The sequence below is a fragment of the Streptomyces sp. 8N616 genome (assembly GCF_052246385.1).
Classification (GTDB): domain Bacteria; phylum Actinomycetota; class Actinomycetes; order Streptomycetales; family Streptomycetaceae; genus Streptomyces.
This window is the reverse complement of the sequence record NZ_JBQQBY010000013.1, coordinates 1-57671: the sequence shown is the minus strand read 5'-3', so window position 1 is coordinate 57671 and position 57671 is coordinate 1. Positions and strand designations below refer to the sequence as shown.

General features: G+C 70.0%; 36 protein-coding genes and 1 tRNA gene (1 of these 37 running past the window's edge). 24 read left to right on the top strand and 13 right to left on the bottom strand.

The genetic code is table 11. From position 1 onward, the window contains the following. Together ACTWQC_RS13905 and ACTWQC_RS13900 are read right to left on the bottom strand one after the other, a co-directional pair. On the bottom strand, nucleotides 1-614 hold the 5' portion of the coding sequence (locus tag ACTWQC_RS13905) for a UDP-N-acetylmuramate dehydrogenase (RefSeq protein ID WP_443315963.1). 481 nt of this gene lie to the left of the window's left edge; the window shows 614 of its 1095 coding nt (coding positions 1-614); its start codon is at nucleotides 612-614; its stop codon lies beyond the left edge, outside the window. A gap of 375 nt (nucleotides 615-989) precedes the next feature. Then, nucleotides 990-3269, bottom strand: a complete 2280-nt coding sequence (locus ACTWQC_RS13900) for an ATP-binding cassette domain-containing protein (protein WP_443315962.1) — start codon at nucleotides 3267-3269, stop codon at nucleotides 990-992. Nucleotides 3270-3289: 20 nt separating this feature from the next. Between ACTWQC_RS13900 and ACTWQC_RS13895 the strand changes: the two genes are divergently transcribed. Both ACTWQC_RS13895 and ACTWQC_RS13890 read left to right on the top strand, forming a co-directional pair. Further along, the gene (locus ACTWQC_RS13895) at nucleotides 3290-4282 is read left to right on the top strand and encodes a helix-turn-helix transcriptional regulator (protein WP_443315961.1); all 993 of its coding nucleotides are present in this window, start codon (nucleotides 3290-3292) and stop codon (nucleotides 4280-4282) included. 316 nt (nucleotides 4283-4598) lie between these two features. Then, nucleotides 4599-5579 carry an alpha/beta hydrolase gene (locus ACTWQC_RS13890; protein WP_443315960.1) on the top strand — a complete coding sequence of 327 codons (981 nt, stop codon included), beginning with the start codon at nucleotides 4599-4601 and terminating at the stop codon, nucleotides 5577-5579. 211 nt (nucleotides 5580-5790) lie between these two features. Here ACTWQC_RS13890 and selD read toward each other — a convergent pair whose 3' ends face one another. After that, nucleotides 5791-6798, bottom strand: coding sequence for a selenide, water dikinase SelD (selD, locus tag ACTWQC_RS13885; protein WP_443316071.1), 1008 nt, complete (start codon nucleotides 6796-6798; stop codon nucleotides 5791-5793). 81 nt (nucleotides 6799-6879) lie between these two features. Here selD and ACTWQC_RS13880 point away from each other — a divergent pair. The 6 genes from ACTWQC_RS13880 to nrfD all read left to right on the top strand — a co-directional run bounded on the left by ACTWQC_RS13880 (nucleotide 6880) and on the right by nrfD (nucleotide 15536). Next, a tRNA-Sec gene (locus tag ACTWQC_RS13880) sits at nucleotides 6880-6971 on the top strand. A gap of 81 nt (nucleotides 6972-7052) precedes the next feature. Further along, nucleotides 7053-8438, top strand: coding sequence for an L-seryl-tRNA(Sec) selenium transferase (gene selA, locus ACTWQC_RS13875; RefSeq protein ID WP_443315959.1), 1386 nt, complete (start codon nucleotides 7053-7055; stop codon nucleotides 8436-8438). Continuing rightward, on the top strand, nucleotides 8435-10213 hold the full coding sequence (gene selB, locus ACTWQC_RS13870) for a selenocysteine-specific translation elongation factor (protein WP_443315958.1): 1779 nt from the start codon (nucleotides 8435-8437) through the stop codon (nucleotides 10211-10213). The genes selA and selB overlap by 4 nt, the downstream gene beginning before the upstream one ends. A 131-nt stretch (nucleotides 10214-10344) precedes the next feature. Continuing rightward, nucleotides 10345-13638: a formate dehydrogenase gene (fdh, locus tag ACTWQC_RS13865; RefSeq protein WP_443315957.1), complete on the top strand. Its 3294-nt coding sequence runs from the start codon at nucleotides 10345-10347 to the stop codon at nucleotides 13636-13638. Beyond that, nucleotides 13635-14546 (top strand): 4Fe-4S dicluster domain-containing protein, encoded by a 912-nt coding sequence (locus ACTWQC_RS13860; RefSeq protein WP_443315956.1) that lies wholly within the window; start codon nucleotides 13635-13637, stop codon nucleotides 14544-14546. The genes fdh and ACTWQC_RS13860 overlap by 4 nt, the downstream gene beginning before the upstream one ends. Before the next feature lie 66 nt (nucleotides 14547-14612). Then, a complete protein-coding gene (nrfD, locus tag ACTWQC_RS13855) occupies nucleotides 14613-15536 on the top strand; it encodes an NrfD/PsrC family molybdoenzyme membrane anchor subunit (RefSeq protein ID WP_443315955.1) in 924 nt (307 codons plus the stop codon). A gap of 103 nt (nucleotides 15537-15639) precedes the next feature. Here nrfD and ACTWQC_RS13850 read toward each other — a convergent pair whose 3' ends face one another. The 6 genes from ACTWQC_RS13850 to ACTWQC_RS13825 form a co-directional block, all read right to left on the bottom strand. Then, nucleotides 15640-16137, bottom strand: a complete 498-nt coding sequence (locus tag ACTWQC_RS13850; protein WP_443315954.1) for an SPW repeat protein — start codon at nucleotides 16135-16137, stop codon at nucleotides 15640-15642. Between the two features lie 530 nt (nucleotides 16138-16667). Beyond that, a complete protein-coding gene (locus ACTWQC_RS13845) occupies nucleotides 16668-17420 on the bottom strand; it encodes a class I SAM-dependent methyltransferase (protein WP_443315953.1) in 753 nt (250 codons plus the stop codon). 509 nt (nucleotides 17421-17929) lie between these two features. Beyond that, nucleotides 17930-19117, bottom strand: a complete 1188-nt coding sequence (locus ACTWQC_RS13840) for an MAB_1171c family putative transporter (protein WP_443315952.1) — start codon at nucleotides 19115-19117, stop codon at nucleotides 17930-17932. 171 nt (nucleotides 19118-19288) lie between these two features. Then, a complete protein-coding gene (locus tag ACTWQC_RS13835) occupies nucleotides 19289-19795 on the bottom strand; it encodes a hypothetical protein (protein WP_443315951.1) in 507 nt (168 codons plus the stop codon). Nucleotides 19796-20126: 331 nt separating this feature from the next. After that, nucleotides 20127-20297 carry a hypothetical protein gene (locus ACTWQC_RS13830; protein WP_443315950.1) on the bottom strand — a complete coding sequence of 57 codons (171 nt, stop codon included), beginning with the start codon at nucleotides 20295-20297 and terminating at the stop codon, nucleotides 20127-20129. A gap of 59 nt (nucleotides 20298-20356) precedes the next feature. Further along, entirely contained in the window at nucleotides 20357-20809 is a 453-nt protein-coding gene (locus ACTWQC_RS13825) for a helix-turn-helix domain-containing protein (RefSeq protein WP_443315949.1), read from the bottom strand. 543 nt (nucleotides 20810-21352) lie between these two features. On the opposite strand from ACTWQC_RS13825, the gene ACTWQC_RS13820 reads away from it, so the two are divergent. The 10 genes from ACTWQC_RS13820 (at nucleotide 21353) to ACTWQC_RS13775 (ending at nucleotide 34445) form a co-directional block, all read left to right on the top strand. Beyond that, on the top strand, nucleotides 21353-22201 hold the full coding sequence (locus ACTWQC_RS13820) for a streptomycin biosynthesis protein (protein WP_443315948.1): 849 nt from the start codon (nucleotides 21353-21355) through the stop codon (nucleotides 22199-22201). 81 nt (nucleotides 22202-22282) lie between these two features. Further along, a complete protein-coding gene (locus ACTWQC_RS13815; protein ID WP_443315947.1) occupies nucleotides 22283-22936 on the top strand; it encodes an HAD family acid phosphatase in 654 nt (217 codons plus the stop codon). An 818-nt stretch (nucleotides 22937-23754) separates the two neighbouring features. Then, nucleotides 23755-24270 (top strand): hypothetical protein, encoded by a 516-nt coding sequence (locus ACTWQC_RS13810; RefSeq protein WP_443315946.1) that lies wholly within the window; start codon nucleotides 23755-23757, stop codon nucleotides 24268-24270. A gap of 182 nt (nucleotides 24271-24452) precedes the next feature. Next, complete coding sequence (locus tag ACTWQC_RS13805) at nucleotides 24453-25391, top strand: ATP-binding cassette domain-containing protein (RefSeq protein WP_443315945.1); 939 nt, start codon at nucleotides 24453-24455, stop codon at nucleotides 25389-25391. A 102-nt stretch (nucleotides 25392-25493) separates the two neighbouring features. After that, nucleotides 25494-26564 carry a cysteine synthase family protein gene (locus ACTWQC_RS13800; RefSeq protein ID WP_443315944.1) on the top strand — a complete coding sequence of 357 codons (1071 nt, stop codon included), beginning with the start codon at nucleotides 25494-25496 and terminating at the stop codon, nucleotides 26562-26564. Next, on the top strand, nucleotides 26561-28030 hold the full coding sequence (gene argH, locus ACTWQC_RS13795; protein WP_443315943.1) for an argininosuccinate lyase: 1470 nt from the start codon (nucleotides 26561-26563) through the stop codon (nucleotides 28028-28030). Before ACTWQC_RS13800 ends, argH begins: the two co-directional genes overlap by 4 nt. Beyond that, nucleotides 28027-29286 carry an ATP-grasp domain-containing protein gene (locus ACTWQC_RS13790; RefSeq protein ID WP_443315942.1) on the top strand — a complete coding sequence of 420 codons (1260 nt, stop codon included), beginning with the start codon at nucleotides 28027-28029 and terminating at the stop codon, nucleotides 29284-29286. The genes argH and ACTWQC_RS13790 overlap by 4 nt, the downstream gene beginning before the upstream one ends. Further along, the gene (locus tag ACTWQC_RS13785) at nucleotides 29283-32636 is read left to right on the top strand and encodes a non-ribosomal peptide synthetase (RefSeq protein ID WP_443315941.1); all 3354 of its coding nucleotides are present in this window, start codon (nucleotides 29283-29285) and stop codon (nucleotides 32634-32636) included. Before ACTWQC_RS13790 ends, ACTWQC_RS13785 begins: the two co-directional genes overlap by 4 nt. A 44-nt stretch (nucleotides 32637-32680) precedes the next feature. Continuing rightward, the gene (locus ACTWQC_RS13780) at nucleotides 32681-33595 is read left to right on the top strand and encodes a GHMP family kinase ATP-binding protein (protein WP_443315940.1); all 915 of its coding nucleotides are present in this window, start codon (nucleotides 32681-32683) and stop codon (nucleotides 33593-33595) included. A 46-nt stretch (nucleotides 33596-33641) separates the two neighbouring features. Continuing rightward, entirely contained in the window at nucleotides 33642-34445 is an 804-nt protein-coding gene (locus ACTWQC_RS13775) for a 2OG-Fe(II)-dependent halogenase WelO5 family protein (protein WP_443315939.1), read from the top strand. A 98-nt stretch (nucleotides 34446-34543) separates the two neighbouring features. Here the strand turns inward: ACTWQC_RS13775 and ACTWQC_RS13770 are convergent, their stop codons facing one another. From ACTWQC_RS13770 to ACTWQC_RS13755, 4 genes are all read right to left on the bottom strand, one after another. Continuing rightward, nucleotides 34544-35533 carry a TauD/TfdA family dioxygenase gene (locus tag ACTWQC_RS13770; RefSeq protein WP_443315938.1) on the bottom strand — a complete coding sequence of 330 codons (990 nt, stop codon included), beginning with the start codon at nucleotides 35531-35533 and terminating at the stop codon, nucleotides 34544-34546. A 78-nt stretch (nucleotides 35534-35611) separates the two neighbouring features. Further along, nucleotides 35612-36451, bottom strand: a complete 840-nt coding sequence (locus ACTWQC_RS13765; RefSeq protein ID WP_443315937.1) for an ABC transporter permease — start codon at nucleotides 36449-36451, stop codon at nucleotides 35612-35614. Continuing rightward, a complete protein-coding gene (locus ACTWQC_RS13760; protein ID WP_443316070.1) occupies nucleotides 36448-37686 on the bottom strand; it encodes a methylaspartate mutase in 1239 nt (412 codons plus the stop codon). Before ACTWQC_RS13760 ends, ACTWQC_RS13765 begins: the two co-directional genes overlap by 4 nt. Before the next feature lie 23 nt (nucleotides 37687-37709). Further along, nucleotides 37710-38147 (bottom strand): cobalamin B12-binding domain-containing protein, encoded by a 438-nt coding sequence (locus ACTWQC_RS13755; RefSeq protein WP_443315936.1) that lies wholly within the window; start codon nucleotides 38145-38147, stop codon nucleotides 37710-37712. A gap of 355 nt (nucleotides 38148-38502) precedes the next feature. Between ACTWQC_RS13755 and ACTWQC_RS13750 the strand changes: the two genes are divergently transcribed. The 6 genes from ACTWQC_RS13750 to ACTWQC_RS13725 all read left to right on the top strand — a co-directional run. Then, nucleotides 38503-40281 (top strand): fatty acyl-AMP ligase, encoded by a 1779-nt coding sequence (locus tag ACTWQC_RS13750; RefSeq protein ID WP_443315935.1) that lies wholly within the window; start codon nucleotides 38503-38505, stop codon nucleotides 40279-40281. After that, nucleotides 40278-42035: an acyl-CoA dehydrogenase family protein gene (locus tag ACTWQC_RS13745; protein WP_443315934.1), complete on the top strand. Its 1758-nt coding sequence runs from the start codon at nucleotides 40278-40280 to the stop codon at nucleotides 42033-42035. Before ACTWQC_RS13750 ends, ACTWQC_RS13745 begins: the two co-directional genes overlap by 4 nt. Next, nucleotides 42032-42919, top strand: coding sequence for a hypothetical protein (locus ACTWQC_RS13740; protein ID WP_443315933.1), 888 nt, complete (start codon nucleotides 42032-42034; stop codon nucleotides 42917-42919). The genes ACTWQC_RS13745 and ACTWQC_RS13740 overlap by 4 nt, the downstream gene beginning before the upstream one ends. A gap of 58 nt (nucleotides 42920-42977) precedes the next feature. Then, on the top strand, nucleotides 42978-43250 hold the full coding sequence (locus tag ACTWQC_RS13735) for an acyl carrier protein (protein WP_443315932.1): 273 nt from the start codon (nucleotides 42978-42980) through the stop codon (nucleotides 43248-43250). Nucleotides 43251-43361: 111 nt separating this feature from the next. Then, nucleotides 43362-53156, top strand: a complete 9795-nt coding sequence (locus ACTWQC_RS13730; RefSeq protein ID WP_443315931.1) for an amino acid adenylation domain-containing protein — start codon at nucleotides 43362-43364, stop codon at nucleotides 53154-53156. Continuing rightward, the coding region (locus ACTWQC_RS13725) for an amino acid adenylation domain-containing protein (RefSeq protein WP_443315930.1) at nucleotides 53153-57671 on the top strand (4519 nt) is incomplete at its 3' end. The genes ACTWQC_RS13730 and ACTWQC_RS13725, both read left to right, overlap by 4 nt.

The window sequence follows — 57671 nt, the reverse complement described above, 5'->3', positions numbered from 1 at the left end:
GGGATTCCGAGCTCCGTGGCCACGGTCCGGTACGTGACCGGTGCGCTCAGCTCGGAGCGGCGCAGGGCGAATCGCAGACTCAGCAGCGTCCAGCGCCGGGTGTGCTTGAAAATGCTCGTGCGGTGGCCGAGCCGGCACGCCGTGGCGTCCATGGTGACGATGCGGCCCAATTCCCAGTCCCAGGCCACGACGTCGACGAGCGTGTCGGAGATCTCCTGGCCGTACGCGCCGACGTTCTGCACCGGCGTGGCACCGACCGTGCCGGGGATGCCGACGAGCATCTCCATCCCGGTCAGGCCCTCGGCGATGGTGGTGTCCACGAAGTCGGTGAACGGATGGCCGGCCTGGACCTCGATGAGGACCCGGTGGTCGTCGTATCCGGTGATGCGCAGCCCCCGGGTGGCCATCAGCAGGACGGCGGAGGTGGAGCCGGAGTCGTCGACCAGCACGTTGCTGCCGTGCCCGAGGGTGACCGGCCGGCCGGGACAGCCGCCGGCCAGCTTGACGAACTCCGGGAAATCCGCAGGGACGTGCAGCTCGGCGAGGAGCGCTGCCGGCCCGCCGATGGCCAGGGTGGTCAAGGGGGCGAGCGGCGCGCCGTGAGTGACTCGCATATGCTCCTTTTCTCCTCGTGGCCTTCGGGCGTCACCCCTTGGACGTCGTCTCTCGGGTGTTGTCGGGCACTGTCCCAGGGGCTTCGCCGTTGGCCCCCCTAGCTTGCTGCCCGCAGCCGGGGCGCGTACAGCAACCGATCAGCGCGCTGCACGAGTTGACGCAGGTAGCGCTGTCATGGTCCAGGAACTGCCGGCGCTGGCCGGAGAGCCTGACCTGCGCGCGTAACGAGGTGATGTGTTCGGCGAGGTCCAGAGCGTCCGTGTCGGCCGCGACCGCGCCATCGAGGTCGGTGCGCGCGAGCCGTGCCTCGGCCGGCTTCTCTGAAAAGTCGAACTGGGAACAAGCGGAGGACCGTTCTGACGCGCTGTGGGACGTCAGCGGCTGGCCGGGTCTGTGGACGGCGGCGCGGCCGGGGTTCCGAAGCCGTCCTCGCGCAGCGCCTCGGTGGTGGCCGTTCCGGTGATGCCGGCGACGGGTCCTTGATAGAGGATCTGCCCGCCGTGCTTCCCGGGGCCGGGGCCGAGGTCGATCATCCAGTCCGCTCGCCGGATGACGTCGAGGTTGTGCTCGATCAGTACGACGGTGTGCCCGTGGTCCACCAGGCCGTCGAGGAGGCCCAGCAGGGTGTCGATGTCCTGGAGGTGCAGGCCGGTGGTGGGCTCGTCGAGGATGTAGAGGGCGGGACTGGTGGAGTCACGAAGCTCCTTGGCGATCTTCACGCGCTGGCACTCACCTCCGGAGAGGGTCGTCAGCGGCTGGCCGAGCCGGAGGTAACCCAGCCCGACCTCGTCGAGGTGACGCAGGGCCCTGACGATCGCGCGGTCCGGGAGCAGGTCGATGGCCTCGCTGATCGTGAGATCGTCGATGTCGGCGATGGACAGCCCGTCAACCGTGTATTCCAGGACCTGGGGCGTGAATCGGCGTCCCTGGCAGGTCTCGCAGACCGTTTCCTGGTCCTTCATGAAGGCGAGGTCGGTGTAGACGACCCCGAGGCCCTTGCAGTCCGGGCAGGCACCCTCGGAGTTGGAGCTGAACAGGCTCGCCGCGACGCGGTTGTTGCGGGCGAAGAGCTTGCGGATGGGGGCGGCGATCCCGGTGTACGTGATGGGGGTCGAGCGGCGGTTGGTGCTGACCGGCCTCTGGTCGATCACGACGGCGTCGTGCTGGGCGACGAGTTCGCTCGCGAGGCTGGTCTTCCCGGAGCCGGCCACGCCGGTGAGCACGGTCATCACGCCGGTGGGAATGTCCGCGGTCACGTTCTTGAGGTTGTTGCGCGTGGCGTCGGCCAGGGTGATGTGCCCCCGCGGCGTCCGCGGATCGTCTTTGATGGGCCGGTGCTGCGCCAGTGCGGCCGCCGTGGCGGTGTCGGCCCGGCAAAGCCCTTCGAAGGTGCCCTGGTAGACGAGCGTGCCCCCCTGCTCGCCCGCGCCCGGCCCGACCTCGATGATCTGGTCGGCTATGGCCATGACCGCGGGGTCGTGCTCGACGACCAAGACGCAGTTGCCCTTGTCCCGCAGCTGCCCCAGCAGCTCGGTCATGGAGGAGACGTCGTGGGGGTGCAGTCCGACGGTGGGCTCGTCGAAGACGTAGATCATCTCGGTGAGGCTGCTGCCCAGGTGCCTGAGGGTCTTGATCCGCTGTGACTCGCCGCCGGAGAGCGTCGTGGTGCTGCGGCCGAGGTGGAGGTAGCCGAGCCCGATGGTGACCATCGCCTGGAGCCGGTCGGCCAGCGCGGACACGACCGGCGCCACGCTCGCCTCGGTCACCCCCGTCACCCGCTCCGCGAGTTCGCTGACCTCCATCCGCGCCATCTCACCGATGGTGTGGCCGAGCACCGTGGCGTTCCGGCTCGCTTCGCCCAGACGGTCCCCGCGGCAGTCCGGGCACACCTCGGAGCGGGTGAACTTGGCGAGCGTCTCCTTCTTGCGCTCGGACATATCGTCGGAGCTGCGCAGGTAGATGCGCTCGAACCGCTCGACAACGCCCTCGTAGTCCTTGGGAAGCGTGTTCGCCGGTGATCCCGCAGATCCGGCGCCGTACAGTAACGCGTCCCGCTCGTTCTGGCTCCAGTGGCGCAGCGGCGTATCGAGAGGGAACACCCCGATGTCGGCGAAGTGGGAGTACCAGTAGCCGCCGGTGGCGAACCCGGGCAGCAGGACGGCGCCCTCGCTCAGCGACTTGTCCAGGTCAACGATGCGATCGACGGCGCTGGCCACGACCTCGCCGAGGCCCGAGCAGGTGGGGCACATGCCGGCCGGGTCGTTGAAGGAGAAGCAGGTGGACTCGCCGACGTACGGGTTGCTCACCCGGGAGAACAGGAGCCGGAGGTAGGTCCAGATGCCGGTGATCGTGCCGACCGTGGAGCGGGCGTTCCCGCCCAGCCGCCGTTGGTCGATCACCACCACCGGGGAGAGCCCCTCGATGTGGCCGACCTCGGGACGGTTCCATTTCGGCAGGCGGTTGCGGGTATAGGGCGGGTACGTCTCGTTGAGCTGGTAGCCGGCCTCGGCGGCGATCGTGTCGAACACCAGCGACGACTTGCCCGAGCCTGACACACCGACGAAGACCACGACGTGCGCGCGGGGCACATCGACATCGACGTGCTGCAGGTTGTTGGTGCGGGCTCCCCGAATCCGGATGCTGTGCTGCGGCATGGTCGGGACCCTAGGGCACGATGCGGCCGGAAAGTGGCCTCGACTTCTGCGAGACTGCGGTCGTGGCCGACGTCATGCAACGGGTCCTCGCACTGCTGGTGGTGCTGCAGTCGGGCATGAGGTTCACGGGTGAGGAGCTGGCGGCCCGGCTGGACGTTCCCCCGCGCACACTGCGGCGCGACATCAGCCGCCTCCGTGGCTACGGGTACCCGGTCGAGACCCAGCCGGGACCGGGCGGCTATTACCGGCTCACGGCCGGGCGGGCCATGCCCCCGCTGTTGCTCGATGACGACGAGGCCATCGCAACTCTCCTGGGCCTGGCCGCTCTCGGCTCGACCGGCAGCGCGAGCGAGGGCAGCATCGACGAGGCGGCGATCCGCGCCTACGGCAAGGTGGACCAGTACCTGCCCAAGCGGCTGCGCTCCCGCGTGGCCGCGCTGCGCGCCAGTCTGGAGACGATGCCGACGCCCGCCCCGAGCACCCGTGCGGAGACCATGAGCACGCTCGCCGAGGCGATCGCGCACGAGCACGTCGTGACGTTCCACTACGTCGGGGCGACCGGGAAGGCCACCACACGCCTGGTCGAGCCGCATCGCCACATTCACCTGCACCAGCGCTGGTACCTGCTGGGATGGGACATCGACAAGCAGGACTGGCGCGTGTTCCGCCTCGACCGCGTCGCCGAAATCCGGGCACGGAGCCGGACGTTCTCGCTCCGCCCGCTGCCGGCCGGGAGCGGCATCGACTACCTCCGTGAGGGCATCAACAGGCACCGGCAGCGCGTGGTGCTGACCATCGACGCCCCTATGACAGCGGTGGCCGACGCGTTCACCCACCAGGACGTCGTTCTCACCGCGGCCGCCGGAGGCGGGACACGCGCCGTGCTCATGCTCGACTCCTGGCAGTGGCTGCTGCCGGGGCTCGCCTTCCTCGGCGCCGACTTCACCGTCGAGGAACCCGGGGAATTCCGCGCGGCATTCCGGCAGTTCGGCGCACGCCTCGGCCGCAACTGACCCTGTCGGATTCCAGAACGTCGAGCTGCTCGTCCTGTAGGCGGAGCAGCACCAGCAAGTCGAGCAGCCGGGTCTTCCCACGAGCGGATCAGGCGGCGACAACGACTCGGCGGCCTCATCAACGAGTACGAGCGAGCGGCGTAGAGGCGCAGTTCAGCGCAGGTGCCCCGTTCCGGAACCCCACAGGGCCAAGCACTGCCACTCAACGATCCCTACCGGGCGCTTGCCGAGAATGAATCGCCGCCCGCGTCGGAAGTGACCAAGCCCACGGGAATCCGGCGGTGTTGGAGCGGGCATGCCCGTTACAGTCTGCGCCGTGGACTTCCGTACCGACATCCTGGGCGAGCCTTATCAGGCCGTCGACCTGCCGCTCGCCGCTGACGACGAAGGTGAGATCGTCGCGACCCTGATCCGCCGCCAGGCCGGAGCTTCCGGCGCCGCGGCTGGAGGCTCCCGCCGGGCCGTGCTCTACGTGCACGGCTACGTCGACTACTTCTTCCAAACCCACCTGGCCGACTTCTACGCCGAGCGCGGCTACGACTTCTACGCCCTCGACCTGCGCAAGTACGGCCGCTCACTGCGCCCGCACCACTCGCCGAACTTCATCCGCGACCTCGACGCCTACGGCGAGGAACTCGACGAGGCCGTCCGCATCATCCGGGAGGTCGACGGGCACGACACCCTGCTGCTCAACGGCCACTCCACGGGCGGCCTGATCAGCGCCCTGTACGCCGACCGGCGGGCCGGCCAGGGGACGATCGACGCGCTCTTCCTCAACAGCCCCTTCCTGTCCATGCCCGCTGCCTTGCCGATACGCACGCTCGGCGCCCCCGTCGTTGACGCCCTTGGACGCGTCGCGGGCACCCGCAAGCTCCCGGCTCCGCTCAACCCGCACTACGTACACAGCCTCCACCGCGACTTCCGGGGCAGTTGGGAGTTCGACCTCACCCTCAAGCCCGCCGAGGGCTTCCCGCTCTACTCCGGGTGGCTGGCGGCGATCCAACAGGGTCAGCGGCGGGTACGCCGCGGACTGCGGATCGACTGCCCGGTCCTGCTGATGGCCTCGACCGCCAGCACGGTCACCAGCAAATGGGACGACGCCCTGCTCCGCAGCGACGGCATACTGCGCGCCGAGGACATCGCCCGTCTCGCCCCCCGGCTGGGCCCCCGGGTCACCACCGTGCGCGTCCGGGACGGGGTGCACGACCTGGTTCTGTCGGCACCCGAGGTGCGCGAGCGCGTCTTTGCCGAGCTCGACCTTTGGCTCAGCGCCTATCTGCCGGAGAGGGCCGGATGACCCGCCGACGCGCCTGACGTCCCTTCCTGGCGGTACCGGAGCGGCGAGATGAGGCGGCCCAGGACTGACCTTACGTTGGCCGTGTTGCTGCGGCTGTGCGCCTGCCGAAAAACTTCGTCCGTGCTGGTCAGGTAATTCCTTCGCCCAGCGCTCCGGGCCGCGGAATGGACAGGACCAGGACCATGCCCGGTCGTTCCGGCAGGCCGCAGGGTCAGCGCACGACCAGGACGTGTTCACCCCGGGGTACGAGTTCCCCCACGACCGGCGCGCCGGGGATCTCGCCGGCCACCAGCAGTCCGCCGGAGGTCTGCGCGTCGGCCAGCAGCAGCGCTTCCTCCTCGGTCACCGCCGACAGGTCGCTGTGCGGGCGGACCCACTCCAGATTCCGCTGCGTGCCCCCGCTGACGTATCCGTCGCGCAGCGCCTGCCGGGCACCGTCGAGGCACGGCACCGCGGCCGAGTCGATCAACGCGGTGACCCCGCTCGCCCGGGCGAGCTTGAAAGCGTGGCCGAGCAGCCCGAACCCGGTCACGTCGGTGGCGCAGACCACGCCCGCCGCGAGCGCCGCTGCGGCCGGCTCGCGGTTGAGCTGTGTCATCGCACGCACCGCCTGCGGGAACACCTCGCCGGTGGCCTTGTGCCTGCTGTTCAGCACACCGATGCCGATCGGCTTCGTCAACGACAGCGGCACTCCCGGCTTTCCCGCGTCGTTGCGCAGAACACGGTCCGGGTCGACCAGACCGGTGACCGCCATACCGTACTTGGGCTCCGGATCGTCCACGCTGTGGCCGCCCGCGACATGGCACCCGGCCTCCGCGGCCACCGCCAGACCACCGCGCAGCACCTCCCGGGCCAGTTCGAAGGGCAGCACACCGCGCGGCCAGCCCAACAGGTTCAGCGCCATCAGTGGACGTCCGCCCGTGGCGTACACGTCCGACAGCGCGTTCGTCGCGGCGATCCGTCCCCAGTCGTACGGGTCGTCGACCACGGGCGGGAAGAAGTCGGTAGTGGCGAGCACCGCCAGGTCCTCGCTCAGCCCTACGACGGTGGCGTCGTCGCCGTCGTCCAGGCCGACGAGCAGTTCGCCCGCGGGGTCACGGACCCGCACGCCGCGCCCGAGGCCCTGCAGCACGTCCTCCAGTTCGCCGGGCGGGATCTTGCAGGCGCAACCACCACCGTGGGCGTACTGGGTGAGCCGGATGCGTTCGCGGGGGGTCACAGCCGTCACGTCCACCATGATGCCCCGCCGTGGCGGCTCGCACGCGGGTCGTAGCGTTGCGAAGATGGCCGCGTGGCGCGAGGAGGCGTATCCGGCCTGGTGACCGGCGCGGTCTTCAAAACCGTTGAACGGCAGCAGCTGCCGTTGGCGGGTTCGATTCCCGTCCGCCTCCGCCTCCGCCTCCTCGGCCCGTGCCGGGGGGAGCGATGCCGAAGAAGTGCGATGCCGGAGAAGTGCGATGCCGGAGGCGTGCGATGAGTGATCCGCGGCGGCGCATCCCCGGCACCGACACCCTGCTGGCCGAGCCGCGGCTGGCCGAGGCGGTACGGAGGCTGGGACGCCCCCTGGTGAAGGGGGCGGTCACCGATGCCCAACGACGGGCCAGAACAGGGGAGATCACCCCGGAGGACGTGGTCGAGACGGCGGTAGGCGGTCTACCGGAGCGGGCCGGCAGCCTGCGACCGCTGATCAACGCCACTGGGGTGCTGGTGCACACCAACCTCGGCCGGGCGCCGCTGTCGCATGCCGCCCGCGATGCGGTCCTGGCCGCGGCCGGATGGACCGACATCGAATTCGACCTGGCCGAAGGGCGCCGTGCCCGGCGCGGGCGCGGGGCACTCACCGCACTGGCCCGGGCCGTGCCCGGTGCGGGCGCGGTCCACGTGGTGAACAACAACGCGGCCGCGCTGCTCCTGTGCGCCATGGCGCTGGCCTCCGGTGGGCGGGAGATCGTGATCAGCCGGGGTGAGCTCGTCGAGATCGGCGACGGGTTCCGCATCCCCGAGCTGCTGGCAGGCACCGGCGCTCTGCTGCGCGAGGTCGGGACCACGAACCGCACCACCGCTCGGGACTACGCAGGGGCCGTGGGACCCGAGACCGCGTTCCTGCTCAAGGTCCACCCCTCGAATTTCCAGGTCACCGGTTTCACCGCGGCTGCAGGTGTGGCCGAACTGGCGGCGCTCGGTCCGCCATTGGTGGTGGACATCGGGTCCGGCCTGCTGTCCCCGCACCCGTTGCTGCCCGACGAACCGGACGCGGCCACGGCACTGCGTGACGGCGCCGCTCTGGTGACCGCCAGCGGCGACAAACTGCTCGGTGGCCCCCAGGCGGGACTACTCCTCGGCGACGCCCCGCTCGTCGAGCGACTGCGCCGGCACCCCGCCGCACGGGCCCTGCGGGTGGACAAGCTCACCCTCGCCGCGCTGGAAGCCACTCTGCGCGGCCCCGAAGCACCCGTGGTCACCGCGCTGACCGCCGAGGAGGCCGGGCTGCGGAGCCGCGCAGCCCTGCTGGTCGAGCGACTGCGCGACGCGGGCGTGCAGGCTGCCGTGGTCCGCACGGAAGCGGTTGTCGGAGGTGGCGGGGCACCGGCGGTGACGCTGCCCAGCGCCGCGGTCGGTCTGCCTCCCGGCTACGGCCGCCCGCTGCGCACGGGACCGGTGCCGGTGATCGGCCGCGTGGAAGCGGGCCGATGCCTTCTGGACCTGCGTACGGTCGCCGCGTCGGAGGATCGGGCCCTGCTGGACTCGGTGCTGGCTGCGCACCGAGCGGGGCCGGAACGGACGAGGCCGGGCAACGGTGGCAGTCACAGCGGAAGTGAGAGTGGGAGTGACAGCGGAAGTGAGCGGCCGTGCAGGTGATCGCCACTGCCGGTCATGTCGACCACGGCAAGTCGACCCTCGTACGGCTGCTCACCGGCATGGAGCCGGACCGCTGGGAGGAAGAGCGCAGCCGAGGCCTGACCATCGACCTCGGGTTCGCCTGGACGACCCTGCCCACCGGGGACCCGATCGCGTTCGTCGACGTGCCGGGGCACGAACGGTTCGTGCCGAACATGCTCGCTGGTGTCGGCCCTGTTCCTGCCGTGCTGTTCGTGGTGGCCGCCGACGAGGGGTGGATGCCGCAGTCCACGGAGCATCTCGCGGCGCTCGACGCGCTGGGCGTACGGCACGGCCTGCTCGCGGTCACCCGATCCGACCTGGCGGACCCTGGGCCGGCACGGGAAGAGGCACTGGCCCGGATGGCGGGCACTGCCCTCGGTGCGGTCGACTCGGTGGCGGTGAGCGGGCGGACCGGCGACGGGCTGGACCGGCTGCGCTCGGGCCTGGCCCGGCTGACCACGGCGCTGCCGCGCCCCGACGCGGACGCGGACGTACGGCTGTGGGTGGACCGCTCGTTCAGCATCGCCGGCGCAGGCACGGTGGTCACCGGCACGCTGGCGGCCGGCACGCTGCGGGTGGGCGACGAGCTGATGCTGGCATCCACGGGTGCGGCGGTGCGCGTACGCGGCCTGCAGTCGCTGGGCCAGGACGCCCGCACGGTGTCCGCGGTGGCACGGACGGCGGTGAACCTCCGCGGCGTGGAGCGCGGCGCTGTCACTCGTGGCGATGCGCTGCTCACCCCCGGCAGATGGCGGGCCACGGGCGACATCGACGTGACGCTTCGAGGCGAGGGCAGCGAGGACCTGCCCCGGGAGCTCGTCCTGCATATGGGGTCCGCCGCGGTCACCGTCCGGGTCCGGCCCCTGGGCGCGGGCACCGCCCGGCTCCGGCTGACGCGGCCCCTGCCGCTGCGGGTCGGCGACCGTGCTCTGCTCCGTGATCCGGGACGGCACCGGGTCGCAGCCGGTGTCGACGTGCTCGATGTGCGACCGCCCGACCTGCACCGGCGGGCCGCGGCGCGAAGCCGTGGGGCGGAACTGGCGGCGCTCGCCGGGGCGTCGCCGGCCGTAGTGGCCGACGCCGTACTGCGGCGGCAGCGGTTCGCCACAGCGGACGAACTGCGCGCCATGGGACTGCCGGTGGTGGGCGAGCAGCTCGGGGGCGGGGGCCTGCGGGTGCACCCGGAGACGTGGTCCGGGCTGCTCGACGAGCTGCGCGCGCTCGTCGACCGATGGCGCGGCGATCACCCCCTGGAGCCCGGTGTGCCGGTGGACGCGGTGCGGCAACAGCTGCGGTTGCCCGGGACCGGTGTGGTGGAACGCCTGGCCGGGGCCGCGTCGCTCCCGGTGGTGGAGGGGCGGGTGTGTTGCCCCGGCCGGAGGGCTGAGCTGCCCCCACCGGTGGAGGCCGCGGTGGCCGAGCTGACCGCCGCGCTGCGGATACGCCCGTTCGCGGCGCCGGACGCCCACCGGCTCGCCGAACTGAGGCTGGGAGCCAGGGAGCTGGCCGCGGCGGTGCGGGCGGGCCGGCTGCTGAAGGTGGCCGACGGCGTCTTTCTGCTGCCCGGTGGCGAGACACGGGCCGGCGAGCTGCTCGCCGGACTGCCGCAGCCGTTCACCCTCGGGGAGGCCCGGCAGGCGCTGGGCACCACCCGGCGTGTTGCCGTACCGCTGCTCGAGCTGCTCGACCGCCGGGGTATCACCGAGCGGCTGCCGGACAGCACCCGCCGGGTGCGGGCGCCCCGGCCTGCCTGAACCGCACAGTGGGATCCGGGCCTCCGACGGGAGGTGCGGGCACGGGTAGGCCCCTTTCCTCGACATGCGTCCGTGCCCGCCCGGGCCTACGGTGACGGGGACATGGCTGGGACACGAGGTGGGAGATCGTCGTGGGCCTGCGGCAGTGGATCGAGGGCTGGCCGGTGTACCGGCAGCTCACCGGTGACGACGTGCTGGGCAGAGGAGCGGCGGCTCGCTCCCGGGGCACCGAGCAGCTGCGCGCCCGCACCGAGCAGGCCGACCGGGTCGTGCGGTCGGTGTGCCCCTACTGTGGCGTGGGCTGCGGCCAGCGGGTCTACGTCCAGGACGAGAAGGTCACCCAGATCGAGGGCGACCCGGACTCGCCGGTCTCGCGCGGCCGCCTGTGCCCGAAGGGTTCAGCCAGCAAGCAGCTGGTGACCAGCCCCAGCCGCGTCGACACCGTTCTGCACCGGCGTCCGCACGCCACCGAGTGGGAGCGGATCCCGCTGGGCCGGGCGATGGACATGATCGCCGATCGCGTGATCGAGACGCGCCGGCGGACCTGGCAGGACTCGCTCGACGGCGCCACCGTCCGGCGGACGCTCGGCATCGCCAGTCTCGGCGGAGCGACGCTGGACAACGAAGAGAACTACCTGATGAAAAAGCTCTATACGGCGCTGGGGGCCATCCAGATCGAGAACCAGGCGCGTATTTGACACTCCTCCACCGTTCCCGGTCTGGGAACCTCGTTCGGTCGCGGCGGAGCTACGACGTTCCAGCAGGACCTGGCCAATGCCGACTGCATCGTCATCCAGGGCTCCAACATGGCCGAATGCCATCCGGTCGGGTTCCAGTGGGTCATGGAGGCCAAGGCACGGGGCGCGACGGTCATTCACGTCGATCCCCGGTTCACCCGGACCAGCGCCATGTCCGACCTGTTTGTGCCGCTGCGGGCCGGCACGGACATCGTGTTCCTCGGCGCTCTCGTCAACCACGTGCTGAGCAACGAGAAGGACTTCCGCGAGTACGTGGTGGCGTACACCAACGCGCCGGCCATTCTGCGGGAGGACTTCGCCGACACCGAGGACCTGGACGGGCTGTTCTCCGGTTTCGACCCGGAGGGCAGGGCTTACGAGACCGGGACCTGGATGTACGAGGGGGCGGAGCCCGCCGCAGCCGCCGGCCGCCGGGACCGGTGGAGGGAACGGGCCGAGCCCGGCGCGGCAGAAGAGCAGCACGGAGGCAAGGCTTTCCGCGACACCGCCCGTGCGGAGCAGTACGGAGCGGGCGGCCCGAGGGTGAGCACCCAGCCGACGATGGACCCCACCCTGCAGCATCCGCGCTGCGTCTACCAGGTACTCAAGCGGCATTTCTCCCGCTACACGCCCGAGATGGTCGAGGACGTCTGCGGCATTCCACGGGATCAGTTCGCCAGGGTGGCCGAGGCGCTCACCGTGAACTCGGGCCGCGAGCGCACCACGGCGTTCTGCTACTCGGTGGGCTGGACGCAGCACACCGTCGGCGTGCAGTACATCCGTACGGCGTCCATCCTGCAGACTCTGCTGGGCAACATCGGCCGTCCCGGGGGCGGCATCCTCGCGCTGCGGGGGCACGCCAGCATCCAGGGCTCCACGGATGTCCCGACCCTCTTCGACTTGCTGCCCGGCTACATCCCGATGCCGTATGCCCATCAGCACCAGGACCTCGATGCGTTCGTGGCCGCAGACTCCGGCGCCACCGGCTTCTGGGGCAACATGCGCTCCTATGTGGTGAGCCTGCTCAAGGCATGGTGGGGTGATGCGGCGACCGAGGAGAACGACTTCTGCTTCGACTATCTGCCCCGGTTGAGTGGCTCCCACGGCACCTACCAGACGGTGCTGAACCAGATCTCCGGGGAGTGCAAGGGCTACTTCCTCGTCGGGCAGAATCCGGCGGTCGGGTCGGCCAACGCCAAGCTGCAGCGGCTGGGCATGGCGAATCTGGACTGGCTGGTGGTGCGGGACCTCCAGCTCATCGAGAGCGCGACGTTCTGGAAGAACGGGCCCGAGATCGAGACCGGTGAACTGCGCACCGAGGAGATCCCGACCGAGGTGTTCTTCATGCCGGCCGCCGCGCACACGGAGAAGGACGGCAGCTTCACCAACACACAGCGGCTCCTGCAGTGGCACCACAAGGCCGTCGAGCCGTCGGGGGACGCCCGCAGCGACCTGTGGTTCTACTACCACCTGGGTCGCATCGTCCGGGAGAAGCTCGCCGGGTCGACGGATCCGCGTGACCGGCCGTTGCTCGACCTCACGTGGGACTATCCGACGGAGGGCCCGCTGGCCGAGCCGAGCGCAGAAGCCGTGCAGGCCGAGATCAACGGTGCCGGTCCCGACGGGCCCTTGTCGTCGTACACCCAGCTCACGGACGACGGTTCCACCTCCTGCGGAGTGTGGATCTACTGCGGGGTCCGCGCCGATGGCCACAACCATGCGGCGAACCGCAAGCCGGGCAGCGAGCAGAGCTGGGTCGCCCCCGACTGGGCGTGGGCCTGGCCGGCGAACCGCCGCATCCTCTACAACCGGGCGTCCGCAGACCCCGACGGCAGGCCGTGGAGCGAGCGCAAGAAGTACGTCTGGTGGGACGCCGACCAGCGCCGCTGGACGGGGGAGGACGTCCCCGACTTCGAGCCCACAAAGCCGCCCGACTACGAGCCGCCGCCGGGCGCCCGGGCGGAGCACGCGCTGCACGGCACCGACCCGTTCATCATGCAGAGCGACGGACGTGCCTGGCTGTTCGCCCCGGCGGGACTGGCGGACGGTCCGCTGCCCGCGCACTACGAGCCCTTCGAGTCCCCGGTGGACAATCCGCTGTACCGGCAGCAGACCAATCCGGCACTCGAGGCGTACGACCACCCGGCCAACCGGTACCACCCGAGCCGCAGCGAAGTGTTCCCGTACCCCTTCACCACCTACCGCCTCACCGAGCACCACACCGCCGGAGCCATGAGCCGGACCCTGCCCTATCTCTCCGAGCTGCAGCCGGAGTTCTTCTGCGAGATCTCCCCCGCTCTCGCCGAGGAGCGCGGGCTGGACCACCTGGGCTGGGCGACCATCGTCACCGCGCGCACGGCGGTGGAGGCGAGGGTGCTGGTGACCGACCGGATCCAGCCGCTTAAGGTCCGGGGCCGGACGGTCCACCAGGTCGGACTGCCGTATCACTGGGGCCCCAACGGGCTCTCCACGGGGGATGCGGCGAACGAGCTGCTGTCCGTGGTGCTCGACCCCAATGTCCACATTCAGGAGTCCAAAGCGGCGACCTGCGACATCCGTCCCGGCCGACGTCCGCGCGGCCCTGCCCTGCCGGCCTTCGTCGCGGACTACCGCCGGCGCGCCGGTATCACCGACGACACCGGTTCACCCCGACCGGGCCCGAGCGCAGGAGGAGGCTCCCAGCCGTGACCGCCGACCACAGCGGATGGTGCGGCCCGCTGGCCGATCCCAGCGCGGACGCCGGATACCCGGACACGCATCCGCCCCGGATGGGCTTCTTCACGGACACGTCCGTGTGCATCGGCTGCAAGGCGTGCCAAGTGGCGTGCAAGGAGTGGAACCTGGTCCCGCCCGAGGACGACGCGCCGGACCTGCTGGGGCTGTCGTACGACAACACGGGCGCGCTGGGCGCCAACACCTGGCGTCACGTGGCGTTCATCGAACAGCAGGTGGCGCCGGAACGCCCGCTCGTCGAGCTGGGGATGCCGACCATCGGTGCGCCCGAGCAGCCCGCCGGGGACGGGGAACCCGGGGTGCGCTGGCTGATGTCGAGTGACGTGTGCAAGCACTGCACGCACGCGGCATGTCTGGACGTGTGCCCCACGGGGTCGCTCTTCCGCACCGAGTTCGGCACCGTCGTGGTGCAGCAGGACATCTGCAACGGCTGCGGCTACTGCGTGCCCGCCTGCCCGTACGGGGTGATCGAGACCCGGAAGGGCGACGGCCGGGCGTTCAAGTGCACGCTGTGCTACGACCGCCTGGGGGCGGACAAGGAGCCCGCCTGCGCCCAGGCGTGCCCGACCGACTCCATCCAGTTCGGCGAGTTGGAGGAGCTGCGCGAACGGGCCGACCGGCGGATGGAGGAACTGCACGGGCGCGGCGCCCCCGAGGCACGCCTGTACGGCCGTGACCCCACGGACGGGGTCGGCGGTGACGGGGCGTTCTTCCTGCTGCTCGACGAACCCGAGGTGTACGGGCTGCCGCCCGACCCCGTCGTCACCACATGCGACCTGCCGTCGATGTGGCGGTACGCGGCCGTGGCGGCGCTCGGCGTGGCTGCGAGCGTCACGCTGTCCTTCGTGGGGCGGCGCCGGTGAGCAGCACCCGGTGAGGAGCACCCGGTGAGAAGCACCCAGTGAGGAGCACCCAGTGAGGAGCACACAGTGACAGCGGCTGACGGACAGCGGCAGCAAGCCACCGTTCCGCGGGCGGAGTTCCGCTCCTATTACGGCCGGCCGATCCTGAAACGCCCCACCTGGAAGGTGCCGGACGTGCCGGGATATCTCTTCCTCGGCGGGACGGCCGGTGCTTCGGCAACCATGTCGGCGGTGGCCGACTTGACGGGGCGGCCGGACCTTGCCCGGGTCGGCAGCTGGGTGGCCGCCGGCGGCGCCCTTGTCGGCGTCGGCGCCCTGGTCCACGACCTCGGCCGTCCCGAGCGCTTCCTGATGATGCTCCGCGTCCTCAAGCCGACGTCCCCACTGTCCGTGGGCTCGTGGATCCTCTCGCCCTTCTCCGCGCTGACCACCGCGTCGGTCGCCTCCCGGGTGACCGGCAGGTTCCCTCTGCTGGGCCGGTTGGCCGGACTCGGCGCCGCCGCGCTCGGGCCGGCAATGTGCACCTACACGGCGGTGCTGCTCGCCGACACCGCGGTGCCGGCGTGGCACGAGGCGTACCCAGAGCTGCCGTTCGCGTTCGCCGGCAGCGCGCTGGCCTGCGGGGCGGGAGCCGCACTGGTCGGCGCACCGCACACGGATCACCAGCCGCCGTTCCGGATGGGCATGCTCGGCGCGGCCATGGAACTCGCTGCGATGCACCGGATCGAACAGCGGCTCGGGCTGGTCGGTGAGCCGTACGTCCAGGGCCGGCCGGGCAGGCTGCTGAAGCTGAGCAAGGCCTTGACCGTGGCCGGGGCGGGGCTTTCCGTACTGGGGCGCCGCAGCAGGGCGGCTTCGGCACTGGCGGGAACGGCGTATCTGGCGGCGGGGCTGTGCACGCGGTTCGGCATCTTCGAAGCCGGTGTTCGGTCCTCTGAAGACCCGAAGTACGTCGTGGTCCCGCAGCGGGAACGCCTCGAGGCGGCGTAGCGCTTGAGAACAGCAGTTTCTCGACGCTATGCGGTGGCTGGGCTCGTCCAGGCATAGACGTACGGCCGCTGTGGCGACCGTACGTGTAGGGCAGACTACGGATTCATGCCCCAGGCGACCCTCGAGCGTGTGCGCCGCCGGTCATGCCGCCGTACGAGCGCACCGCCTGGCGCACCCGTGCTGCGGGTGCCATGGCGCTGATGACCAGGGCGAGGACCAGCGCGACCGATCCAGCGATGACGTTGCTGATGATCGTGCGGGCGGTGTCGACATTGCCGGCGATGGCCCACGGGCTGATGATCGTCCACAGGCCGATACCGGCGGCGGCCCAGCTCATGGCGTGGGTGCGCTCGTATGCCGTCCCGAACCCCGCCACGCAGAGCGTGTAGGCGATACCGGTGATGAGGTTGCTGATCGCCAGCGGCGTCAGAGCATCGAACCCTGCCACCCACGGCGAGACCGTCAGGTAGAGACCGGCGAGGACGGCCAGCGCCTCGGCGGCCTGGGCGGGCAGCGTCGCCGTGGCCTGCTCGGAGCGTGCGCGCAGCTCGAGCAGGTCCGGATGCTGTTCGATGGGGGTGGGACTCGTAGGAGCGGTCACCAAGACCACCTCCTCAGGAAACTTCTCATTGCACATTTGCGGTACCCCATCGGAGCAGGTCTAACTTTGCATGCTCCGTAAAGTTCCGCTGTCGCCATGCAGGAAATCTGCCACTTCATCTGAGGTCGCCCGGCGGGGGCGTTGGCGTGTGCCTACCGACAGGCAGCGGTCGCGATCGGTGGCCGCTCGGACGCTGAGCGTACCGGCGGGATCCGATTCTCCTCGACGACATCGGTTTCCTCTTGCTGGGCCTGCGATCCCGCGGCAATGCCGTCACCCGTGCGGGAATCAATCGCCGCGCCTGCGCCGACGGCAGCACGCATCCTCATGGGCGAGGCCGGGGCCATATGGTCGTGCGCATGGCGCTGACCTGCGGATTTGCGCCAGGGTGAGGGTGGAAGGGCGGTCCCGGCAGGCCACGACGTGCGACACCAGCCGTTACTGCAGGGCCGAGGTCCTCGGCATGCTGCTTGAACAGGGCGGATGATTCGGCATCCGCCCTGCTGCCGGATCTTCGTCCGCTGTCTTGGTTACGCCGGCGGTTTTTGGCCCCAGGCGGCGATGCCGATATACCGGATATCGACGAAACCCGGGTTGTCGAGGAGAGCCAGGCATTCGTCGAGGTCGTCCTGGGTGAGTAGCCCGCCGTTGACCAGGTGCCTTCCGGCCTGTTTCAGGTTGATTCGCCAGAGGTCATCCGGTAATCCGCCCGTACCCACGAGGCGGAGTTTGGATTCTGCGGTGACGTGGCCGAGTCCGAGCGTGGCCAGGATGCCTGGAACTCTGCTGCCCCATTGCATGTCCGCACCCCGTATCTGTGCAGCATTCTGGGCGGCCGCGGCGTAGCGGTTCATGGCTGCGTACGGACTGGAGCCCACAGGAAGGGTGTAGACATCTTCCACAAACAACCACCCGCCGGGGGCGAGCCACTCGAAAGCATGGGCAAGGACCTCGTCTCGGGCCGGGAGGTGGCAGAGAACCGCGCGCGCGTGAATCAGGTCGAAGGACGACGGGGCGAATCTGTGCGTAGCGATGTCCACTTCCTGGATGTCCACGTTGGGTGAACGGTGCGGATCCAAATTCCGGGTGTCGATATCGGCGGCGACGACGCGTCCCTTCGAACACCTCTCGCCGAGCCAGTAGGCGATCGACCCCGCGCCGGCGCCGATCTCCAGGCACCGCCATGACTCTGCCACAGGAAGCGACTCCAAGACGCGTATCGTGTCGGAGTCCTTGGTCTGCTCCAAGAGCAACAGCCGGTCTCGTTCGGTGAGCTCGTCCATGCTGAACGGACCGGTGCTATATGCGTCGGTCCTGAGTTTCGCGTCCATAAGTATTCGGCGTCCTCGTCCCGTGTGTCGACGAAGCCGGCCCCTACGACCGAGCGCTCGCGCGGCGGCTCGAGGAAACGGCGCAGGTGCGGAACTTCGCTGTGGGGCAACCTCGGTGTCGTCACGATAGTCCGTGGCCCCTGCCCGGCGCATCAACGGCCGGTTCGTGATGGCTTGGAACGCCAACAGAACTGGGCAACGGGGCTGTACATCCGCGAGGCGTGTGCAAGCCCTCCGGCATCGTCCGACGGGCGTTGCCCATCGCCTCGTCCGATTCGATGGGGCACAGGACATGAGGGACGCCAGTCGCCGCGACATCGGCCAGTTTCAAGCGGGTTGACCAACGTCCGTGACCGTGATGGCTCGCGTCCACCCGGCCCGCGGGTTCACGGGGCTGGTGAGATGCTCGCGGGCCTGATCCTGGCGGCTTGGCCCCGGTTTGCGGTGCACGCATGCCGACGTCAGGCCAGTCTGCCCACCCGATGGCGAGCGTTCACCGCGGACACGCATCGCTCTACCAACGGCGTTGACCAGACTCTCGCTACTTCGCGGAGCCAGCTGAGTTCGGATTCCCCATCGCTCCCGCCTCGACGGACCAGATCGAGTGCCTGCTCGGTATTCGGCAGACCAGCCCCGTGCGCAGACAACGCCACCTTGAGCCAGCACGCTGTTATCACAGCCTCGGCTTGGTCACTGGGGACTTCCTCTTCGGCGATCACTGCCCGTATGTGGTCAAGATCGGTCGAGGTGACCCAGTCACGCATGATCAGTAGCCCGTCACGGATCTCGACGAGCCGGCGGTGCAGCCGCAGCTGACTATCTTGCGGCAGTAGCACGTCAACGAGTCGAGAACGGGGTGGATAGAGAGCAATTTGCGGTAGGGCAGTGCACAAGGTCTTCCACAGTGGGTAGAGCATGTTGCCGTTGCGCCATGAAGTGTAGCCCTGAATCATGGGTATGAAAGCTGCGATCGAGCAGCCCAGGGCGACGCCTACGGTATGGGTCGAGGATATGTACGTGCCGTACTTGATGGGCTCTGCCGAGTAGGTGAACACGGCTACTACCCGGCTACCGAGAAAGACCATGAACGTGCTGGTGGCGACTGTCAGAAGAAGCACCGGTGTTCGCATCAGCCACGAACGGACGGTCCACAAGATGACGACGAGTAAGGCTGAGGTGACGCCAGTAGCGACCAGCATGTACGTTAGGTAGGTCGCCCAGTAGACGCTGTGCACGGTAAACGTTCCGGGAATGGGGAGGAAGCGGTCCCTCGTAGGAATTCGTTGGAACGTGACGATCGAGAATGTAACGATCATGGTGCCGACCGTCATGCCGCAGGAGATCAAGCGGAGACGCCTGAACGGGGCACGCGGCAACTTGTCTGCCAGGTAGGCTCGTGCGGCGAATGTCAGGAGGGTGGTCGCAACTCCGACCGCCATCAGGCTCGACACCAGGTTTCCGATGCGCGGAAGACCAGTGAGGTGCAGGAGTGCTTGTGCTGTCGGTTCTTGAAGCATAGTCATACCCAGGGCCAGCATGAGGAGCGCAAACCATAGTGGCCGTTGACTCCTCGATCGCAGAGCGGAAACGCGAATGATGACGACGGCCCAGCACAGCCAGAGTAATACCAATTGGATCAGCTCAGTCATCCTTGATTCCCAATCTCGCCCTAGACCTGTGTCGTCGGCCGCCTATGAATCACCAGAATGGCCAGCCGGTCGGGAGTGCTTCCCCTCGAGGGGAGTCGACCGATGAATGCTGGACGTCAGATGACGTCAACCTCCCATGGAGGGACGAAAAGGTGCAACCGGACCAAATTTTCAGTCATCGATCACTCCGAGCGCCGAACCGAGCCAGCGGTCGTGCTTGCTCGACGGCTTGTCCCGCATCCTGCTCGACTTTTCCAGGATCAGGCTGGCAACCATCTCGGCCTGTCTCTCCTGTTCGGTCGTATAGCTCGTCCGCTTGAGTGCTCCTCGGACGACGTCGGGGTCTGTCTGGTCGCGACCCGGCGAGAGGCCGGACTCATCGGCTAGGTGCGGCATGGAGTGTCCACACAGCATGTGACCGATTTCATGCAGGATGATGTGGTCTCGATGAAAGGCGCTGGTCTGCTCTTCGTAGAAGATGTGATCGGCCGTCTCGGTCGCGATCCAGACTCCAGAGGGAATATCGGGGCCGCTCTCCGCTGGCAATGGGTGTAGATACAGGGGGCGTCCACGTTGCATCGCGATTGCATCACATAGCGCGGTGACGAAAAAGGGCTGCGGAAGCTCGATCTCGCGGAGGATGGCCTTCCCGTATCTTCGGAGCTGACCTGAAGTCATGTACCTTGTGTCCATGGCGGGTTGGCTTGCGCATCGGCAGTAGACCTTGCCATCGAAGCCGGGGGGACACCCGCTTCTGCGGCGCTGTCAGCCTAGTCTGCACCCACGCCTCCCACAAGGTCGACTGGTAGCCGAGGGGCCCGTACGAGCCGTTCCCGTCTGGACCGTCGGGCTCGCAAGCATGGTGCAAGAAGTTCGGCGGCGGTGACCGCTACTCGGCTTCCGGCTTTTCTTTGTCAGGAGAATCGATCGGGTTCAGCCGCTCGATCTCGCCAGTTGTAGAAGGCCTTGAACTCGCCGAGCGCATGCCGGAGATGGTGCTGGTTCGAGATCAACCTGCGGTCCAGGACCTCGCGTCGGCAGGTTTGTACCAGCGCTCCATGATGAAGTTCATGCGTGGCATCTGGATGCCGGCGGTGACGGCCTTCAGTCCGGCCCCGCCCAGCAGGTCGTCGAGCGCTGCGGGTGGAGCGGCGGGGACCGGAAACGGAGCATCAGCCACCGCGCCAGTCCCCGACCCTCCTGGCCTCCCCTTCCTGACTTCCCTTGATGAAGGGCAGGTCAGTCGTCGGGGTCCTCCGTGCTTCCCGCCTGCTCCAACCGGTAGACGAAGTCGAGCAGGTCCATCACCTGCTTGCGGCCCTGTTCCGAGAGCTCGCCGGCACGCAAAGCCATCAGCTTCACATCGCTGCTCTGGACGGACGCGTTCCACCGGGCCTGCTTCGCGGCCAGGGTCTCGAGCTGTTCTGTGACCCGATCGGTGACCTCGTCGTCGAAGAAGTAGGCCGCAGGCACCCCGAAGAAGTCGGCCAGTGCCTGCAGATGCTTGAGGGTCGGATTGGCCTTCTTGCTCTTGCGCAGTTGCCAGATGTAGCTCTGAGAGATCGTCACGCCGGTCCGGCCGATGGAGGCCGCAACCTGCTCATTGCTGTACTCCCGGTCGTGCCTGGGCCTGACGGTGGCAAACAGGTGGTTGAGCTTGTCCGCCAAGCTGCGCCCCGTCCCCTCGGTCATCGTGCCTCCTGTGCCACCGCAGTGGCTTCCACCTACGTGAACGTGCATCGCGTGCAGTTTCTTCACCTCAGTTGAAACACGTCAACCCTCGGGCTAAGGTGCAAATGCGTGCCACCACCAACCGTGGTCAAGCTCCTGACTGGCATGTGATTCACGTGAGTTGACCACTCCGGGACCATAAGCCCGAGTCGGATTGCGTGCAGGGAGCCACGCGCCGATGACCGACCGACTGCCCGAGCCGCGTGCACGCGCGGGCAGTGCGTTGCCCTGCACCACCTCATGCACGGACGACTGCACCAGGAGCCAGCACGTCATGAATGATTCCAGAAGCCCTGCGGACGGAGTGCGCCCGTTAGCCGCGGGACTCGAGGTGGTGGCGCGGTGACCTGCGAGGCCCTCGAGCCCACCGCAGAACTCCCTTCCCGCACGGATGCTGCGCGGACGCCATTGGGGGTGGCGCATCCCTGCCGCGGCGGTGAGTCGGCCGAGATGCCGAGGACGTTGGTTGCCATCGCCTCCCTTCTGCCGTCCGACTCTCCGAGGTTGAGCGGTGAGGACACGGAGCACGTGCGGTTGCTGGCCGGGTTGGACAGTGAGCTGCCTCCCATCGTTGTCCACCGGCGCACGATGCGCGTTGTGGACGGCATGCACCGGGTCCGCGCCGCCGAGTCCAGAGGCGAAGAGCGCATCGCGGTGCATCTCTTCGACGGTACCGAGGAAGACGCCTTCGTCCTGGCTGTGAAATTGAACTCAGCGAATGGACTGCCCCTCAGCCAGGCCGACCGTGGCCGCGCGGCAGCGCGCATCCTCGCCTCCCACCCGCACTGGTCGGACCGGCGGATCGCCGAAGTCACGGGCCTCGCTGCAGGCACTGTCGCGGCCATGCGCAAGCGTTCAACTGACCGTTTCGATCAGTTGAAAAAGAGGGTGGGTAGAGACGGGCGCGCTCGGCCCGTCGACCCTGCCGAAGGCCGTATACGTGCCAGCGAGTCGCTCCTTGCCCACCCGGACAGCCCGCTCAGGGAGATCGCCGCAGCGGCCGGAATCAGCATCGCCACGGCCAAGGACGTACGGGACCGGATTCACCTGGGCAAAGACCCGTTGCCAGCGCGATTGCGTCATGCCGCAGCCGAAGCCGCCGTCCCGCAGACGGAATTGGCTGTCGTCGAGACCGAGCTCCCGAGTATGCGCAAGGACCCCTCGATGCGTACGGAAGCGGGACGGGCGCTGATCCAGTTGCTGAGCGCCCACTCGATCGGTGACCGGAACAAATGGCGCCGACTGGCGGGCAGCGTACCTGGTCACCGAACCGAGGCCGTGGCCCAGGCGGCTCGCGCCTGCGCCGAGCAGTGGCTGCGTCTTGCCAGTGAGCTCGAAGAGAGAAATGCCTGATGCTCAACGGCGAGACATCGTTGTCGGATTTTGAATGAGGATTCGGCCCGTTGACTGTTCTTGAGCGAACGACGATCCCCAGTGAGAGAGGAACGCTACGACGTGACAGCACGTAGTGTGGGACGACGAGTCGGCGTGACTGTTGCTGCGGCGGTGGTGAGTGCCTCAGCAGCGGCGACTGCTACCGCAGCACCGAATGGCGCGGCACAATTATCAGGGCCCCCGGCGGTAGCCGCCGACAGTGGCGTTGACTACGACACGTGGCGGCGAGACGTGGAGCGTGTCATCGCCGAAGCTCGCCCGTACATCGAGCAGCGCACCGAGAATTCTCAGGAAGAGAAACAAGCGATAGTCCTGGACATCGACAATACGTCTCTCGAGTCGTACTTTCATCCCGTGCCGCCCACGCAAGCGGTCGCGCCGGTACTGGAGTTGTCCAAGTACGCGCACTCCCGCGGGGCGGACATCTTCTTCGTGACTGCGCGCCCAGCGATCCTGCGGCCGGTGACCAAGTACAACCTGGAGAGTGCGGGTTACCCCGTCACCGGCCTCTATGAGCGCGGACTGATCGACCTGTTTGCCGAGGTGAGCGTCTTCAAGACGGAGCAGCGGGCGGCGATCGAGAAGCAGGGCTACAAGATCATCGCCAACATCGGAAACAACTCCTCCGACTTGGTCGGTGGTCACGCCGAGCGTTCGTTCAAGTTGCCGGACTACGGCGGAAAGCTGTCCTGAACCGTCCGCTGCCCACGGGCAGTCGGCGGACAGGAGAGTAGAGGTACGAGGCCCCTGGGGCGCCACTTGCTGTGGTGCGCCAGGGGCCTTGGCGTGCCATCACGCCAGTACGCATTGCAGCTTCCTGCCAGAAGTGTGCGGGGTGCAATGTCCTCCGCTGCCGCTGTGTACGGAAGGGCATCATCATGCAATGAGGGACGCCTCAAACTTGAGTCGTCACCTGGTAAATTGAGGCACGTGGTTTAGACCGGCCATATGGAGTCGCGCCTGCCGGTGACGGCCCGAGCGACTCGCTGAGCAGGATGTTCTGTGACGGGGGTATTTCTGATGGGACATCGATTGACGGTGGGTGCATGAACGGTGTGCGAAGCGTAGCCGTCAGATCGTAGTTGTTGAAAGCGATAGAGCTATCCTGCCGAGGATTGGTCTGCACCTGTCGATGCGGCCAGTAGATTCGGGCTTGGTTTGGTCGAGCTTCAGGGGGAGCTGTGCCAAGTTTGTCTGTCGATTCGGAAGAGCTAAACGACTGCAACATAATGCCGTCCCCGATGGGGACTGCATCGTCCAGCGATGAAATCGAGCAAATGCTGCTGCAGGCCCGCTTGCTCGTGGAATCAGCTGTCGACAAACACCGTAGCCACTCGGGAAGGCGTTCGGTGGCGCCATTGGAGTCGAATGACTCCGTAGTGGGAGCCGCCGCGGAACGGTTAGTCGGCTCCGCTTGCCGGTACGTTGTCGTGGTCCTCCCCGAAACCGGGGGAGCGGCGCTGGGAAACCTCTTCAGCCGGCTCGGCAGGGCGGCCGCCCATGGTATCGACGTGAAGCTGATGGGCAGGGTGACCATCCTCGAAAACCGTGGGCTGATGGAGGAGTTGGACAAGTTCGCCCACGGAGTTGAGATACGGCTCGTCGAAGTGCCGCTTCAGGAAATGGTGCTGGTCGACGATGTGGCCGCGCTGGTGCGGACCAGGGATGAGCCGATGGGCCAGCAGGCGCTTCTGGTCCGTGCGCCGGCTCTGCTGACCAATCTGCGAGCGCTCTTCGCCGCTTCCTGGCGGTCCAGTGTGGCTATCGGGAACTACCGGAAACTCGGCCGCAGGTCGCGCAACGGGCTGACCCGGCGGATCCTGGTGGCGCTCGGCTCGGGGCGTACGGACGAGGCGGCCGCTCGCGAGTTGGGGATGTCGGTTCGCACCTATCGCCGTCATGTGGCGGAAATCGCGCGTGAGCTCGGGGCGAACTCCAGATTCCAGACCGGCGCCCGCGCCGTGGAACTGGGGCTCCTGCCTCCCATGGCCACGGCGTTCGATCCCGGCGAGTCGCGTGCCGGGTGAGAACCTGCCATTGCCGAACATCCGTGAATGCGGTGGTGGGGGGCGCTGGCAGCTTGCTGTAGATCGCCTTGTCGCTCGTTCGGGAGGCGAGGTAGACATTCCTTGCCCACACATTCCCTCCCTGTCTCTGCCATGGGCGCTGAACCACTGTCTGCGAGGAATAACAAAACGTGAGCCGTGCAATGATCGAAGCAATTGAGATCAGCAGGAGTTTTGGTCAGGCGCACGCTCTCACTGACGTCGGCTTCGAAGTCGGCAAGGGTGAAGTGCTGTGCCTTCTTGGGCACAACGGCGCAGGCAAGAGCACGTTGGTCAGCATTCTGACCACCGTGCTTCCGCCCACATCCGGGACCGCAAGGGTCGCCGGATTCGATGTGACGCGGGAGGGCCACGATGTCCGCACGAGGATCGGCCTGACAGGGCAGTTCGCGTCGGTCGACCCCAGCCTGTCGGGGATGGACAACCTTGTCCTCGTCGCGCGCCTGCTCGGGGCGAGTCGTCGCGAAGCCCGGTCCCGTGCGGGGCAGTTGCTGGAGATGTTCGCACTGACGGGGACAGCCGACAGGCCCGCCCGCACGTACTCGGGCGGCATGCGACGCCGCCTGGATCTCGCCAGCAGCTTTGTCGGCCGCCCCAGCGTGCTCTTCCTCGACGAGCCGACCACCGGCCTCGATCCGGTCAGCCGCAACTCGTTGTGGGAGCTGGTCGGGCAGTCGGTCGCCCAGGGCATGACCGTGCTGCTCACCACGCAGTATCTGGAGGAGGCCGATCAGCTCGCCGACCGGATCGTTGTGCTCGCGGAGGGACGGACGGTCGCCGAGGGAACGACCGAGCAGCTCAAGAACCGGGTGGGCGCGAGCACCGTGCACGCGACCCTTGCCGATCCCGCGACGGTGCACTCGGCCATGACCGCGCTGAGCGCGGCAGGGCTCGAGCCACAGCCCTCGGAGAAGCCGGGGTCGGTGAGTGCGCCGGTCGAGACCTCTGTGGGGCTGGCGGCCGTGGTGCGGGCGCTCGATGACGCGGGTGTGGCGATCACCGGTATCTCACTCGCCGAACCGACCCTGAACGATGTCTATCTGGCGCTGGCCGAGCACTCCGGCGTTCCGGTCCTCTCGTGAAGACGGCAGGAAAGCGTCTCACCGCCGGTCAGCTCCGGCAGTCCTCCGCGCGCCGACGTCCTCGTCCGTGCTGTTCTCCGCCCCGAGTCACAGGGAGCCTTCATGGCGGTAGCCACGCCCACGTTCCAGGAGATCACCGAGGCTCAGATGATGCCGCGGCTGATCAAGCTGGGGCCGAACTTGTACGGAGCGGTCTTCACGCTGATGAAGCTGCTGCCCGCCCGCTATATCCTCCGCCGGGCGGCGGACCGCGGCGAGTTGGGCCGCGACACCGTGATCGTGGAGACCACCTCGGGCACCTTCGGCCTGGCCCTGGCGATGCAGGCCGCCCTCATGGAGCGGAAGCTGATCCTGGTCAGCGACCCGGCCATCGACGCCAACCTCCACCGCCGTCTGGAGGACCTCGGCGCGAGCGTGGAGATCTGCCCCGAGCCCGCGCCGGTAGGAGGCTTCCAGGAGGCCCGGCTGCGCCGGCTCGCCGAGGTCAGGGCGGAGCACCCCGGCAGCCTGTGCCCCGAGCAGTACAGCAACCCGGACAACCCGCGCTCCTACGGGGTGGTGGCGGAGCAACTCGCCCAGTCGTTGGGGCAGGTCGACTGCGTGGTGGGGCCCGTCGGCTCCGGGGGTTCGATGTGCGGCACGATCACGGGGCTGCGCGAGCACACCCCGCACACCCGGGCCATCGGCGTCGACACCCATCGCAGCGTGCTGTTCGGCCACCCCGACGGCCCGCGGTCGCTGCGGGGCCTCGGCAACAGCCTGTGGCCCGCCAATCTGGACCACACCGTCTTCGACGACGTGCACTGGTGCACAGCCGCCGAGGCCTACGCCGCCACCCGCCGGCTGCACGCCCAGCACGCCCTCTTCCAGGGGCCGACCAGCGGGGCCGCCTACCTCGCGGCCCGTTGGTACGCACAACACCACCCCGACGAACTGTGTGTGGTGATCCTCCCCGACGAGGGCTACCGCTACCAGGCCACCGTGTATTCGGACGCCTGGCTCGCCGACAACGGATACGCGACGGCCCAGCCCGAAGAGCCCGTCCGGATCACAGCCGTCGACCAGGCCGGCGATCGGTGGTGCCATCTGGACTGGGGCCGCCGCGCCTACGACGAGGTCTCCGGTGTCGTGGGCAGGTCCTCCGTCACGGAGCCCGCGAAGGCCCTGTCATGAATGCCACCGGCCGGCTCACCACGACCCTGGGGAGCCGTACCCAGCGCGTGGTCTACGGTGAGCCCGGCCCGGCCGGCATCCGCCACGAGCTCGGGCTGACGACCACCGTCGACCTGGCGCATGTGGTCATGCTGGCCGAGTGCGACCTGCTGCCCGTGCCGGCGGCCGCGGCGCTCCTGGACCGCATCACGCGTCTGCGGGCCGGCGGCTTCCGGGAGTTGTACGAGCTTCCCGCCCCCCGGGGCCTCTACATGATGTACGAGAGCCATCTCGTGGCCGAGCTCGGCGCCGGGGTCGGCGGCAAGCTGCACACCGGCAGGTCGCGCAACGACATCAAGGCGACCACGAGCGCCCTGCGGCTGCGCGCCGATCTCACGGAGTTGCTGAGTGAGACGTTGCGGATGCAGGCCGTGCTGCTCTCCCGCGCGCGGGCGCACCGGCAGACGCTCATGCCGGTCTACACCCACTTCCAGCCCGCCATGCCCGTCACCTACGGCTACTACCTGGCCGGGATCGCCGTGGCGCTCGGCCGGGACATCGACGCACTGCGGCTCGCCCTCGGCGCGCTGGACCGCTGCCCGCTGGGCGCGGGCGCGGTGGCCGGCACCGACCTGCCGATCCAGCCCGCTCGTACGGCCGAGCTCCTCGGCTTCGCCGGACCGCCGCTGCATGCCATGGACGCGGTGGCCAGCCGGGACACGGCGCTGCGGGCGCTTGCCGCAGCCAGCGGCGTCGGCCTGACGCTGAGCCGCATCGCCACCGATCTCCAGCTGTGGAGTACCCAGGAGTTCGGCTTCGTCGAGTTTCCCGAGCGCTTGGTGGGCGGGAGCTCGGCCATGCCGCAGAAGCGCAACGCCTTCCTTCTCGAACACGTCAAGGCCAAGGCCGGCGCCGCGATCGGCGCCTGGACCGGAGCAGCGGCGGCCATGAAGTCAACTCCCTTCACCAACTCCATCGAAGTGGGCACCGAGGCGGTGGCCGGCGTGTGGGGCGCGCTGGAGGCGGTGCGTGAATCGGTGCTGCTGGCTCAGGTGCTCGTCAGCGGCGCGCGCCCGGTGCCGAACCGGATGGCCGAGCGTGCCGAGGAGGGCTTCGTGACCGCGACCGTGATCGCCAACAGGCTGGTGCGGCAGGGGGTTCCGTTCCGTACGGCCCATCACCTCGTGGGCGCCGCCGTGCGTGAGGCCGTGGAGTCGGGAGCCACGGAGCTGAAGATCGACGGTGCGGCTGTCGACGCGGGTGCGGCGCTGCCGTCTTTGGACGAGGCGGTCACCGAGCACCGATTCGGCGGCGGCCCCGGAGCGTTCGACACCGCCTTCGACGCCATGCGCGAGCAGCTCGCTGCCCACAGTGGCTGGCTGCGGCGGTACCGGGCTCGCGTGGCGTCGGCCCAGGGCGAGCTGGAGCAGGCAGTGGCCGCACTGATCGACAGGTCGGCTCCTACGAGCGGAGGCGGGTCGGCATGAGCGGCGCAAAGACCCGCTGGTTCGCGTTCGTGGAGAGCAACACCACCGGTACGGGGCGGCAGTTCTGCGCCGCGGCGCGCGCACGCGGAATGCGCCCGGTGCTGCTGGCCAAGGACCCGGACCGCTATCCGTACGCGGCCGAGGACGGTATCGCCACGGTGGCTCTGGACACCGGCGACATCGACGCCGTGCTCGCGGCCTGCGGGGAGCTGTCGGACGGCGCGGGCCTCGGGGGGATCACCTCCAGCTCGGAGTACTTCGTGGCGACCGCCGCGCGGGCCGCCCGGAAACTGGGCCTGCCCGCGCCGGACGGTGACGCGATCGCCCGCTGCCGCCACAAGAGCACCCAGCGGACGCTGCTGGCGGGAGCCGGTGTGCCCGTGCCGGCCTTCCGCGCCGTCGAGGAGGCGGCCGGGGCGGTGCACGCGGCCGAGGAGCTCGGGTATCCAGTGGTGGTGAAACCGGTCAGCGGCTCCGGGTCGGTCGGAGTCAGACTGTGCCGCGACCCGGGCGAGGTACGGCAGTGGGTGGACGGGCTGCTGTCCAGGACCGGGGACGAGCGGGGCGCGCCCGTCGCGCGGCAGATCCTGGTCGAAGCGGCCGCCCGCGGGCCGGAGTTCTCCGTGGAGACCTTCGACAGCGGTGTGGTGGCCGTGGTCGGCAAGCACACCGGCTCCGAGCCGTTCTTCGTGGAGACCGGACACGACGTGCCCGCTCCGGTGCCCCCGGACCGGCGGGCCAGGCTCGGCGAGACGGCCGTAGCGGCGCTCGGGGCGCTCGGCCTCGGCTGGGGCGCCGCCCACACCGAACTGCGGTGGACGGCCCGGGGCCCGGTGGTCATCGAGGTCAATCCACGGCTCGCCGGGGGCATGATCCCCGCGGCGGTCCGGGCCGCGACCGGCATCGACCTCGTGGACGCGGTCATCGCGCGGGCGAGCGGCGGGGAGCCGGTGCCCGCCGGGCCGGGGGAAGGGCATGCCGCCATCCGCTTCCTCATGGCGTCCGGCACCGGCCGGGTCGCGTCCGTCGCAGGCGTGGAAGAGGCGGCGGCCGCTCCTGGCGTCGTCCAGGCCCGGACTTCAGCGGCTCCCGGCTCGGCGGTACGGCTCACGCACTCCTTCCAGGACCGCCTGGGATACGCCCTGGCCGTCGGAGCCGATACCGGGGAAGCCGGACGGCGCGCGGAATCCGCCGTGCGCCTCATCAGGATCGAACTGGCCGGGAACGGACCGGAGGAAGGGGACGGGGGACGATGACGGACCACAGCATGCACGGGGTGTTCACCAAGGTCCCGCGGTGGACAGAGCCGCTGACCAGCGATGAGGGCACCGGCGAGCACCGCACGCGGCTGCCCGGGGAGCTCGTACGGGATCTGGAGCGCACGGGCGTGCGGCTCGGCGCGCCGCTGCCCGCCCTGCTGATGGCCGGGCACGCCCGGGTGCTGGCGACCGTGTGCGCCGAACGCGAGCTGCTCATCGGCCGCGTGGTGCCGGGCGCGGACCGGCCGGTGCCGCTGTCCCTGACCGTGGACAACTCCACGTGGGCCGAACTGGTCGCGGGAACGAACGAGACCGGGTCCCCGGCGGCCGACGTCGGGCGGGCCGCCGAAGGGCAGGACGCCGACGGGCAGGGTACGGACGACGGTCCCGAGGTGGTCCTCGACCTGTCCGGCCTGCGTCAGGAAGCAGCGGTCGGCGCCGGCCCGGCCGCGGGGAACCCCCCGGCCCCGGCCCTGGCCCCGGCCCCGGCCCCGGAGCCCGGCGACCGAGCGCTTCTGCGGGTCGCCTACGCGCACCATGGCGACGAGCTGGAGCTGCGGATCTCCTTCGACCGCGGCACCGTGAACGACGCGTACGCGCGGCGGCTGGCCGGATACCACCTCACCGCTCTGCGACTGCTCACCGAGGACCCCGGGGCGCGGCATCACCGGCAGAGCCTGCTGTCCGACTCGGAGGTGGAGACGCAGCTGTACGGGCTCTCCGGCCGCCGCGTCGAGTTGCCGCCGTCCACCTTCGTCGAGCTCTTCGAGGAGCGGGTCCGCACCGCTCCCGACCGCGTGGCAGCCGTCCACGGCACGACCCGCTGGACCTACCAGGAGCTCAATGCGCGCGCCAACCGCATCGCGCACGCCCTCCTCGGCGCCGGCGTCCGCGCCGAGGACGTCGTGGCCGTCGTCATGGACCGCGGCCCGGACTGGATAGCCGCCGCGCTGGGCGTGTTCAAGGCGGGAGGTGTGTATCTGCCGGTGCGCCCCGACTTCCCGGCGGACAGGGTCGCCGCTCAACTGGAGCGCAGCCGCTGCGCCTTCCTGCTCTCCGAGCCGCCGAGTGACGAGCTCGTCCGCCGGGCCACGGCCGGCCTCGGCTCCGCGCCCCGTGTCCTGTCCGTGCCCGGCATCCACGCCTCCGGGGCCGGGGCGGAGAACCCCGGGGTCCCCGTCGAGCCCGCGCAGGCCGCGTACATCTACTTCACCTCCGGCTCCACCGGCGCCCCCAAGGGCGCGCTGTGCGAGCACGCGGGCATGCTCAACCACCTCTTCATGAAGATCGAGGACATGGGGATGGAGACGGGCGCCGACGAGGTCGTCACACAGACCGCCTCGCAGTGCTTCGACATCTCTCTCTGGCAGTTCGCCGCGCCGCTGCTGGTGGGCGGCAGCGTGCGCGTTGTGGACACCGACGTACTGCTGGACGTCGGGGACTTCATCGACGAGATCGTCACGGGCGGGGTCACCGTCGCGCAGGTCGTGCCGTCGTACCTGGAGGTCATGCTCACGCATCTGGAGCAGAACCCGCGTCCGCTGGGCGTCCTGCGCTCGCTGTCGGTGACCGGTGAGGCCCTCAAGATGGAGCTGGTCCAGCGCTGGTTCGCCGCCTACCCGCACATCCGCCTGGTCAACGCCTACGGCGCGACCGAGGTGTCGGACGACACCATGCACGAGGTGCTGGATGGGGTACCGGACCGTGACTTTGTGACGGTGGGACGCTCTCTGCGCAACGTCAACACCTATGTACTGGACGAGAGTCTGGCGCTTGTGCCGCTCGGCTCGCCGGGTGAGATCGCGTTCTCCGGCGTGTGCGTGGGCCGCGGGTACATCAACGACGAGGAGCGGACCCGGCAGGCTTTCGTTCCCGACCCGTTCCGGGCGGCCACCAGGATGTACCGGACCGGCGACTTCGGCCGCTGGCTCCCCGAGGGCCGCATCGAGTACCTGGGCAGGCGCGACGAACAGGTGAAGATCCGCGGCTTCCGGATCGAGATCGGCGAGATCGAGAACAAGCTGCTGACCATGGCAGGCGTACGCGCGGCGGCGGTCGTCATCGACGGCGGCGCGGGCGAGCTGCGCAACCTCGTCGCTTTCTACAGCAGTCCCCAGGACCTGCGGGCGGAACAGGTGCGGGACTTTCTGGCCGGGCTGCTGCCCGAGTACATGGTCCCCACCTATTTCCACCAGATGGAGCGGCTGCCGCTGACCGAGAACGGCAAGGTGGACAAGAAGGCGCTCACCCGGCTGGCCGGGACACTCGGCCATGGCGGAGCGGCCTACGCCGCACCGGTCACCGACACCGAGCAGCGTCTGGCGGTGCTCTGGTCCGAAGTGCTGGGCGTTCCTTTGGAACGGATAGGCCGGGACGACAACTTCTTCGAGCTGGGAGGGACGTCGCTCGCGGCCGTGCGCCTGCTGGTCAGCATGGACCGGGCACTGTCGCTGCGGCAGCTCACACAGAACCCGGTACTCGGGGCCCTCGCGGTGGTCCTCGACGAGAGGGGTGCGCGCGGCGGGCAGGCGTCCCCGGCCGACAGCCTGCTGCAGCCGCTGTCCGCCGTCACCAGGCCGCACCACACGCTGGTCTGCTTCCCGTACGCGGGCGGCAATGCGGTCAACTTCCGCTCCCTGGCAAAGGAACTGGAACGCGACGGGATAGCGGTGTACGGAGTGGAGCTGCCCGGCCACGACCTGGCAGGGGCCGAGGAGCCGCCGGCCGACGTGGCCGAGGTGGCCCGCCGGGTTCAGGCGGAGATCGCGGAACGGATCCGTACCCCGGTCCTGCTGTGGGGCCACTGCGCCGGCGCTGCGGCTGCCCTGGAGACGGCACGGTTGCTGGAGGAGGCGGGCAGGCAGCCCGAACGGGTCTTCATCGGCGCACTGCTGCTGGAGAGCGTCGCTGCGCTGCGCAGCGAGATGAGGGATGTGGAGGCCGTGGACAACAGGGGCCTCCTCGCCCGGCTGCGCGACGAGAGCGCGTATGTCGAGCTGGACGCCCTCAAACCGGAGCGCGCCGATGTGGTGGGCGCGGCCTACCGCCACGACGTGCTGACGGCCAACCGGCATCTGATCGGCGTACGCGAGAACGCGGCGCGGTACCGCATCGGTAGCGCGGTCGAGGTCGTCATCGCCCGCGACGACCCGACGACCGCCGGTTTCGCGGACCGCTACAGCGAGTGGAAGCACGTCTCCGACACCGTGGAGCTGCGCGAACTTCCCTACGGCGGTCACTACTTCATCAGCACGCGGCCGGGGGAGACCGCCGCCCTCGTACGGGCCGCGTGCGAGGGAGCGGCCCGGGCCCGGGACCAGGCGGGGCGACGCGGGGATGACGCATAGGACGAGGGGATGAGCACGGGGGTGACGAAGTGATGAGGGCCGGAATGACCGTGACGGAGGAACTCTCTCTCCACCGGGCACGGCGCCGGGCAGGAGCGACCGGGGTGAGCGCGGCCTTCGGCACGTTCGGCGAGCTGCTGCAGGGGGTGCTGCCCGAGGAGGACGGCGACTTCCTGGTGACGCTTCCTGTCGCCCGCTGGACGATGGCCAAGTTCCAGGCGGACCCGGGGACCCGCACCCTGGAGGTGTGGCCGCCACAGAAGAAGAAGGCCCTGCACCTCATGTCGATGATCATGGACGAGGTCCGGGAGCCGACCGGGGGCCTGCTGACTATCGACAGCATGCTGCCGGAGGGCAAGGGGCTGGCCTCTTCCTCGGCGGATCTGGTCGCCACGGCGCGTGCTGTCGGCAACGCCCTCGACGAGCGCATGCCACCACAGCGCATCGAGTCCTATCTCGCCAGGATCGAGCCCACCGACGGTGTGCTGTACCCGTCGATCGTCGCGTTCCACCACCGCAGCGTGCGTCTTCGCTCGAGGCTGGGATCGCTGCCGTCGATGGCCGTGGTGAGCGTCGACGAGGGCGGCGCGGTGGACACCGTCGACTTCAACCGCATCCCCAAGCCCTTCACCGCGGATGACAAGCGAGAGTACGCGCGGCTGCTGGAGCGGCTGACGGATGCCGTGGCGCGCCGGGACCTCGCCGCGGTGGGGGAGATCGCTACGCGGAGCGCGGTGATGAATCAAGTCCTGCGCCACAAACAGCTGCTGGAACCGATGATCGGCATTTGCGCGGATGTGGGAGGGCTCGGCGTGGTCGTCGGGCACAGCGGTACGACCCTCGGGATCCTCCTGGACACCTCGTTCCCGGCGTACGCAGGCCGGCTGGCCGACGCGGCGCAGGCGTGCGAGCAGCTGGCGGGAAACGTGACGATGTACCGGACCCTGAGCTTCGGCTAGCCGGTTCCGGCCACCCACCTGGACAGACAGGGAGAGGAGAACGCTCATGACGACACTGTCGGAACCCGTCATCGACGACCCGACGTTCGCCGCATCAAGCGTGGAGGACGCGGGCGCGCGGCGCGCTCTGCAGCAACTGGCGGCCGGTACCAGCGGGGCCGTCAGATGGCCCGGACTGCTGGCGGACGACCTCCCGGAATTGGTGGAGAGGGTGCACGCACCCTCGTTCGAACCGTATGACGAGGAGAGGCTCGATCCCCCGATCATGAAATTCGGGCCCGCCGTCTTCGACTACTACGTCAACGGCCGGCTGCACGAGGAGTACTGGGCGCGAGCCGAGCACGCCCGGAAGGCATGGCGGGCGAACTTCGGTGACGCGGACCCGACGAGAGCGGTCCTGGCGAGGCTCGATCGGGAGCTGGGAATTCCGATCCGGCCCGCCACCATCGACGGACGACCGCTGTACGTGGGGATCCTGCGGGAGTTCCCGACTGGGTCCAAAATCCATTTCGATGAGGTGGCACGGGAGTTCCCCGGTCGGCTGGACGAGGAGCCCATAGTCCAGCTCGCCTTCAACTGTCATATCACCGTGCCCGATTCCGGTGGGGAGCTCACGGTGTGGAAGCACCGGTGGGTGCCTGACGACGACGTGAGGAAGGACGGGTACGGCTGGGAGCCCGGCGTCGTCTCGCGCGTTCCGTCCGTGACGGTGCGGGCGGGCGGCGGCGAGGGGGTGTTCTTCGACTGCCGGAACTTCCATCAGGTCGCGAAGTCGTACGGGGCGCGCAGGATCACGCTGTCCTTCTTCATGGGTTTCACCCTGAGTGGGGCACTGCTCGTATGGTCGTGACCGGCTCTCGGCGCCGTGATCATGCGCTGTGACCAGGAAAGCGGCCGGGCCCCGCACACCGCGGGGCCCGGCCGCTCTCCGGTCACGGACCGGAATCATCAGCACGCCGTGGCGGGCACCGTGGGGTGGCAATCGTCGAGACGGACGGGATCGCCGAGTCCGACCACGATCTCGCGGTCGCCCTGGTAGGGCTCCCGGCTGTGCGCCATGCGGGTGTTGTCGACCACCATCAGGTCGCCGCGCTGCCACGGCTCCCGGAGCGTGTGCGCCTCGTACACCTCGTTGATCAAGTCGACAGTGGATTTGTCGAGCGGGGTGCCGTCCCCGTAGTACGTGTTGAAGGGCAGACCCTCGGGCCCGAATTCGAGGGTGAGAAACTCCCGCACGTCCGGGGCCATCGTCCACTCGTTCAGGAACGCGATCTGGTTGAACCAGCAGCGCTCGCCGGTGCGCGGGTGGTGAACGACCGCGGCACGCGACTGGCTCGTACGCAGTCCGCCCTCCGCGTCCCACTCGAAGGCGATCGCGTTCTGCTCGCAGTAGCGCTCGACGGCCGCGCGATTGCTGGTTCCGAACGCCTGGGACCAGGGCACACCGACGAGCGGGTTGTAGTTGCGTGTCAGGCGCCAGCCGGTCGACTCGAAGCGCTCAACGAGGCCCCCCGGGAGGTCCCGGAGCACGGCGCGTGTGTCGGCGATCGCGGTGATCCCGCCCCGTGTCGGCGGGGTGAGGCAGGCGAAGAGCATCAGGCCGGGGAAGTGCCTGGTGTAACTGAGCTCGTTGTGCATGCACATCGGCTGGTCCGGCGGCCACTGCGAAGAGGAGTGGATTCCTTCCCCGTGGCCCTCGTAGACCTCGCGCGGTGCGAAGCCCTCGTGCTCGGCCATGCCCCGGTCGACGACTCCGCGGATCGCCTCGGCCGCCGTGCCCCGAGCGGTCAGAGGCAGGCCGCGGATGAGCACGGCGCCGTGCTCGGCGACCTGTGCCCGTATCGCTTCCCGACGCTCTGCGATCCAGCCCACGGCCTCTGCCGCCGAGGCCGCTGCGGCCTCCATGAGCGCGATGGAACTGGCGGGACGTGTCGACATGCGTCTTCTCCAGACTCTCGGGGTGGTGTGCGGGCGGCCGGCCCACGAGTCCGGCGGCCGCGCATACGGATGCGTGGTTCAGCTGCCGGGGGAGGGACGCTGGAAGGCGCGTACGGCGCAGGTGGCGCCGACGGCGGCGACCAGCAGACTCGAGCCGAGCGCGGCCCACACCTGGCCGCCCACCGGCAGGTCCAGGGCGAGACTTCGGCTCGCCTCCATCGCGTACGTCAGCGGGTTCACCGTCGCGAGGATCTGCAGCCACTCGGGCAGCCGCTCCTTGGGCACGAACGCGCTGGAAGCGAACATCAGGGGAAAGGTCACGAGGAAGCCCATGTTCTGCATCGCTTCTGCGCTGCGCAGCCAGGCGCCGAGAGCCAGGAAGATCCAGGCCATGGCCCATACGACCACGCAGGTCAGCAGCAGGGCTGCGGTCAGTCCGAGCGCGCCGCCCGCGGGGTCGGCGCCGAAGAAGAGCACACCGCAGACCAGGAGGATCAGCAACTGGACGGTGACGCGGAGGAGGTCGGCGAGGCTGCGGGCGAACAGCAGCAGCGGGGCGTGGATCGGCAGCGTGCGCAGCCGTGCGACGGCACCGTTGTCCATGTCGTTCACCAGGCCGATACCGGAGGCTACGGACGGGCCGATGCCTGTGGTGACCAGGACGGCGGGCAGCAGATAGTCGATGTAGGCGATGTCGTGTGGCAAGTGGTCGCGGTCGACGATGCTGCCGAAGACCTGACTCAGGAGCAGCAGCATGAACACCGGCTGGAGCATGCTGAGCGCCGCCGCCTTGCGGTTGGTCAATTGGGCGCGTACGGAACGCCCGGTGAGGATGAGGAGTTGGGCGACCGGGGCGGCTCCGCGCCAGGAGATGTCCGCGGCGGCGGTACCGGCCGTCGGTGGTGAAGGACTGGTCATGGAGTTCCTTGGGAGTCGTAGGCCCGCTGGACGTGGGACAGCGCTTCGAGCAGGTCCGCAGACGACAGCCGCCGCCGCTGCCGAGAGGATGCCGGGGAGCCGAACGGCAGCGAGCCGGTGTCGGACCACTGCAGGCGCCCGGTGTCGTCGATGCAGCTTCTGGTGCGTCCCGCGTTGTCGGGGTGCAGGCAGAACGGGACGTCGAGGAGGCCTCGTTCGAACGCGATCTGCAGCGCGTGGCCGAGGTCGTCGTGCAGATTCAGCACCGCGTGCGTGAGCGCGCGCGCCTCGGCGTAGACCTCGGAGTCGGCCGCCCCGTTCTCGAGGGACTGCGACTCCGGCGATGCGGCCTCCCTGGATGCGGCGGCCGCGGTCTCCAGGGCCTCGACATTGTCGGCGATGGTGGGGATGCGGTGTGCCTCGGCGGCGGTCTTGACGATCAGCCGGGCGGCCCCGGACGTGACGGCCAGCCGTGCGGCCGCGGACAGCAGGCTCAGCGCTCCGCCGTGCGAGCGCGGATACACGCCCATGTAGGCGTAGAGGACGACGTGCCATTCCACGCCGGGCAGCAGTTCGGATGCCAGTCGGCGCAGCGCGGCTATGGCCTCACGGTCCTGCGCCGGGTGGATCTGCTGCGCATAGCTCAGGGAGACGCTGCGCAGCCCCTGCTGGGCGAAGAAGACGCCTTCCAGCACGCTGATCGCCACCAACAGGCTGGGCGGGCACAGCTGTCCCAGCATGCAGCCGCCGAAGCTCTCCAGGTGGGGCGCGGCTCCGGTGTCCTGGAGCCGGGCCAGCATGGCGCAGCTGGTGCGCCAGCTGCGTACGGCATCGCGCAAGCGGGTGCGGCTGTAGGGCAGGCAATAGGAGACCGGGCCTCCCTCGGACGCGTCCAGGCCCAGCGAGATCAGCGAGCGGAAGATGTGCTCCGGCCTGGCCGACCCGTGCCTGACCTGGACGGGGAAGGTGTCGTCCCGGATGCCTGCCAGGACGGACTGGGACGTCGCGCGGGGGTGTGTGCTGATCGGGTAGCCGTTGAGGGGGATGCCATCGGTCACGGCCCGGCGGGCGGCGTCCAGGTCGCGTACCCGCGTGTAGCTGTCCAGGGTCAGCGTGCCCAGGGTGGTCGCGTCGGCCGCCTTGGTGGCGGCCAGCCCCTCACGCATCAGGTTCGGGTCGCTGAACCCCATCCTCGGTTGCACGACGAGTGCCCCGCGCCGGTGAGCACGCGCCACGAAGTCCCCCAAGGAGACCCGGGTCACGACACCGCTCGGGCGCCGAGTCCGGAGACCAGGGCGCGGAAGCGGCCCAACTCCCCGTTCTCGAAGACCGCGTCGTACCCCTCGGACGTCAACTGCCGTGCACAGCCGACGTTGCGCAGGCCGTCGGTGCTCAGCTTGCCGCCGATGACGACCTTGGTGCGGGCCAGCTCGGGCCGGGCGCGGAGCGCCTTGATCAGGTGCAGTCCGTCGTTGAATCCGTGGCCGTTGACACTGCTGACGACGACGAGACCGGGACGGCGGTCGAGGCACTCGCGCACCACCAGCTCATCGGGGCTGCAGGGCCCGAGGTTGGTCACCGTGTGGCCCATTTCCTCGAGCATCAATTGCAGGAAAACGAGATTCCAGGTGTGTGCATCCGAGGAGGTCCCCGTCACCAGAACGGAGAGATCTCCTGATGCGTGCGTGGAATTCATGAGCCTGACCCATCGTCGAGAAGCGGTCACCGGTGGGTACGCCTTTTCTCGACGCCGGGACCGCCCGGTGGTGGGAAGTTGCAAGGGAATTGGCGTCACCTCGACTTTACTGCGCGGATACGACCGCGACGCCGGTCACGGGTGGCCGGAACTGGTCTGTTCTGCCATCGGCCGGGCGCCGTTCCGGGTGATTCCGGCCCCTTGTGACGGGGAGTCGGCCTGTCGGGTGCAGTTTGCTGCCAGGGGCCTTCCGGATATCCGACGCCGACTGTAGAAAGTCACGGCGGCGCCGAGTCGAGGTGCCGCAAAGTATTGGTGGCGATAATTCGTGGACACGAAGGGCAGGGCTTCGAATATGGCGGCACTGGTCACCGCTCCCAGCGTCACGGCGAGGCTCAGACAGCATGCCGAACAGCTGGCAGATCAAGGTGCCGCGGCCTTTGTGACCGACCCGGACCAGGAAGACGGTGTGCGCTGGCTGACGTATGCCGGGCTCGACGAGCGGGCCCGGAGCATAGCCGTGTGGCTGCGTCGGCGGATCGCCCCGGGTGACCGCGTCCTGCTGCTGTATCCGGCCGGACTCGAATTCGTCGCCGCGTTCTTCGGCTGCCTCTACGCCGGGGCCGTAGCCGTCCCCTCGTCCCTGCCCGGGCGCTACCGCCATGAGCGGCACCGGGTCAGGCGCATCGCCGACGACGCCGGGGTGTCGGCGATCCTCACCGACACCGCCACGCTCGCCGATGTCGAGGACTGGGCCGCCGAGGGGGAGCTGCGCCGCACGCCCCGGCTGGCGACCGACGCCCTGGGCAGCGGCGGAGCGGACGGCTGGACGATGGCGCCGGCCGACCACTCCACGCTGGCTGTTCTCCAGTACACCTCCGGGTCGACGGGCGACCCGAAGGGCGTCATGATCACCCATGGCAACCTGCTGTTCAACGGCCAGAACATGGCCCAGGCCTTCCGCCTCGACTCCGGTACCCCCTGCGGTGGCTGGGCCCCGCACTTCCATGACATGGGCCTGATGGGGCACATCATCCCCCCGCTGCTCCTCGGTTCCGCCACCGTCCTGATGAACCCGGTCACCTTCCTCAAGCGGCCGCACCTGTGGCTGCGGATGATCGACCGGTTCGGCATCGTCTTCTCCGCGGCCCCCGACTTCGCGTACGACCTGTGCAGCCGGCGCGTCACGGACACGCAGATCGAACAGCTCGACCTGTCCCGCTGGTTGCAAGCCGCCGACGGCGCCGAGCCCGTGCGTTCCCACGTCCTGGAGCGCTTCGCCAAGCGCTTCGCCCCTGCCGGGCTGCGCGGCGACGCGCTTGTCCCCGCTTACGGAATGGCGGAGACCACCCTCATCATCTCCGCGTCGGCGACCCTGCCGCCGCTGGTGCGGCGGGTGGACGCGGCGGCACTCGAGCGGAACGAGTTCCGGCCGGCACCAGAAGGCGTGCCCGGCCGGGAGGTGGTCAGCTGCGGCACGCCGCAGGGCGCGGTGGTCCGCATCGTCGACCCCCGCACGCGCGAGGTGCTGCCCGAGGGCCGGGTGGGCGAGATATGGGTTCGGGGCAGGGCGGTCGGGCAGGGCTACTGGCGGCGCGAGGAGACCAACGCCGCCGAGTTCCGGGCGGCCACGGCCGATGGTGACAGCGGGTATCTGCGCACCGGCGACCTCGGGGTCCTGTACGAAGGCGACCTCTACGTCACCGGGCGGATCAAGGACACCCTGATTCTGCGCGGCCGCAACCTCTATCCACAGGACATCGAGCACGAACTGCGCGCTCAGCACCCCGTGCTGGGGAATCTCGTCGGGGCGTGTTTCACCGTGCCCGCCGAAGGCGCGGAGGACGGCCAGGAGGTGCTCGTCGTCACGCAGGAGGTCCGCGGCCTGAAGGACCCGGACCGCCTGCGGGAGCTGACCGCGGACCTGCGGCTGACCGTGGCCCGCGAATTCGGCGCGCCCGTCGGTGCGGTGCTGCTGCTGCGCCCCGGCGGCGTGCAGCGCACCACCAGCGGGAAGGTGCAGCGCTCGGCCATGCGGGAGTTGTTCCGCGGGGGCGAGCTGAAGCCGGTCTTCGCGGAGTACGAGGAGCGGATGCTGCGGGACCCCGCCGCGGTTGCGGAGGACCACGCATGACGGCCGGCTTCCCCCGCATAGACCGGGAGGGCGAGGAGCGGCCCGTCGCAGGGCTCACGGCCGTGCTGAACGAACTGTCCGGCCCCGACGAGCCGTTCTGCGCCCAGGAGGTGGAGCGGCTGGACCGTTCGGAGCTGTTCCCGGCCGCGGCCTGCCGCGTCCTGGACGACTTCGGCCTGCCCGGCTATTACGTACCGGCCGAGCACGGCGGGCGGTTCGACGATTTCGGTGTGCTGGCGGGGATGCTCCGCGCCGTCTCCCGTATCGACCTCACCACCGCGGTCGCCCACGGCAAGACCTACCTCGGAGCGGTTCCGACGTGGATCGCGGGAGAGCCGGACCGGGCGGCGTGGCTGGGCGAGCGCGTCGCACACGGCGCCGTCGTCTCATGTGCGCTCAGTGAACGCCATCACGGCAGCGACCTGTTGGCCGGTGAGGTCACGGCGGAGCGCGCAGGCGCGGATGAAGGCCCCGGCGGATGGCTGCTGACCGGCGAGAAGTGGCTGATCAACAACGTCACGCGGGCCGACCTGGTCACCGTGCTGGCCCGCACTGACCCGGCGGGCGGACCCCGCGGATTCAGCCTCTTCCTGGTCGACAAGGCGCAGTTGGACCCCGATAGCTTCACGTGCCTGCCCAAGGTCCCCACGTATGGCATCCGGGGCGCGGACATCAGCGGGATCGCCTTCCACGGCGCCTGTGTTCCGGCCGACGCGCTCATCGGCGGGGAGGGCCAGGGCGTCGAGATCATCCTCAAGGCCCTGCATCTGACGCGCACCGTGTGCGTGTCCATGTCGCTGGGGGCGGCCGACCACGCCCTGCGGCTCGCTGCCCAGCTCTGCGTACGCGCCGAAGACGAGGGCCGTCCGCTGCTGGAACAGCCCTACGCGCGCCGGGAGTTGGGGGAGGCGGTCGCGGGGCTGCTGCTGGCCGAGGCACTGAGCGTCGTGGCGGTGCGCGGCGTCCACGGGCTCACCCGTGAGATGAGCGTGATCTCCGCGGTCGCCAAGGCCCGTGTCCCGGCCCAGGTGGACGAGCTGATCACACGGCTGGCCCGGGCGTTCGGCCCGTACGGGCTGCTCGCCGAGCACCATGCCGACGGGGCATTCGCCAAGGTGGAGCGGGACCACCGCATCATCGGCATCTTCGACGGCAGCAGCCTGGTCAACCGCAATGCCCTGATCGACCAGTTCCCCCGGCTGACCCGCGCCTACCGCAAGGGCAGCTGGGACGCCGCGGGACTGGCCGAGGCGGCAACGGTCCACGAGCCCGTCAGCCCCCTGCGCCCGGCCGACCTGACCTTGGTGTCCAGCGGGGGTGCGTCCGTGGTCGCGAGCCTCCCCGAGACGGTCGCCGGGATCCGCGAGCTGGCCGCCCAGGGGCGGGCCTCGGCCGAACTCGCGGACTTGGCGGGCCGGTTGGCCGATGTCGCCGACGAGCTCCACGACGAGATGGCCGACATGACGGTGATGCCCCGTGCCGTGCCGCCCGCGGCCTTCGAGCTGGCGGAGCGCTTCGAGGTGTGCTTCGCGGCTGCTTCAGGACTCCATCTGTGGCTGCGTGGCGCGTCCCGTACACGCCCGGCCGACGACACCTGGCTGCGCGGCACCCTCGTCAAGGCCCTCACCGAGCTGGGCGCCGAGACAGGCCCGTCCGGATACGAGATCTACGGCCGTCTCGCGGACTCCCTGGCCGCATGCCCGTCCGACACACCGTTCTCGCTGCTGAACTACCTGGGAGCAGAGGCCTCATGACCGGACACGCCGTGCCCCGGCCCGGGGCGGCCACGCTGGAGCGGCTCCTCGGGGACCCGTACGACCCGGCCAACCCGTACGGATTCCACGCGATCCTCGCCGCGGACGAACGCGGCGAGTCCTTCCGCGCGGGGGGCGAACTCCTCGACACCTGCGGTCTCACAGCCGGGCAGCCGAGCTCTCAGGAGCTGCTGGAGGCGATGCGCGCGGTCTTCCGCAGAGCGCCGGCGCTGGCCCACGGCCGGGCTCCCGCGGGCCCGTACGCGGAGGCCGTGCGCGTCGGGGCGACCACCGGCGCCCTTGACTCGGGCCTGCGCATCACCCTGCGCCACCTCCTCGCGCGCCGCCTGTACGGCAGGGCCGCCATCGACATCCCGTATCTGCGAGCGGTCCTGGCCGGGGTCTTCGCGGACCTGCTGCTGTGCGACAGCCTGACCACGGCCGCTGCCCGGGGCATCGACGTGCTGCCGTCCCGGAGGGGTGCGCACCGGCACGCCGTACGGGACGTCGTGCCGCGCATGGTGCAGGACGCCATGGACCGGCTGTCGATCGTGCTCGGCTCCCGCTTCTACATCAGGGTGGGGGAGACCGCCGTCTTCCAGCTGCTGCTGCGGGAAAGCCAGTGGTGGCTCTTCGGCAGCGCCGCCCCGCTCGCCGGGCCGGAGCCCGGCTGCGTCGCCGAAGTCCTGTCGGCCCCGTACCTCGCGGAGCTGTGCGAACCGGCCTGGCTCGCCGCGGCACCGGGCCGACTGCGCCGGGAAGGCGGGCGGCAGGCACGCGCGCCGGAGTCCGTCGAGCGGCAGCTGTTCGACGAGCTGCTCGAGCGGTACGACAGCGGCCGCTCCTTCGGCCTCGCCGGCCACCGTGTCCCCGACCGTCCCTAGGGGTGTCCCCCCAGCCGCTCCCGTCCACCCCCCGCCTCGCTCACCAAGGAGACCCCGTATGTCCAACGCATCTGCCGGCAGGCACACGGCTGACACCCTGCGCCGCTGGCTGGCCGAATGCGTCGCCTCCCACCTGGGCCGGCCGGTCCAGGAGATCGCCACGGACGTGTCACTGGCCGACTACGGCCTCGACTCGGTGTATGTGCTCGCGATCGCCGCTGAGCTCGAGGACTACCTGGACATCTCCCTGGACCCGACGTTGATGTGGGACAACCCCACCATCGACGGCCTGAGCGAGGCCCTCGTCGAGGAGCTGGTCGGCCGAGGCTGACCGCTGCCGCCCGTGCGCCCCCGCGCTCCGCCGCCCAGCACCCCTTCGCCCTTCACCGCTTGGCTTTCCGAGAAACAGTGAGAGGACCGCTCCTCCATGTCGCATGCCCCTATGGTCCGCCGACCCGTCACCGCCGCCCAGCTCGGCATCTGGGTCGCGCAGCAACTGGAGCCGGACAGCCCCTTCTACAACTGCGGCGGCTACTACGAGATCACGGGGCCTCTCGACGCTGACCTGCTGGTCCGGGCGGTACGGCAGGTCGCAGGGGAGTCCGAGGCACTGCGCTCCCGTTTCATGGCGGAGGGAGAGGAGCTGTGGCAGATCGTCGGGGCTCCCGAAAGCGGGCCGCTTGCGGTCCTCGACCTGAGCGGCGAGGACGACCCCGAGGCCGCGGCGGCGCAGTGGATGCGTGAGGGCATGGCCGAGCCGCTGGATCTGGTGCGCGGGCCGCTGAGCAGCCAGACCCTGATCGTCCTCGCCGCTGACCGGCACTTCTTCTTCCACCGCTACCACCACGCGGTCCTCGACGGCTTCGGTCACTCCGTCTACGCCGCCCGCGTCGCCCAGGTCTACACCGCTCTGGCGGCCGGGGAACCCCCCGCCGCCTCGCCGTTCGCGAGCCTGGACAAGCCGGCGGCCGAGGAGGCCTCCTATCCCGCGTCGCGCCGCCACGAGCGGGACCGGGCCCACTGGCTCGGCGAGCTGGCCGACCTGCCCGAGCCGGTCGGTCTGGCAGGGCGCAGGGCCGGCATGGCCGTCAGCGGGCTGCGCCGGATGGTGACGCTGCCCGAGCGGCAGGCACGCGGGCTCGCGGCCGCGGCCGAACGGCTCCAGGTGCAGTGGCCGGTGCTCGCCATCGCCGGTACCGCCGCGTTCTTCCACCGCATGACGGGACGCGAGGACTTCACGCTGTCCCTGCCGCTGGCGGGCCGGATGGGCCGTACCTCCCTGGCGACGCCGGGCGCCATGGTCAACGTGCTGCCGATCCGCGTCCTGGTGCGCGCGCGCATGCTCTTCAGCGAGCTGGCCGAACAGGTGGCGGAGCAACTGGCCGAGGTCCTCAAACACCAGCGGTTCCGTGGCGAGGAGCTCTTTCAGGAGCTGGGGCTGTCCGGAGCGGACGCCCACCTGGGCCCGACCGTCAACGTGATGGGTTTCGAGAACGAGCCCGCCTTCGGTCCGTGCCCGTCGGTCCTGCACCCCCTGTCCACCGGACCGGTCAACGACTTGAAGATCAACTTCTATGGTACGGCCGCGGCACGGGCGGGTGTCCGCGTGGAGTTCGACGCGGATCCCGCGCTCTACAGCGAAGCCGAACTGACGGCCCACCAGGCCCGGTTCCTGCGGGTGCTGGAGGCCGTCGTCGCCGATCCCCGCGTGCGGATCGGCGCGATGGAGGTGCTGGACCGCGACGAGCGCACCCGGATCCTGGACCAGTGGAACCGGACCGCGCCCGTGGTGCGCGGCACCTCCCTGCCCGGACTGTTCGCCGAGCAGGTGATGCGTACCCCGGACGCCATCGCGGTCGAGCACGGGGGCACGACCCTGACCTACGCGGAGCTGGACGCGCGAGCCAACCGGCTGGCCCGCTGGCTGATCATGCGCGGCATCGGCCCGGAGACGCGTGTGGGTGTGCTGCTGCCGCGGTCGCCGGAGCTGATGGTCGCCCTGCTGGCGGTGGTCAAGGCCGGTGGTGCCTACGTGCCGGTGGACCCGGACTACCCGGCCGAGCGCATCGCGTACATCCTCAAAGACGCGGATCCGGTCGTGATGGTCGACGACGCGTCCGTTCTCGCGGAAGCCGCGGGCCTCTCGGATGCTCCGGTCACCGACGCGGACCGCATCGCGCCGCTGGAGCTCTCCCACCCGGCCTATGTGATCTACACGTCCGGATCGACCGGCCGCCCCAAGGGCGTGGTGATCGAGCACGCCTCGCTCGGCGAGTTCCTCGAGACCTGCCGCGACCGGTACCCGGACGCGGCCGGCACCGGCCTGCTGCACTCGCCGGTGTCCTTCGACCTGACGGTGACCGTCCTGTACGTGCCGCTGGTCAGTGGCGGCCGCGTGAAGATCGCCGATCTGGGTCCGGGAACGGTGCCCACCTCGGACGAGGAGCCACCGACGTTCGTGAAGGCGACACCGAGCCACCTGGCCCTGCTGGAGGGTCCGGGCGATGCCGCCTCACCGTCCGGGACGCTGGTGCTGGGCGGAGAGCAACTGCTCGGCGAGGCGCTGGCAGCGTGGCGCGAGCGTCACCCGCACGCCTCGGTCTTCAACGACTACGGCCCGACCGAGGCCACCGTCAACTGCGCCGACTTCGTACTGGAACCGGGAGACGCGACCCCCTCCGGCCCGGTCCCGATCGGCCGCCCGCTGCCTGGCAACCGCCTGTACGTGCTGGACGCGGTCCTGTCCCCCGCGCCCGTGGGCGTCGCGGGCGACCTCTACATCGCCGGCACCGGCCTGGCCCGCGGGTACCTGGGGCGCGCGGCGCTGACCGGCGAGCGCTTCCTCGCCGACCCTCATGGCCCGGCGGGCGGCCGCATGTACCGCACCGGCGACGTGGCCCGGTGGCGGGCCGACGGCAACCTCGAGTATCTGGGCCGGGCCGACGACCAAGTCAAGGTGCGCGGCCACCGCATCGAGCCCGGCGAGATCGAGGCGGTGCTGGCGGCCCACGAGGCTGTCGCCCGGTGCGCGGTCGTCGTACGCGAGGACCGCCCCGGCGACCAGCGCCTGGTGGCCTACGTGGTCCCCGCGGGCGGCGCGGCGGACACCGCCGCGCTCATCCGGTACGCAAGCAGGCAACTGCCCCCGTACATGGTGCCGTCGGCGGTCGTCGCCCTGGACGAGCTCCCCTGGACGCCGAACGGCAAACTGGACCGGCGAGCCCTCCCCGCCCCGGAGTACGGCCCGAAGACGGCCGGTCGCGCGCCGAGGTCGCTGCGCGAGGAGATCCTGTGCGGCCTCTTCGCCGACGTGCTGGGGCTGCCGTCCGTGAGCATCGACGACGGCTTCTTCGACCTGGGCGGCCACTCGCTGCTCGCCACGAAGCTGGTCAGCCGCGTCCGCTCGGTACTCGGAGCCGAGATCACCGTCGCCCGGATCTTCCAGACCCCCACGGTGGCCGCGCTCGCCCCGGCACTCGACGGAACGGGCGCCGCCCGGCCCGCCGTGACAGCCCTGCCCCGCCCCGACCGCATCCCGCTGTCGTACGCACAGCAGCGGCTGCGCTTCCTGGACCTGCTGGAGGAGGACAGCACCGCCTACAACGCCCCGGGCACGCTGCGGCTCACCGGGAACCTCGACGTGGAGGCCCTGCGGCAGGCCCTGTCGGACGTGGTGGCGCGGCACGAGAGCCTGCGCACCGTCTTCGCCGAGGACGCGGACGGCTTTCACCAGGTCGTCCTGGAACCGGAAGCGGCCCGGGTCGAACTGCCCGTCCACGAGGTGACGGAGAGCGAACTGCGCGACCAGCTGGCCGCGGCTGCCCGGCACGCCTTCGACCTCGCCACCGAACCTCCGCTGCGGGCCTGGCTGTTCGCCCTGAGTGAGCGGGAGCACGTCCTGATGCTGCTCCTGCACCACATCGCCGGTGACGGCTGGTCGATGCGCCCGCTGGTCCGGGACCTGTCGGCCGCCTACACAGCACGTACGGCCGGTGCGGCGCCGTCGTGGGAGGCGCTGCCGGTGCAGTACGCCGACTACAGCCTGTGGCAGCGCGAGATTCTGGGCACCGAGGACGACGCGGACAGCGAGATCGCCCGCCAACTCGCCTACTGGAAGCAGGCCGTGGAGGGGATGCCCCAAGAGCTTCCGCTGCCCACCGACAGGCCGCGCACCGACGCGGTGTCCCAGCGCGGCGGACGGGTCGCCTTCGAGATCCGGGCCGAGCTCCACGGCCGCCTGGGCGCCCTGTCGCAGGCCGGCCACGCGAGCCTGTTCATGGTGGTGCAGGCGGCGCTGGCGTCCCTGCTCACCCGCCTGGGGGCGGGCTCGGACATCCCCCTCGGCACCCCGGTCGCGGGCCGCACCGACGACGCCGTGGAAGAGCTGGTCGGCTTCTTCGCCAACACCTTGGTGCTGCGCGCCGACACCTCCGGCGATCCCACCTTCACCGAGCTGATCTCCCGTGTGCGTGAGGCGTCGCTCGCGGCGTACGAACACCAGGACCTGCCCTTCGAGCGGCTTGTCGAGGTGGTCAATCCCCAGCGTTCGCTGTCCAGGCACCCGCTCTTCCAGGTCTGCCTGACCCTGCACAACACCGACCCGCGGGCGACCGTCGCCGAGGTCGTCCACTTCCCGGGCCTGGACGTGGCCCTGGAGCCGGTGCCGGTCGAGGACACCAAGTTCGACCTCAACTTCGAGCTCACCGAGCGCTATGACGACGCCGGCCGGCACGCGGGCATCCACGCCGAACTGGAGTACAGCGCCGACCTCTTCGGCCCGGCCGCGGCACACGCGCTCGCGCGCCGCTTCCTGCGGGTGCTGACGGCCATAGCCGAAGCGCCGGACGGGCGCGTCTCCGGCGTCGACGTGCTGGAGCCCGCCGAGCGGACGGTGCTTCTGGAGCAGTGGAGCGACGCCACCCGCGCGGGCACCGGCCCGGCCCTGTCCCGGCTCGAGCCGCACGACGCGGCGCGCGGCACCCACGTCTACGTCCTGGACGAAGCGCTGCGGCCACTGCCTCCGGGCGTCGCCGGGCGGCTGTACACCGCGGGCTTCGACACAGCCCCGACGGGCGACACGGACCGGTGGCTGCCCTGCCCCTTCGACGGCGGCGGGGCGCACATGTACCGCACGGACGCCGTGGCGCGCTGGACCGGCGACGGCGAACTCGTCCTTGTGGACGGCCCCGCGGGCGATGCATCGACCCCCAGGCAGCCACGCACCCGTGGCCCGCGCGGCCCGCGCGAGCAGATCCTGTGCTCCCTCTTCGCCGAGGTGCTCGGCGTGCCGGGGGTCGGAATCGACGACGGTTTCTTCGACCGCGGCGGCCACTCGCTGTCCGCCGTACGGCTGCTGAGCCGCATCCGCTCGGTGCTGGGCGTAGAGCTGTCCATCCGCAAGCTGTTCGAGGCTCCGACGGTGGCCGGACTGAACGCGGCCCTCGACGAGGCGACCGGGGCACGGACCGCGCTGACGGCACTTCCCCGCCCGCCGCGCATCCCCCTGTCGTACGCCCAGCAACGTCTCTGGTTCCTCAAGCACTTGGAGGGGCCCAGCGCCACGTACAACATCCCGGTGGCGCTGCGGCTCACCGGGGACCTCGATGCGCAGGCCATGCGGCAGGCTCTGGCGGACGTCGTCGAGCGGCACGAGAGCCTGCGCACGCTCTTCGCCGACGGGGCGGGAGTGACGGCGGCTCCCGAGGGTTCGCACCAGGTGATCCTCTCGCCGGGGCAGGCGCGCCCCGGCCTCACGGTGATGCACACCTCGCCCGAGGGGGTTGAGGAGGAGGTGCTGCGCTGCGCCGCGTACGAGTTCGACCTGACGACCGAACTCCCCTTCAGGGCCTGGCTCTTCACCACATCGGAGCGCCGCCATGTCCTGCTGCTGGTGCTGCACCACATCGCGGGTGACGGCTGGTCGATGGGGCCGCTGGCCCGGGACCTGTCGGTCGCGTACACGGCGCGCACGGCCGGTGCCGCGCCGTCGTGGGAGGCGCTGCCGGTGCAGTACGCCGACTACAGCCTGTGGCAGCGGGAGCTGCTCGGCTCGGAGGACGATCCGGACAGCGAGATCTCACGGCAGCTCGCCTACTGGCGCGAGGCCCTGAGGGGCATTCCGGAGGAGCTCGAGCTGCCCACGGACCGGGTGCGGCCCGCCCAGCAGAGCTACCGGGGCGACCGCGTCGAGTTCGAGGTGTCCTCGCGGCTGCACCGTGCGCTGTCCGACCTGGCGCGCGAAACCCAGTCGAGCCTGTTCATGGTCGTGCAGGCCGCGCTGGGATCGCTGCTGACCCGCTTGGGTGCGGGCACCGACGTCCCGATCGGCAGCCCGGTCGCGGGCCGTACCGACGACGCGGTGGAGGACCTGGTCGGGTTCTTCGTCAACACGCTCGTCCTGCGCACCGACACGTCCGGCAACCCGGCCTTCCGGGACCTTGTCGGGCGGGTCCGGGAGACGAATCTCGCCGCGTACGCGCATCAGGACGTGCCCTTCGAGCGGCTCGTCGAGGTGCTCAGCCCGGTCCGCTCGCTGGCCCGGCACCCGCTGTTCCAGGTGCTCCTCGGGTTCGACAACAATCAGGAAGCCCGCGAGGAGCTGCGGCTTCCCGGACTCGTGGTGCAGGCCGAGGCCCCGGAGGTCGGCCGGTCCAAGTTCGACCTGTCGTTCTTCTTCGACGAGACGTACGGCCCCCAGGGCGAGCCCACGGGGCTGCACGCCGCCGTGGAGTACAGCACCGATCTGTTCGACCGGGACACGGCGCAGTCCCTGGCCGCCAAGCTGCTGCGGGTCCTCGAGGAAGCCGCCGCGGAACCGGACGGGCCGATCGGGGACATCGAGCTGATGGCCCCGGCTGAACGCCTCCGCGTACTCGAGGAGTGGAACGACACCGCACACGACATCCCGGCGGTCCCGGTACCGCTGATGATCGAGCAGCAGGTCGCGCAGGTGCCCGAGGCGACCGCACTGATCGCCGACGGTGCCACCCTCGACTACGGCGAACTCAACACCCGGGCCAACGAACTGGCCCGGCTCCTGGTGGCCGAGGGCATCGGCAGCGAGCAGGTCGTCGCCATCGCGCTGCCCCGCTCGCCGCAGTTGGTCGTCGCGCTGGTCGCCGTGCTGAAGACCGGAGCCGCCTACCTCACACTCGACACCGGCGCCCCCGAACAGCGGCTGCGCGCCGTCCTCGACGACTGCGCGCCCGCCGCCGTCATCACCGACACCGCCACCTCTGCGTGCCTGGGCGAAGCGAGGCAGAGGCGGGTCGTCCTCGACGACCGGGACATCCTGGCCGCGCTCGACGAGGCCGACGGAGCGAATCTGACCGACGCCGAGCGGCTGCGCCCGCTCGACCTGCGCAACCCCGCCTACGTCGTCTACACCTCGGGCTCCACCGGCACCCCCAAGGGCATCGCCATGCCGATGAGCGGCCTGGTCAACCTCATGGTCTGGCACGCCGGGACGTACTCGGGCGGCGTCGGCACCCGTACGGCACAATTCCTCGCGCTCGCCTTCGACTTCGCGGTTCAGGAGATCCTGCAGGCGCTGACCATGGGCAAGACCCTGGTCATCCCCCAGGAGCAGGTGCGGCACGACCCCTACGAGCTGGCCGCGTGGATCAACCGCTACGGCGTCAACGAGCTGTTCGCCCCGACCCTGGTGATCGACGCCGTTCTGTCGGCGGCCGCGGACCGGAGCGAGACGCTGACATCGCTGACGGACATTTTTCAGGGCGGCGAGCAGTTCCGGCTGAGCGACGAGCTCCGGGAGTTCTGCGCCGGCAACTGGCGGCGGATGGCGCACAACATCTACGGCCCTGCCGAGGCGCCGGATGCGACGACGTCCACACTCCCGGATGACGTCGACGAATGGCCGCCGTCCGCGTCCATCGGCCAGCCATCGTGGAACCAGAAGGTGTATGTGCTGGATGCGGCGCTGCGACCGGTGCCGCCCGGCGTCCGCGGGGAGCTCTACATCACCGGTGCGCAGCTCGCCCGCGGCTACATCAACCGGCCGGACCGCACCGCCGAGCGCTTTGTCGCCTGCCCCTTCGGCCCGGCCGGAAGCCGCATGTACCGGACGGGCGACGTGGCCCGTTGGAGCCGGTCCGGCGAACTGGAATTCCTCGGCCGCGTCGACCACCAGGTGAAGATCGGCGGCTTCCGGGTCGAGCCGGGAGAGGTCGAGGCCGTCCTGGGCGAGCACCCCGACGTGACGACGACCGCCGTGATCACGCGCGAGGACGGCCAGGGCAGGAAACGGCTGGTCGCCTACGTGGTGCCGGAGGACACCGCAGGGCACGGCGGAGCCGGCGAGAGCGTCCGCCAGGCGCTCCGCGCCCACCTCCGGCAGCGCCTGCCGGAGTACATGGTGCCGTCGGCCGTGGTCTTCCTCGACGAGCTGCCGTTGACGGCGAACGGGAAGCTGGACCGGGGTGCGCTGCCTGCTCCGCAGTACGGCGGCGAGCGCTCGGGGCGCGGGCCGGGCTCGGAGCGGGAGAAGACGCTGTGCTCCCTGTTCGCGGAGGTGCTGGGGCTGTCGGAAGTCGGTGTCGATGACGGGTTCTTCGACCTGGGCGGCGACAGCATCATGTCGATCCAGCTGGTGAGCCGGGCCCGGCGGGCCGGACTGGAGCTGTCCGTACGGGACATCTTCGAGCGGCGCACGGTGGCGGCCCTGGCCGAGGTCGTCACCGAGGCGCAGCGGCCGCAGGCCGAGGAACCGGGGGCCGGCCTGGGCGCCGTCCCGCTTCTGCCGATCATGCACTGGCTGGCCGAACGCCCCAGCGCGGTCAATGAGTTCAATATGTCGGTCGTGCTCCAGGCCCCCGCCGACCTGGCCCTGGGCACCCTGACGCAGGCCGTACAAGCCGTCCTCGACCACCACGACGCCTTGCGCGCCCGCCTGGACACCGACCCCATCGGCCACTTCGAGGTGCGCGCACCGGGGGCCGTGTGCGCCGAGTCCTGTGTGCTGCGGGTGGACGCGGCCGGCCTGGACGAAGCCGCGTTGGAGTCGCTCGTCCACACCCACGGCGAGGCCGCACGGGGCCGGCTGGATCCGGCCGCGGGTTCCCTCCTGCAGATCGTGTGGTTCGACCGGGGGCCCGAGACGCCTGGGCTGCTGCTGCTTCTGGTGCACCACGCGGTGGTGGACGGGGTGTCGTGGCGGGTGTTGGTGCCGGATGTGGCGGAGGCCTACCGGGAGGTGGCGGCCGGTCGCCGAGTGCGGTTGCAGCCGGTGGGTACGTCGCTGCGCCGCTGGGCGGAGCGCCTGGTGGAGGAGGCGGTGACGCCGGTGCGGGCCGCGGAGGCGGCGTGGTGGCGGGATGTGCTGCGTGGTGCGTCCCCGCCGCTGGGCGGCCGGGCGCTGGATGCGGAGAGGGATACGTACGGGACCGCCGGGCACCTCACGCTGCGGCTGCCGGTCGCGGTGACGGAGCCGGTGCTGACGACGGTGCCGTCGGTGTTCAACGCCGAGGTCAACGACGTGCTGTTGACGGCGCTCGTGCTCGCCTGGGCCACGTGGCACCGGGGAAGCGGCCGCGGGCTGCTGCTCCACCTGGAGGGGCACGGCCGCGAAGAAATCCTGGTGCCAGGCGCCGACCTGTCCCGCACGGTCGGCTGGTTCACCAGCCTCTACCCCGTCCGGCTGGACGGCGGCACCTTCGACGCCGACGAGGCCTGGGCGGGCGGCCCGGCCGTGGGGCAGGTGCTCAAGCGCGTGAAGGAGCAGCTGCGCGCGGTGCCCGACAAGGGGATGGGGTACGGCCTGGCCCGCTACCTCAACCCCGCGACCGCCAATGACTTCGAGGGCCTCGCCGAACCGCAGGTCGGCTTCAACTACCTGGGCCGTTTCACCACCACCACGACCGGCAGCGGCAGCGGCCACAGCGCCGACTGGGTCCCGGTCGCGGACATCGAGGCCGTGGCGGGAGACCCCTCGGGTATGCCGCTGGCGCACGCCCTGGAACTCAACGCCCGCACCGACGACGGGCCACGGGGACCCGAGCTGACCGCCCTGTGGACCTGGGCAGGGGAACTCCTCGACGCATCCGCGGTCCGTGAGCTGGCCGAGCTGTGGTTCACGGCGATCGAGGCGCTGGTCGCGCACGCCGAACGCCCCGACGCGGGAGGGCTCACACCCTCCGACCTAACGCTGTCCTCGATCACGCAGGACGAAATCGATGAGTTCGAAGAAGAGCTGGGCACTGAGGAAGAGGCGGAGAAGTGAGTCGTAACCCGCGCAAGATCGAGGACATCCTGCCGCTGGCCCCCCTCCAGGAGGGCTTGCTCTTCCACAGCGCCTACGACGAGGGAGGGCTCGACCCGTACGTGGTCCAGGTGTCCTTCGACATCGAAGGAGACCTCGACGCCGCCGCCCTGCGCACGGCGGCCGAAACCCTTCTCGGCCGCCACGCCAACCTGCGCGCGACGTTCCGCCAGCGCAAGAACGGGGACTGGGCGCAGCTGGTGATGCGCGACGCGGAGCTGCCCTGGACCGAGACCGACGTGTCGGCGCTCCCCGAGAACGAACGCTCCGCCGCCGCGGCCGCGGTACTCGCCGCGGACCGGTCCCGCCGCTTCGACGTCAGCAAGCCTCCGCTGATGCGCTTCACCCTCATACGGATCTCCGGCACCCTGCACCGGCTCGTCTTCACCAATCACCATCTCCTGCTGGACGGATGGTCGCTGCCGGTCCTCATGGGCGAGCTGTTCACGCTGTACGAGGCGAAGGGCGACGCCTCGGGCCTGCCCCGGGCCCGCCCGTACCGCGACTACCTGCGGTGGCTCGCGGACCAGGACAAGGATGCCGCGCGCGCCGCCTGGCGCGAGGCGTTCGCCGACCTGGCCGAGCCCGCCCTCGTCGCCCCTGACGCGGGTCGCGCCGCCGTCGCGGGTGCGGAGGTCGAGGCGGCCTTCTCCGACGGGGACACCGCCGCGCTCTCCGGCCTCGCCCGCAGCAACGGCCTCACCCTCAGCACCGTCGTCCAGTCGGCCTGGGCCATCGCCCTCGGCCGCCACACCGGCCGCGACGACATCGTCTTCGGCACCACGGTCTCCGGCCGGCCCCCGGAGATCGACGGTGTCGAGGGCATGGTCGGTCTGTTCATCAACACCGTTCCCACCCGGGTGCGGCTGCACCCGGCCGAACCGCTCCTCGGGCTGCTGGCGCGCGTCCAGGACGAGCAGGCCCGCCTCACCCAGCACCAGCATCTGAGTCTGGCCGAGATCCAGCGCGAGGCCGGGCACAGGGAGCTCTTCGACACCTCGATGGTGTTCCAGAACTACCCGGTGGACGAAGGCGTCACCAGCGGTCAGGGCCTTGGCGCGGGCATCACCGTGGCCCCCGGCAAGAACCGCGAGGCCACCCACTACCCGCTCCTGCTGATCGCCTCCGCGCGGGACACCATGCTCTTCCGGCTCAACTACCGGCCGGACCTCTTCGACCAGGCCACCGCCGAGCGCATCCTCGACCGGTTCGTACGCGTCCTGCGCGCCCTGATCGCCGACCCGGCACAGCCCGTCGGCCGCCTCGACGTCCTCGCCGACGACGAGCGCGCACGCGTGCTCGAGCAGTGGAACGACACCGCGCGCGAGGTGCCGCACGCCTCGGTCCTCGATCTGTTCCACGCCCAGGCCGCCCGTACGCCGCACGCCGCCGCGGTCCGCGACGCGCGCAGCACGCTCTCGTATGCCGAACTCGACGCCAGGTCCAGCCGGTTGGCGCAGCTGCTGATCCAGCGCGGTGTGGCCCCCGAGCAGTTCGTCGGCATCGCCCTGCCGCGCACCGCAGACCTGGCCGTCGGCCTCCTCGGCGTCCTCAAGGCCGGTGCCGCCTATCTGCCGATCGACCCCGACTATCCGGCCGAGCGCATCGCGTTCATGCTCGGCGACACCGACCCGACGCTGATCATCAGCAACCGGGAGCTGGCCGGCGCGCTGCCGGACACCTCCACGCCCCACCTGCTCCTCGACGACCCGGGAACGGCGGAGGAGTCGGCAGCGCTGCCCGCGGAAGGTCCGACCGACGCCGACCGCAACGGTCCGCTGCTGCCCGCGCACCCGGCGTATGTCATCTACACCTCAGGCTCCACGGGCCGCCCCAAGGGCGTGGTGATCGAGCACCGCTCGCTCGGGGCGTATCTGCAGTGGGCACGTGAGGCGTACCCGGCGATGACGGGCACATCGCTCCTGCACTCCCCGATCTCCTTCGACCTCACCGTCACCGCCCTCTACACCACCCTCGTCTCCGGCGGCCTCGTCCACATCGCGGAGCTGGACGAGCGCGCTGCCGAAGGCCCCACGCCCACCTTCCTCAAGGGCACCCCCAGCGCCCTCGCGCTCCTGGAGGCGCTGCCGGACGAGACGTCGCCGACGGAACTCATCATGCTCGGCGGCGAACTGCTGCTCGGTGAGGTCATCGACCGGTGGCGCGCCCGCCACCCCGGCGCGGACGTTCTCAACGTGTACGGAGCCACCGAGGCGACGGTCAACAGCGTGCAGTACCGCATCGAAGCCGGCGCACCGTCCCCCACCGGCCCGGTGCCCGTGGGCCGCCCGTTCTGGAACACCCAGGTGTACGTCCTCGACAGCGGGCTGCGCCCCGTCCCGGTCGGAGTCCCGGGCGAGGCATACATCGCAGGCACCGGCCTGGCCCGCGGCTACTGGAACCGGGCTTCCCTGACCGCCGGGCGCTTCGTCGCCAACCCCTACGGTCCGCCCGGCTCCCGCATGTACCGCACGGGCGACGTGCTCCGCTGGAACGAGGACGGGCAGCTGGAGTTCGTGGGCCGCGGTGACGGCCAGATCAAGTTGCGCGGCTTCCGTATCGAGCTGGGCGAGATCGAGTCCGTGCTCGCGTCGCATCCGCAGGTGGTGCAGGCCGCTGTGGTCGTGCGCGAGGACCTGCCCGGGGACAAGCGGCTCGTCGCCTACGTGGTGGCGGGCGCCTCCGCGCCGGCCGCCGAGTCCGTACGGGAGCACGCGGCCGCCCAGCTGCCGGAGTACATGGTGCCGTCGGCGTTCGTGACGGTGGACGCGTTCCCGCTGACGCCCAACGGCAAGCTGGACCGGCGGGCCCTGCCGGCCCCGGACTTCGGTCCGGAGGCGGCCGGCCGTACCCCGCGCTCGCCGCGTGAGGAGATCTTGTGCGATCTGTTCGCCGAGGTCCTGGGCGTACCGACCGTGGGTATCGACGACGACTTCTTTGCGCTCGGCGGTCATTCGCTGCTGGCGACCCGCCTGGTGAGCCGCATCCGGTCCGCGCTGGGCGCCGAGATGCTCATCCGGCAGCTCTTCGAAACTCCCACGGTCGCCGGTCTGTCCGCCGCGCTCGACACCGGCAGCCCGGCCGCGCGCACGCGTGTTACCGCCGTGGTGCCCCGCCCCGAACGGCTTCCCGTCTCCTTCGGTCAGCAGCGACTCTGGTTCCTCAACCGCTTCGAAGGCCCCAGCGCGGCCTACAACTCGCCGGTGGCCCTGCGCCTTTCCGGCTCTCTCGACCGCGTGGCGATGGAGCGGGCGATCGCGGATGTGGTGGCGCGGCACGAGAGTCTGCGGACGGTGTTCGCGGAGGACGCCGAGGGCCCGTACCAGATCGTGCTGGACGCCTCGCGAGCCGCACCGGAGCTGACCGTCGTGGCGAGCGACCAGGAGCACCTTGAGGAGGAGATCGACCGTGCGGTGCAGCACCGCTTCGACCTCACCTACGAACCGCCCCTGCGCGCCTGGCTGTTCGAACTCGGTCGGACCGAACACGTCCTGCTGCTCCTGACGCACCACGTAGCGAGCGACGCCTGGTCGCGAACGCCGCTGGCCCGGGACCTGGTCGCGGCGTACGCGGCGCGTACGGCTGGTCGGGTGCCGTCGTGGTCGCCGCTGCCGGTCCAGTACGCGGACTACAGCATCTGGCAGCGCGAGATGTTCGGTGACGAGGAACGCGCCGACAGCGAGATCGCACGGCAACTCGCCTACTGGAAGGACGCCCTGGCGGACCTGCCGGAGGAGCTGGAGCTTCCCACCGACCGTCCGCGCCCGGCGATCGCCTCCCACCAAGGCGATCTGGTCACCTTCGAGCTCGCCCCCGAACTGCATGGGCGGCTTGTCGAGCTGGCCCGTACGTCCCAGTCCAGCCTCTTCATGGTGTTGCAGGCGGCCCTGGCTGCGTTGCTGACGCGGATGGGTGCGGGGACGGACATTCCCCTCGGCACGCCGATCGCCGGGCGTACGGATGACGCGCTGGACGACCTGATCGGGTTCTTCGTCAACACGCTCGTGCTGCGGACGGACACTTCCGGCGACCCGACGTTCCTGGAGCTGATCGCGCGGGTGCGGGATGTGGATCTCGCCGCGTATGCGCATCAGGATCTGCCGTTCGAGCGGCTGGTCGAGGTGGTCAACCCGGAGCGGTCGCTGTCCCGGCACCCCCTCTTCCAGGTGCTGCTCAACCTCAACAACGCCGGGCTCGAGGGCGCCCTCGACGAGATCGCGAAGCTCCCCGGACTGACGGTGCGGAACGAGCCCGCAGAGACGAACCGGGTGAAGTTCGACCTCGCCTTCTCCTTCTCCGGGTCCCACAGCTCCACGGGCACTCCGGGCGGGCTGAGCGGAGCCATGCAGTTCAGCACGGATTTGTTCGATCGGGGTACGGCCGTGGCTTTGGTGGCGCGGTTGGTGCGGGTGTTGGAGTGTGTGGTGGCTGATCCGTTGGTGCGGGTCGGTGGGGTGGATGTGTGGGTGGCTGGTG

Excerpts from the sequence above, each read along its gene's own strand:
- ACTWQC_RS13900 (WP_443315962.1), bottom strand. The coding sequence starts at position 3,269 with ATGCCGCAGCACAGCATCCGGATTCGGGGAGCCCGCACCAACAACCTG.
- ACTWQC_RS13895 (WP_443315961.1), top strand. The coding sequence starts at position 3,290 with ATGCGGCCGGAAAGTGGCCTCGACTTCTGCGAGACTGCGGTCGTGGCC.
- selA (WP_443315959.1), top strand. The coding sequence starts at position 7,053 with ATGAGTGATCCGCGGCGGCGCATCCCCGGCACCGACACCCTGCTGGCC.
- ACTWQC_RS13845 (WP_443315953.1), bottom strand. The coding sequence starts at position 17,420 with ATGGACGAGCTCACCGAACGAGACCGGCTGTTGCTCTTGGAGCAGACC.
- ACTWQC_RS13840 (WP_443315952.1), bottom strand. The coding sequence starts at position 19,117 with ATGACTGAGCTGATCCAATTGGTATTACTCTGGCTGTGCTGGGCCGTC.
- ACTWQC_RS13835 (WP_443315951.1), bottom strand. The coding sequence starts at position 19,795 with ATGACTTCAGGTCAGCTCCGAAGATACGGGAAGGCCATCCTCCGCGAG.
- ACTWQC_RS13825 (WP_443315949.1), bottom strand. The coding sequence starts at position 20,809 with ATGACCGAGGGGACGGGGCGCAGCTTGGCGGACAAGCTCAACCACCTG.
- ACTWQC_RS13805 (WP_443315945.1), top strand. The coding sequence starts at position 24,453 with ATGATCGAAGCAATTGAGATCAGCAGGAGTTTTGGTCAGGCGCACGCT.
- ACTWQC_RS13800 (WP_443315944.1), top strand. The coding sequence starts at position 25,494 with ATGGCGGTAGCCACGCCCACGTTCCAGGAGATCACCGAGGCTCAGATG.
- argH (WP_443315943.1), top strand. The coding sequence starts at position 26,561 with ATGAATGCCACCGGCCGGCTCACCACGACCCTGGGGAGCCGTACCCAG.
- ACTWQC_RS13790 (WP_443315942.1), top strand. The coding sequence starts at position 28,027 with ATGAGCGGCGCAAAGACCCGCTGGTTCGCGTTCGTGGAGAGCAACACC.
- ACTWQC_RS13785 (WP_443315941.1), top strand. The coding sequence starts at position 29,283 with ATGACGGACCACAGCATGCACGGGGTGTTCACCAAGGTCCCGCGGTGG.
- ACTWQC_RS13780 (WP_443315940.1), top strand. The coding sequence starts at position 32,681 with ATGACCGTGACGGAGGAACTCTCTCTCCACCGGGCACGGCGCCGGGCA.
- ACTWQC_RS13775 (WP_443315939.1), top strand. The coding sequence starts at position 33,642 with ATGACGACACTGTCGGAACCCGTCATCGACGACCCGACGTTCGCCGCA.
- ACTWQC_RS13770 (WP_443315938.1), bottom strand. The coding sequence starts at position 35,533 with ATGTCGACACGTCCCGCCAGTTCCATCGCGCTCATGGAGGCCGCAGCG.
- ACTWQC_RS13765 (WP_443315937.1), bottom strand. The coding sequence starts at position 36,451 with ATGACCAGTCCTTCACCACCGACGGCCGGTACCGCCGCCGCGGACATC.
- ACTWQC_RS13755 (WP_443315936.1), bottom strand. The coding sequence starts at position 38,147 with ATGAATTCCACGCACGCATCAGGAGATCTCTCCGTTCTGGTGACGGGG.
- ACTWQC_RS13750 (WP_443315935.1), top strand. The coding sequence starts at position 38,503 with ATGGCGGCACTGGTCACCGCTCCCAGCGTCACGGCGAGGCTCAGACAG.
- ACTWQC_RS13745 (WP_443315934.1), top strand. The coding sequence starts at position 40,278 with ATGACGGCCGGCTTCCCCCGCATAGACCGGGAGGGCGAGGAGCGGCCC.
- ACTWQC_RS13740 (WP_443315933.1), top strand. The coding sequence starts at position 42,032 with ATGACCGGACACGCCGTGCCCCGGCCCGGGGCGGCCACGCTGGAGCGG.
- ACTWQC_RS13735 (WP_443315932.1), top strand. The coding sequence starts at position 42,978 with ATGTCCAACGCATCTGCCGGCAGGCACACGGCTGACACCCTGCGCCGC.
- ACTWQC_RS13730 (WP_443315931.1), top strand. The coding sequence starts at position 43,362 with ATGGTCCGCCGACCCGTCACCGCCGCCCAGCTCGGCATCTGGGTCGCG.